The organism is Spirosoma sp. KUDC1026 (genome assembly GCF_013375035.1).
GTDB lineage: Bacteria > Bacteroidota > Bacteroidia > Cytophagales > Spirosomataceae > Spirosoma.
Genome location: NZ_CP056032.1, coordinates 725001 through 782671, shown reverse-complemented (window position 1 = coordinate 782671; position 57671 = coordinate 725001). Strand labels below are relative to the sequence as shown.

The window sequence follows — 57671 nt, the reverse complement described above, 5'->3', positions numbered from 1 at the left end:
CCAACTGTACCGACGCTTTGGGATCGAGGCCCCGGTATACCGTCTTGCTGATCTGGCCCGATGGCGTACGAATACCTAAATCCTTGAATTTCTCCGTTGAACCCGTAGCCGGTAAACCACCCAAGTACCTTTCGACCAGCGGCTTCAACGTTTCTTCACTGACGTTGCCGACAAAAAAGAACGTAAAGTCGCCCGCGTTGGCGAAACGTTCTTTGTAGATAGCCAGCGCGCGATCCAGATCAATTTTATCCAGATCAGCGGGTTTCAGCGGTTGCCGGCGGGGGTTGTTGTTGCCCAGCGTTACGGTTACGGTATCCTGGAATACCCGAGCAGGTGTCGGTGTATTGATCTGGCTTTGCAGCGCGCTTTTCTGATTCGACAAAAACCCTTTCACCACGTCGGCGTCTTTGCGCGGCTGGGTGAAATAACTATACAGCAGTTGCAGCGCTGTTTCCAGATCTTTCGGGGCCGCGCTGCCACTTACGCCTTCGCTCAGTTCACTAATGAACGGATACACACTCACCTGTTTTCCCGCCAGAAATTTGTTCAGCTGAATCTGGTTGAACGCACCCGTACCGCCCAGGGTCGCCAGCGTAGAGGCAAATCGCGCCGACTGGAAGTCGTTCAGATTATAGAGTGACGTACCGCCGAAGCTGGTACCGGCAAACAGAACCTGGTCGTTCTTGAAATCGGTGGGTTTCAGCACAACCTTGACCCCATTTTTGAGCGTCCATTCAGTTACGTCAATGTCCTTAATTTTCTTCGTGTCGACCACAGGCGAGTTGCCCGGTTGCGTGGCCAGCAACGGACTGTCGATGGTTTTGTCGTCATAAGCCGTCAGGTTTTTACCAGCGGCATCAATGAAGTCGATAATCTGTTGCGTCGAAGGCAGTTTGTCTTTGTCTTTTTGAGGAGCCATGACGATGACCGCCCGGTTTTCGTTACGGATGAACTGATCGACCAGCGTATTTACCTCAGGTAGTTTGATGCCGTCCAGCTCTTTTTTTAGGAAGTCATAATAAAACTCAATGCTGGTGTACGGCTCCTTGTTCGTGAAGTTCTGCACGTATTCGTTGACGTAATTCACCGAACGTGTTTTATTCCGCTCACTGTATGCTTGTTCAACACTCGTCATGAATTCCTGCTTGGCGCGGGCCAGTTCGGTAGGGGTGAAGCCAAATTGTTTCACTCGGGCGTTCTCGTCTAGTACCGCCCGAATCGCGCGTTCGACGTTGCCTTCTTTGGCAACGGCTACCGACGTAAAAGCATCCAGATTGCCCAAGAAATCGCCGTAGTTGCTGTACCCACCCAGAAATGGCGGATCGGCCTGCTGCGTTAGCTCCTGAATCCGATTGCCCAGCATGGCGTTGAACAGCCCCCGCTTAATGCCCTCGAGCAGATCGTTCAGCGTCCGTTCCTTGATCTCAGGCCGTTTGTAAATAACCTGCACTACGGTACTGGGCTGTTCCTGGTCGGTGACAATAATGACCTTCGTGTCCTTGTGGGCCGGGATGGAAAACTCAGGGCGGGGCTTCGGGTTTTTCAGCGCTGGAATCCGGCCAAACTTCTCCCGGATAATGCCTTCCACTTCCTTAGGATCAAAATCGCCTACGGCGATAACCGCCATCAGATCGGGGCGGTACCAGTCATGGTAGAACTGACGTAACGTATCGGCGCTGAATGTTTTCAATACGTCTTCGGTGCCAATGGGCAGCCGTCTGGCGTAGATCGAGTTGTTTAGCAGCACCGGGAAATAGGCATCCCGCATCCGCTGACCAGCGCCACGCCCGAGCCGACGCTCTTCCAGTACAACACCACGTTCTTTCTCAATCTCTAACGAGTCGATGGTTGCGTTATGCGCCCAGTCTTCCAGAATCTGAAATGCCTGCCGGAACACATCGGCCGAGTCGGTCGGGACGGGAAGTTGATACACTGTTTCGTCAAAACTTGTGTACGCATTCAGATCGGCCCCGAAACGTACGCCCGATGACTGGAGAAAATCGACCAGCTTGTTCTTGGGGTAATTTTTGGTACCGTTGAACTCCATGTGCTCCATGAAGTGGGCCAGTCCCTGCTGGCCGTCGGTTTCCAGCACCGACCCCGCCCGGACAACCAGTCGGAGTTCAGCCCGGTTTTTCGGTTCGGCGTTCTTCCGAATATAGTAGGTCAGGCCATTGGGCAGCTTACCTACCGTAACGGCCGGATCAGTTGGGATGGGTTTTGCCAGGTTGACACTACTGGTTTTACCAGGTGCTTTGGCAACATTCGTTTTTTTGGTAGGCGTAGCTGGTTTGGGCTGCGCCAGCACTACCGAGGATGTGAGCAGTAAGCTCAAAAAGAAGGGAATACGTCCCATTAGGTCGTTTGCGGATTATAGGTAATACGTGTACTCTGTAACGCAAAAGAATAACGTCAGCGATCCGCGATTCGTTTGCAACATTCCGAATTGAAAGCCGCTTCCTTTGCCGGAATGAGCCATTCCAGATTAAGCCCCTGCACCACAGAAATTAATGCAAACATCACAATAAAAATAAGGTTGTTTTCAGATACGTCGCTTACAGTGAACGCAGTAGCCCCGTTTCTTCTATATTTACTTACGTACCCATTAAGCCTTCCTCTATGTCGATCAATAGCTTTTATCTTGACACGCCTACCGAAACGCCACTCGGACGGGGTATCAAACACATTGGTATTGGTAAATATGGGAGTAAACCGCTGCCGACGGATTTACTGGAAGAATGTCGACAGGCCCTCAACGATCCGGACACGCATCCGCTTCAGCGGGGAGCTTTTCTGGGTGCCTTAATTGCCAAAGGGCCTACCCAGGAGGAAATGACGCTTGAGGATACAATCGGTAAAGGCGCTTTTTCGCATGCTACGTTCTTTATCAATAAAGTCTGCCCGGAACTGCCCGTCGGGATGCTGCCCGTCGCTACGAAGCTGGTGCGCGGTCATAATTTGCAGGCAAGCGAAGCCCAGCAACTAGGAGACTACCTCTTCGGGATTGGTATTAAGCCAGAGGATAACTGCGAAACATTCCGGGGGCTGGCTGCCAGTATCATGCGCGTACGGCACGAGACGAACGAAGAATACCAGGGACTGATGCGGGCGGCCGAACGAACATTTTCGCCGGGGTTCGGCAAAATAAGCTGTGCTACCCGGCCGCTGGTTCAACTGGCCGAACCCTTTGACGGGGTTGAGAATAGCTACCTCATTACGCCCATTCTGGCTCATTTCTTTCAAAAACGGGGCTACGGGGCCGTATCGGCCGTTGGTCGGTCGGGAGGGCCAAAGTTTACGTTGAATGCGCTGGATTTATACATGCACCTCGGCTGTCAGTTTTTGCAAAGCAACCACGAACTCGACACAACCCTGGACCGCTACGGCTGGGTGCTGGATCAGAAGGCGCTGTCACCGGCCCTGAACACCTGGGTAGATCGTCGCCGTATTCTCATTAAACGCCCTTTTCTGGCCACGCTGGAGAAAACCCTGAACCCCTGCCACGCGCAGATTCTCGTTACGTCCGTTTTCCACATTACGTACCAGATGAAAATGGCTGAGCTGGCACTGATGGCGGGTTTCGATGCCGCTATCGTGCTCAAACGCGGGCAGGAAGGCAGTCTTGCGCCCTCTACCAGCCGGGCCAGCGGTATTCTGTGTGCTGTACGAACCCCCCGCGGACATTTATTCTTTCAACACTTCGAAGGTGATGCCGCTACGTTCGCCAACTACCGCACCGAAACCGAAACCCAGCATGAGAATCCACAGGCTACGGATAACGCGAAACTAATCCGGCAGTTTATGGCTGAGGGGAGCAGTACCGACGCTGATTTCGACAATCGGGTCTATTTTGCCCAAGCACTTTACGGCCGGGGGCTCGACTGGATTGAGAGCCAGTTAAAGTAATCACGATTTATCCGAAAATCGTACCTTTATGGTCTGTATTTAGCCAGTAAGGCATGATAGACGTACTGATTATCGGGGGCGGCATTGTTGGCCTGGCAACCGCTCTGCAACTGAAACAGCAACGACCAACGCTCAGCGTCGTGCTCATTGATAAAGAACCAGCCGTTGCCCGCCACCAGACCGGCCACAACAGTGGCGTTATTCACTCGGGGCTGTACTACAAACCAAGTAGCCTGAAAGCAACCAACTGCATTCGGGGTTACCAGATGCTTGTCGACTTCTGTCGGCAGGAGGAGATTCCCTTTGATCTTTGTGGTAAAATTGTCGTAGCCACGAAAACAACAGAAATCCCCCAGCTCAATATGTTGTTCGAGCGGGGACAGCAGAACGGGCTGACGGGCCTTCGTAAACTAACCGCGTCTGAAATGCGCGAGATCGAACCGCACGTTAATGGGGTAGAAGGCATGTTCGTTCCGCAGACCGGCATCATCGATTACAAACAGGTCTGCGACAAATACGCCGAGAAGTTTCAGGCGCTGGGTGGCGAAATCCGGCTGGCCGAGCGCGTGGAGCAGGTTACGTCGGGCAACAGCCTGAATATTGTTGTTACGAACAAGAGCCGCTACGAAACGAAGCTGGTTGTCAACTGCGCGGGTCTGTATTCGGATAAAATTGCTCAGCTAACCCAGTCCGAAGCGCTGGACATTCGAATCATTCCGTTCCGGGGGGAGTATTTCAAGATCCGGCCGGAGAAAGAGTACCTCGTCAAAAACCTGATTTATCCTGTTCCCGACCCGAATTTTCCATTCCTGGGCGTTCACTTTACCCGCATGATCCACGGGGGGGTCGAAGCGGGGCCGAATGCCGTACTGGCTTTTCAGCGGGAAGGATATACTAAGTCGGACATCAATCTGAAAGAGCTGTACGAAACGCTGACCTGGCCGGGTTTCCAGAAAGTAGCCGGTAAATACTGGCAGACAGGTTTAGGTGAAATGTACCGGTCATTCTCCAAGGCAGCGTTTACCAAGGCGCTACAGGAGTTGATTCCGGAAATTCAGGAAAGCGACCTTATCGAAGGTGGCGCGGGCGTTCGGGCGCAGGCCTGTGACCGGACGGGCGGCCTGCTCGACGACTTCGCGATTCTGGAAACCAACAAGGCCATCAACGTAGTGAATGCCCCCTCACCGGCAGCCACCTCGTCGCTGTCAATCGGGCAGACAGTAGCCCAAAAAGCACTGGCTCGTTTTTAATCAATTTTTAAAGCTCAGGCCCGTAAAACGGCCATTTCCAGACAAACATTAGCCAATCAATCTGGTTTTCTATGTAAACGAGGTTTCTAGAAAACAGAGATAGCTATGAATGCGCTTAATCAAATAGAAGCACTGGAAACGCCTTCGGATCTGGAGGAAAAAGGCCGGGAGAAAGTTGCCGAGTCCCTTAACCGACTGGTTGCCGACGCGTTTGCGCTGTATATAAAAACCAAAAATTACCACTGGCACATGTCAGGTCGTCATTTCCGGGATTATCACCTGTTGTTAGACGACCAGGCGACTCAAATTCTGGCGACGATCGACCCACTGGCTGAGCGTGTCCGGAAGATTGGCGGCAATACCATTCGATCGGTTGGCCACGTAGCGCAGTTGCAGCGTGTGAAAGACAACGACGAGGATTTTGTTGGCCCCAAAGAAATGCTGGAGGACTTGGTTAACGAGAATAAAAAGATGGCGAAAAACATGCGTGAAGCTCACAAAATTGCTGATGACGCAGAGGACGTAGCCACCGCCAGCCTGCTGGAAAACTACATTGATGAAACCGAAGAGCGGACCTGGTTCCTGTTCGAAACCACCCGTGATCTGAATTGATTTTAATTGAGTAGTTGCGGTTTGCACCCTACGGCGGTCGTTTTTGTCTAGATTAGTGGACAAAACGACCGCTTCTTTTATATCCTTTATCCAACCTGTATGAAAGTAAGACCCTGCGCTTTAGTCTGGCGGCATTCGGCCGGTCAGACCGAAATTCTTTTGATGCATTACTGCTACGGTGGGCAGGACGTATTTGCACTGCCCGGCGGCAATCCGGATCGGGGCGAAATTCTCCCGCAAACGATTGTTCGTGAATTGCAGGAAGAACTAGGCGTAACGGTCACCGTCGGCGAGATGGTTTTAGCCGGGGAAATGCTGCTGACACAACGTAACGACGACGTCCTGCACGTTGTGTTCGAAGGGCGCGACATGCAGGGCGATCCCGTCCTGAATCCCACCGAGACAACGGCGCTGGGCGTTCTCTGGAAACCCGTTAGCGAGCTTCCGTCGCTGAATCTTTATCCAAACATCGGCGGCCGAATTCAGGAATGGTTCGACAGCACTACGAACCTGGGGTATGTGGGACGGATTGAGCAACAGTATTTCGGGTAAGACTTCCCAGCACCATCGCCAGCATACTGGCTAGTAGCCCGTACATCATTGGATTGTATTCGGTTTCCTGCCAGATGCACAACAGCCAGACAACCAAGCCAGCTAACATAGACCAGAGACAGCCGGTCAGGTTAGCGCGTTTCCAGTAAATCCCCGCCGTTAAGGGAACGAATAATGAAACGAGGCTGAAAGCCGACGATTCACCCACGAGGTCGAAGATATTGGTATCGCGTGTCGTGCTCATCCAGACACAGATTACGGTGATGACCACAACCGCGCAGCGAATGGTCAGCAACAGAGCGCGGTCGCTCAGATCAGGGCGGAAAAACTTTACAATGTTCTCGCCAAAAACGGCAGCGGGGGCCAGGATAGCCCCGCTCGATACACTCAGAATAGCCGACGTAACAGCGCCGAAGAATAAGACCTGCAGCGGCAGGCTACCGTGCCGCATCACCATATTGGGAATAATCATCTGATTATCTTCGGGCAGATCCGGGTGGACCAGTTTCGCCATCAGCGCGATTAATAAGGGGAGCATGGCAATAGTCAGGTACATACCCGACGCTAGGTACGACGCACGCACAGAGGTGTTCTCGGTTTTGGCCGCCATTACCCGTTGAAAAATATCCTGTTGCGGAATCGATCCCAGCCCGATCGTAATCCAGGCCGCTACGTACTCAATCCAGTTTTTAAAAGTAGGGGGGGGCAAAAAACGAAAGAAACCGGGGGGAGTTTTTTCCTGAATCCGACTAAAGTCTCCTACCTCACGCCAGAGCAGAACGGCCAGCACCACCAGTGCTATGACGATGATCAGGTTATGAAAAAAGTCGGTAATGGAGATTGACCACATGCCCCCCAGCAGTGTATAAAGCATTACCACAGCCGCGCTGAACAAGATGCAGTATTCGCGGGGAACATCCGTCACGACACTCAATACAATGCCGATGGCGACCAGTTGTGCTGCAATCCAGCTAAAGTAGGAGGGGATCACCATTACGGCCGACAGCAGCTCTGCCGAACGCCCGAACCGAAGCCGGAAGTAGTCGCTGAAGGTCGTGATTCGTAAGCGATAGAGCGGTCGGGCAAAGAAAGCACCGACTAGAAACAGACACAGAGCCGAACCAAAGGGTTCTTCAATAACGGCCTGTACGCCCCCTTCCACAAACATGGCCGGGGCACCCATGATGGTCTCGGAGCCAAACCAGGTAGCGAACGTAACGGAAGCTGCCAGTACCAGCGGCAATTGCCGTCCGGCCAGCACGAAATCCTGGGCCGTTGTTACCCGGCGAGCTGCCCAGACGCCAACGGCTATGTTAGCCAGTAAATACAGTGCAATGAGCGATAGGAGCATGGTCGTCTTTTCAGGCGATACGATCTAAATCTACAGCAAAGCGGCTTTACTACGCCAACCGTTTACGAATAACCTACCGCACAACGGCCAGTTTACCCGCCAAACCTTCCAGCCCATCAGCCGTAACGACCACCACGAGGTAAATGCCCGTCTGCGCCGACCGGCCCCGATAATCGCGCAGATCCCAGGTGGCGGTTCCCCCCTGCGACCGGGTTTGGTAGACCAGCAGTCCACCCGCATCAAGGATTTTTACCGTCGCGTTATCAGTCAGCCCCCGAATGCCAACGGTCCCCGTAAAATCAGGGCGGACGGGGTTGGGAAAAATAACGGCTGTGCTCAATTGTTCGGCGGGTTCGGTAGCGGCTCCTCGATACGTAGTGATACCCTTGCTGGTTTTAATGAAAACGTTGCCGCTAACCGGTTCGACAGCCAGCGCATCGATGGGGTTGACGGGTAGGGGGCTGTTACCTGCCGTGAACGTATTTACCAGTTGCGACCCGTCGGCAGATACCTGATAGAGCCCATTCAATGTGCCTATCCATTTTCGATTGCCGCCATCAACTGCTAAGGCCGTAACGGTTTCGTTCGCCAGTAGCCGACGCCCGTTCAGCAGCGGTGGCTGAGCATTGATTTGAGCATTGAACACCCCAGCCGGGTTATCAAAAACAGTTGGACCCAGATCAGTCCCCACCCAGATCAATCCGGTACGATCTTTCACCAACGCCCGAACGCTGTTCGTCAGCAAGCCCCCCTGGTTCTGTAGTGTAGTCAGGTAACGGCTTCGGTTCGTTAGTGGATCGAAAACCAGGATTCCCCGACCAGGTTCGAGCTGGAGCCAGACAAATCCGTTATCGTCCGGCACGATATTCAGAATGGTTAGCTGCGTCAGCGCCGTAAACGTCTTGAATTGCCCGTCTACTTCCCGAACGTGTAATACGGGACGGCGGCCTTCAAAAGTAGCGATCCAGAGATTTCCAACCGCGTCGGCCGACAGGCTGGTAATATAGGGACTGATCGTACCAGGCAGCGTTACGGGCGTCAGGGGTTGCCCAGCGGTCTGGCTCCATAAGCCTCCGCCATACGTTCCGATGTATAATCGCTGCTCATTGGGCAAATACGCAGCCGAGTTGGCACTATTAACTAATTGACTGTTTGCAACAGGCTGCCATTGATTGTCGGAAACATAAAACGATTCGAGCGCCGGACGGCTCAACGTAGGCGCAGTCTGATCGGTAGGACTATTCGGTAGAGCGACCAGCGTATTAGGATACGTGTACAGGTTGGCAAACTGATCCTGAATGGGACCAGTCGGAGCGATCCGCGACACACCTGCCTGACGGGCAATCAGCAGGCCCTGCTGCTCATCAGCCAGCCAGATTGTTGTCCCATCAGTCTGAGCTTGTCTGGCAGCACCACTCAGCAAAGGGCTTGTAAGTTGGTTTCCGCTCGAAAGCTGAACCCGATTAAGGGTATTGATAATTAAATTGGGCCCAGATACAAAAATCCGGATGGGGGAGCTGGCCAGGGATTGCGTCAACACCCAGTTTCCGGCTCGCCGTTCGAAGGTGCCCCGTCCATTGGCAGCCGCCAACACGCGGCCCTGATACGTAACGATTGACTCAGTCTGGGGCCCCGGTACCGAGATAGGTCGCCAGTTGGCCGGGTCAGCAAAATTGACCGTGGACGACAGCCGAATAGCTCGAAGCTGGTATGTGGCAGTGCTATCCGCGGTGCCCGTTCGGGCGTAGAGACTATCAGCCGTGGCGGCTGTCTGATAAATTCGATTGGCTAGGCCGTCGGTTCGCTGGCTGATGTACGTATCGCGGATTTCGTCCTGTATAATATCCAGGAGCACGACTCCAAAGTCGGTACTGAGGTAAACCGCGTTACCGACCCGGTTCATGTGGTTAATCGTACGGGACGTCGGTAGATTTGTACTGTTCGGAATCGTATTAATGTTGGTGATCCGCTCAGGCGTGTTCGTGCCCGACAGGCGAATGAAGTCTAGATTACCACTTCGATAACCAATAAGCAGTCGGTTCTGATCGGCCAGATAGAGCAGGCTGCTGATACCAACATCGCTGAATCCATCTTCTTTCCCCAGAATAGTTGTTTCACCCGACGTCATGTCGTAGTAAAAAAAGCCATTGACCGTAGCCGTATAGACTTTGTCACCGACCACGGCAACAGCCTGCCCGGACTGATAACTGACCAGGGGTTGCCAGCTACCAATCTGTGCCTGCGTATCTATCTGCTGGCTTAGCGCAAACACCAGCGCCAGCAGCCAGGCAAACAGCTGGTCAGACCTGTTCCTTTTCTTAGACGTTGCGCTCATTGTCGTCTTCGTAAACCCACTCCTTGGGTACGGCCTCATCGCCCAGGTTAAAGCAACGGCGGCAACGGGCTTCGTAGCTATCGGTCTCGCCGAGCAATACCCGCTCTTTCGACGCCACAAGCCGGTAGGAATACTGAGCAATATCACCACAGACTACGCAGATAGCGTGTACTTTCGTTACGTATTCGGCGGTGGCCAGCAGCTGGGGCATGCAACCAAATGGCTTACCCGAAAAATCCATATCCAGGCCCGCCACCACTACGCGCTTACCCTGGTTAGCCAGTTTCTGGCAGACAGTCACGATTTCCTCATCAAAAAACTGGGCTTCGTCGATACCAACTACCTCACAGTCACCCGCCAGTTCCAGCACCTGACCAGCCGTTTGTACGGGTGTTGATGCGATGGCGCGGGCCGAGTGCGAAACGATATTTTCTTCGTGGTAGCGAGTGTCGAGCGCAGGCTTAAAAATCAGTACGTTGAGCTTGGCAATTTGGGCGCGGGTAAGCCGCCGGATCAGTTCCTCGGTTTTGCCGGAAAACATAGAACCGCAGATTACCTCAATCCAGCCAGTTCGCAGGTGGGGTGGTTCGCGACGTCGGGTAGGTTCGATAAACATGAAAGTATCAGTCGTTGCGGGTCCGTTTGCGATGATCAGATCTCATAAAATTGAGGGGTGAGCCTGGCCTGATTTATGCACTAACCCTGTTTTTTTGATTTATTTACGGGCAAAATCTGGTTTGCAGCCGAAAACCATATCTTTACAAAAAACGGGCTTTTCCTGATGTCGAACAAGTTTAATGCGAATGCTCTTGCGGAGTACAGCAAGTCCTACGCGCGTCGTATCGCGGCAGATTTTTACCAGCATCACGCTACTATTGACGGCAGCCAGATTCTGTCGCTGACGCCAATCAGGCAGATCAATCTGTTTGTTGTCAGCTTCTTATCGACGAAATGGCAGAGCGACGCGGAGAAGTTCCGTAGTCCTTTTTTCGATTTTACGAATGCTGAGGTTCAGGAAGCGCTTCAGCACTTTATGAATGTCGTGTCGCAGCACATTTCCGTCCGGCGCGAACACCTCGAACCAATTCTGGCCGATGCCGTCAGCAAGACCATTACATTGATTTTCGACCCGCGGGGTTATTTCGATGAACTGCTTCGGGCGCAACCCGATTTCATGCTGACCGAAACTGCCCTTCGGCAGATTACTCGTTACACCAAGATCAACGAATTTATTCCGGCTCACCTGTCCCAGCGCATGGCCGGAAAATCCTTTGTGTACGTCAACCAGGCCATTACATATCTGGACGAAGTCCTGGCCCAGCGTGGCCATGAACTGGCGCGTCACGATCAGTTCGTCGAGTTGTTTTCGGAGAAAGTGCCCATGAACGTATCGGCGCTGTTACGTAGCCATGTACCAGACGTAATTCCAGCTGCGCCTACGCGCTCGTTCTTCGACACAGCTACGGAGCCAACTACGCCCCCGGCCCCGCTGGTCCCCGCAGCCGCAACACCCGAGAATGTTACTCCGGCCATTCCACCCCAGCCCGACCCGACACCAGCCCCAACCAGCAGTGACGATAGTGCATCGGGTGGAGCTCTGTTTCTGGATGGTGGTTCGGGACCAGTACCAGTTGCGCCCATTAGTCAGCCATCCCAATTGGAGACGGGCGGTATCTCGCAGCCGTCGACTTCTGTCGTTAATGAAACGTTGAAGAGCGTTGATCCCACCCCGACGCTGAACGATACGTTACGGGAGCCGGGCAGCGAGCCCAACACCGTGGCTGAATCGTTCAACCGAGCACCCATTGAGAGCATTGCCCGCAGCATTTCGCTGAACCAGAAATTTCGGTTTATCAATCAGCTTTTCAACGGTAACCCCAGCGCTTACAACCAGGCCATCGAAGAAATTGATACGCTGGATAATTACGGCCAGGCGCTGGATCTGATTTCGTATCGCTATGCCTCACAATACTTCTGGAACATGAGCAGCGACGAAGTAAGTGAGCTGATCGAGATTCTGAAACGCCGTTTCGCGTAGACTGCGAATAAACAGCTGATTTCCATTTAATTAATTTGTTTGTAAACATCACGTTGTTCTCGTCTTTTCGCGTTTGGGGCCTGCTTGTTTAGTATGCTCTACCTACCGTCAACGAAAGAGAATGTTACGTTTTGTTTCTGTCCTAACGGCCATCGGCTGGTTAGTCAGTACGTCTGTGCGCGCGCAGCCCGGTTCGTTGCAGCAGCGCGAGATTAACCTTAACACCTACCTGCAGGAACTGTTTCCGGTTCAGATCGAAGGTATCGACTACCAGTCGGTCTACGACGGCCTGACGCAGTTATACGCCAATCCGCTCAACCTGAATACAGCCTCCCGCGATGAACTGGCGGCTACGTACCTGCTCTCCGAGCGGCAGTTGAGTAGTCTGATCGAATACCGGACTCTGTATGGCGATCTGCTGGCGGTTCAGGAGCTACAGGCCGTCCCCGCTTTTGACCTCCCCACCATCCGCCGATTACTTCCCTTCGTGACCGTTGCCACGGGAAAGGGTGTGTTTGGTGGCTTACCAACGCCAACGGATAATTTTTTTATTCTTCGCTACGAACAGGTGCTGGAACAGCAGAAAGGGTTTTCGCCGGCTATTCCCGATAAAAAGGGACAATTGCCCACGCGTTACGTGGGCAATTCGCAGCAATGGTACGCCCGCTACCGCTATAGTCGACCAGGCGCTTTCAGCGTGGGACTAACGGCGGAGAAAGACCCCGGCGAGGTAGCGGGCTGGCAACCAATCAAACGCCAATACGGGGCTGATTACGTTTCCTTCCACCTGCAGGTTCAAAACCGGCGTCGCTGGCGAAATATCGTTGTGGGCGATTATCAGCTTCAGATCGGGCAGGGGTTGATCCTATCGTCTGGTTTTGTGCTGGGCAAGAGTTCGGAAACCGTGCAGACAGTCCGCCGTTCAACGCTGGGAGCCCGGCCCTATACCTCCCTCACTGAGTATGGCTATTTTCGGGGTGGTGCTGCTACGTATGCTATCAATGCAAATTTCGACCTGACACTAATGGCCGCCCGGAATCGGCGCGATGCCAACACGACCCCCGGCGCGGCCGATGAAGGCCTTGTTGCTACGTCCCTGCAAACGTCGGGTCTCCACCGCACACCGTCCGAGATCGACGACCAGGCCAGCTTGCTCGAAACCAATTTGGGGGCGCATCTTCTGTATCATAACCGGCAGCAGCTTCAACTGGGTCTGACGGCGTTGCAGACGACGTACGACAAGCTTTTCCGGAAGCGTGATCTGGCGTATAACCAGTACGAGTTTACGGGTCATCGCAATCTGGTTATAGGGTTGCACGGTGGCTATGTCTGGCGCAACTGGAATCTGTTTGGCGAGCTGGCACGTAGCGCGGGTTCGCAGACAAACAGTGGCGGAGTGGGCTTCGTTGGTGGCGCGTTGACCAGCCTGACGAAGCGACTGGATATGGCGCTTATCCTTCGGCATTATGATCGAAATTTTCACAGTTTTTACGCCAATGCTTTCAGCGAAAGCGGCCGAAACAGCAACGAAACCGGGTTATACCTGGGCACAAAGTACGTTATCTACCGCAAGCTGACGGTTGGTGGTTTCATTGATTTCTTCCGTTTTCCCTGGCTGAAATATCTGGTCGATACACCCTCGAGCGGCTTTGATTATCTGATGCAAGCTCGTTACACGCCCGATCGGCAGACATCTTTTTCCGTCGTTTATCACGATGAATACAAAGAGAAAAATCTGCCGTCGGACAGCAGGAATAAGCGTGTGGTCGGCACTACCCGCCGGAGCTTTGTGCTTAGCGCCCAATATGTACCACTGCGGAATCTAATGCTCCAGTCGCGGGCGCAGTGGGGAAGTTTTGGGTACGCCGGTCAGTCGGCCTCCCAGGGATTCGCGCTGGTACAGGACGCTACGTTAAGTTGGCGACGAGTCAATGTAACGGCTCGTGTTGCCCTGTTTGGAACTGATGATTACGACAGTCGGCAGTACGTCTACGAACGGGATGTGCTGTATGCCTTTTCGTTTCCTGCCTACTTCAATCGGGGTATCCGGCACTATGTGCTGTTCCAGTATGCCCTGAGTCAGCATCTGGACCTGTGGATGCGCTGGGCCCGGACGGATATAACCAATCAACCCACCGTTGGCTCGGGCCTCGACCTGATCGACAAACCTCACAAAACCGAAGTAAAAGCCCAGCTCCGATGGCGCTTTTAGCGTTTATAGAGCTAAGGTGTAGGACACAAATTTTAGACAGGATTACAGGATGTTTAAAATTTTATTACTCCTGCAATTCGTCTAAAAATCGTTACTCTTTGTTCAGGTAGGCAATCAGATCGGTCAGTTGCTGATCGGTCAGGCCGATGGTCGATGAACTGGGCATCAGGCTACGGTTGTGCTGTCGCCGTGAGGTAATCTCGCTTACTTCCAGTACGTGATTCTGACCAGTAATTCCCCGAAGCGTTAGATTTTTGCCCGTTTCGGCAACGATAAATCCGTAATACGTCTGACCGGGTTTCGTCACAATCATCCAGGGTTCGTAGCCAGGCGTTAATTCCGCACCAGGATTAGTGATGGCTTTTAGCAATCCTTCCCGATCCAGTTTCTGGTGTATGTTGGTTAGATCAGGCCCCACGTCTTTCCCTTTGGTGCCGTACCGATGACATTTGGCACAACTGGTCGTGAAGACCAGCTGACCCGCCAGCGCACTACGGCTGGTGCCCGTTGTTGGTGCTTTTTTACGATTTTCGATGGTTAACACGTACGGTTCCTTAACCGCTACTTTCGTCGACTCGGCTACGACTTTGGCGGGTTCCGGTTTAGCCGGCTCGGACGTTGCCACATCAGGACGCGGGGCAGCCGTAGTCGGCTCAGTTAGGACCACCGCTGATCGGCTCGAATCCTGAACAGGCCGGTCAGCTACAGGCTTAGGCTCAGCCGAACGAGCGACCTGAGTCGTTTCCGCCTGCGCGATGACTTTTTCGGCTGGCTTGCTAACCGGTTTAGGGGCTACAGGTTCTTCTGTTTTTACGGGAGCGGCAGCAACTGTCTCCGTTGCAGGTGGTGGGGTTTGCCGGGTAGGTGCGGATGTTTTCTTTGTCCAGAAGGTAGCCTGCTCGGCAGTAGTTTTATCAGTGGATGTTGCCAATTCGGTTAGCGCGCTCATCGCTTCTGGATTACCAATAAATCCCAGCGTAACAATGGCCTGCTTCCGATCCTCGGCCGATAACTTCTTCGATTCAGCCCGTTTCTTCAACATTGGAATAGCCGTGACCGGACGAAACTCCCAGACCAGGTTAGCTATACGAGAATTCCATTCGGCCGGATCAGCCGGCAGCGTTGGGCGCAGATCGGCAAAAAGAGCATCCGCTTTTCCATCGGCAGCCTGACCAAGAGCGGCCAGGTAGAATGCATCCTTGCCGTCATATTCCCGCACCAGATTCAGCAACATTCGTCGGCACTCGTCGTAGGGAACATCCCGCAGTGCAATAGCAACCTCCCGCCGGATAGCCGGATCTGGGTCTGTTGAGAGGTTGCCCAGAAGCGGTAACAGCGTTTGCTGCCCGGCCGTCAGCTCTGGATTGGCCGTTGAATTTTCGGGCGTAATGCTACGTAGCGCCCGCAATGCCACCAGCCGAATTCGGGGATCGCCGGATTTCAGCAGTTTTTCTACTTCAAACTGCCCCTCGGCACCCAGCCGAGCCAGCAAATAGATCGCCCGCGACCGATGGTACGGATTCAGCGACGAGAGCAGCGCCAGCACCGGGGCTACAGCTTTTTCTTTCTGCGCAGCCAGAGCGGCAAAGCCTGCCGCCCGCACGCTGACGGCCGGATTCAGCAATGCATTGATCTGGCCAGCGGTTGTCTGCAGATCGATACGTGGATTTTGCAGCTTTTTGCCCCGCGGCACAATCCGATAAATTCGCCCGCGCCCTTCTCGATCATTCATCTGATGGCCACCTTCTACGGCATCATACCAGTCTGTTACGTATAAAGCACCATCGGTTCCAATAGCGACGTCGTTCGGGCGAAACCAGCGCCGGTTGTCGGTTTCAGCTTTGCCAGGTTTGTAATCGGTCGGTAATTCGGGCAGCGTACTCAGGAGCGGGTAGGGGGTAAGCCGGTAACCGGCACCCGACATACTGGGCCGGTAGCCGATCAGGGCATTGCGTCCGGCATCAGTGCTCAGAACCATACCCCGGTAGGGCGCTCCCAGAAAATCGTCTTCGTATACTGTCATTCCTTTGGGTGATCCCGGCCCGGTCTGATCGCCAATGGGCAGCACCCCCGGGTCTTCCTGGTGCCACTGCGCCAGGGCGGCTGATTGGCCGGGGCGCTGGTCCTGCTGCCAGGTATGGGTTCCCTTTGCGCCGTAAGCCCCCAGGCTGGCCCCTTCCAGCAACCAGTTTGTTCGACTGATGCCGTTGGCGACATCGCCATTATTGTCACTTTGCCACTGATTTCCGTACGAATCCATGGCTGTTTCGTAACTGTTTCGGTAGTTATGCCCTACGACTTTCATACCGGAGCCATCCGGGTTGATTCGCAGTGTAAGCCCTCCCGACCAGACGCGTCCATCGTCGCTGGTCTGATTGCCTTCGTTGGTTCTGTTGTACGGCGACCCACCCGTATAAACGCTGCCCGCCCGTAGCATCCAGCCGTCCTTGTCGGTTACGATATGGGGGCCCGCATCCCCTACGTTGACGTAGTAGCGTCCGTCGGGACCAGGGCTGAGCGCGTGCAGCCCGTGATCATGATCCAGCCCGCCAAAGCCATCTAATAGGATTTCTTTCCGATCCGGCTTATCGTCGCCATTTTCGTCAGTGTAGACAACGATATTGGGTGAGCAGGAAACATAAACTTTGTTGCCGATGACTGAAATACCAAAGGGAGAAATCAGCTCCGGGTCCGTTACGAATACTTTACTCCGGTCGGCCCGGCCATCGCCGTCGGTATCTTCCAGAATAACGATACGTTCGCCATTTGGGTGACTGAGTCGCCCCTCCGCTTTATTGGTAAACTGTCGATAGTTAACGCTTTCCGTGATCCATACCCGACCTTTGACGTCAATGTCCAGACTGGTCGGATTGTAGAACATGGGCGTTTCAGCCCACAACGTAGCATCCAGCTCCGGAGCCAGATAAAGCGTTTCGTCGGCGGCAGATGACGGTTTTTCCGGCAATTTTGCAAAAGTCGGATGCGCAGACCTGTCGATAGTCTCCGTCGGCAGGGAATCGGAAATAAACAGTAGTGAGGCTGTTACAAGCGCAACAGGCACCGTATAGAGAAAGGGAACGCTTAATCGTATCATGAAAAACTGGTTGCTACGGGTAGGGCAGCAACTGACTTATTCTTTAACTGAATAAACAAGGTTATGTCGGCGACTTGGAAATACTATTTCCCACCGCCAAACTTACGCGCAGATTACACCACCATCTATCTCACGAACCGGACAGTCAGATAGAATGGTCTGTTTGTATCAAGCAGGAATATATTCGGGGCTGCTCATCGGCGTTGCCAGCCTTGTTCGCTTTACCTGATCAAGTTACCAAAGATAGCAGCTTAAGAAAGCTAATGGCGACAAAATCAGCTTGTTTAGGTTACGAAACCATTCAATCAGTAAGTTATCAAAAAAAGAGCCACATCTTTTGTCCCGATTCCAACCCTCACTCCAAGGTAGGGGTCTATGAAGCACCAACGTTGTTATGCTGGATGAAAATGCTTTAGTCGAAGGATGCCGTCGGCAGGATCGGATTGTGCAGCGACAGCTCTATGAGCGGTTTGCCGGGCGTCTCTTTGTCGTTTGCAAACGCTATATAAAGGAGCCCGACGAAGCTGAAGATGTGCTGCAGGACGCCTTCGTCAAGATCTTTCGACACATTGATTCATTCCGGTTCGAATGTCCGCTGGAAGCCTGGCTTAAACGAATTGTCATTAATACCGCTCTTAAACATATCCGAAAAGAAAAACCCTGGGACAATACTGCCGATGTACAGGAACTGGCCCCCGTACTGCCCCAGGCTGATGAAAGTTTACCCACACTGAATTACCAGTACCTGCTGAATCTTGTCCAGGAACTGCCGGCTGGTTGCCGGACGGTTTTCAATCTGTATGCCATTGAAGGATACAGTCACCCGGAAATTGCCCGGATGATCGACATAGCAGAAGGTACGTCAAAATCGCAGTATGCACGGGCGCGCACCATACTGCAACAGAAGTTATTGAACGAACAACGATACGGCCTACCGCCAGTACAAAATGAATGAATCTGACAAAAATCCGGACGAATTCTGGCGCAGCATTTTCAATGATGCCGCAGAAACGCCCCCGCCCCGGGTTTGGGACGCCATTGAGCGTCGGCTGGACGAACCAGACGAAGCTGTTATAGTACCCCTGTGGAGTACCGGCATCTTCTCGAAGCGCCCGGTTTCGTGGGGAATGGGTGTGGCCGCCACAGTAGCGCTGCTGCTGGCTGGCTGGTGGGTAAGCCAGCCAGCCGAAAATAACCAGCCGGTTGCCGCTCACCAGAAAAAACTGTTTATGCCGGAGTCACACCAGCAGGATGCCGTAGCGCAGAACCAGGCTTACCGCCGGAGTTCATCTCGCTCGTTATCAGTCGGTCCTGGTGAGCAACGGGAAAGTAATGAAACGGGTAATGCTGATGTGACGTCTGCTCTCTCGCCAACAGAAACCAGTACGTTATCAGGTCGCCAGCTTAAAGCCATACATCCAGGGCAGGCAACCAACCGGCTTGCCCAGCAAACGCGGCCTGCTTCGGCGCACGCAAGGGCATTTGATGGGGTATCTCTGCAAAAACTACCTGATCGTCAGTCTAGTAGCCAGATAGCTATGACTCTACCCACTGAACCAGCAGTAGCGCAGTCTTTTGCGGCCAGAACCTCTCCGGAAGCACCGGTAATGGCCCAGAATCAGTCGGCGTTTCAGATACAGAAGATTGATACGCGTCCCATGAAGCTACGCAGTGCCGGGCCGATTCGCCGAATTGTCTGGGTACGTCCGTACGAAGCCCCTCAGGAACCTCTTCTAGCCAAATCCAAACGGGCTTCCCGCGAGCATTGGGTATCGCTCAACGTAATGCCGAGCTCATTCAATCCGGCCGTCTCGGTGCAGGCTTCGCAGCCAGCCCTGGCCAGTGCCTATGGATTCCGTATTGCCAGTGCAAGTCAGCCACCCGTGAAAAACCAGGCGGATTTGTCAGTTGCCTACCAGGCTAGTGCCGGTTTGCAGCTCAATGATCACTGGTCTGTTGAATCAGGAGTTGGTTATCTGGCCGGGCACGCTACGGTCGACAGCCCGTCTCAGCCTTACCCGGCCTCGATGCTGTCGCTGGGGGGAACGACCATGCCAGTCAATACGCTGTACACCGAAGTACTCCGGCAAAGCGTTCAGCGTAACACGGTCGCAGCGGCAGACATGGCCAATAATTGGGCAGCATCCAGCACGTATAACTCGCTGTATGCCTACGATCCACAGACTCGCCAGACGTTAACAAACGATTATCAGTTTGTTCAGGTACCAGTTCAGGTCGGTTATCAGCTGCGGCCCCGCAAACGGCTCGGCCTGGCTTTGTTAGGAGGAGTTCTGACAAATATTTTCCTCCGCAATACGGTCGAAAATCAATTGGTTGTCAAACCTGAGGACGGTATTTACCAGCCCGTAACGCTGGCAGCCGCCATGGGTGCCCGGTTCCAGTATCGTTCCTCGCAGCGCTGGTCAGCTTCGCTGGCCGGTATGTATCAGCCAACCCTTGGTTCGGCTACGAAATCAGGTTCTAACGTACAAAGCCACCCGACAACAACCGGTATGAGCTTTGGTGTGGACTATCATTTCTAAGGGTATGAAACTATTGGCGATGACCCTGTTGATCGGTCTGCTGATTGATCGCTGTACGGAATCGGGATCCGAAGTAGTCTCTCCCGATACGGTACTTATTCGAACGGGTACTTCCTTTGGCATGTGTGTCGGCTATTGTCAGTATGAATACGTCCTTCAGGGAACGACCGTAACCCTGACGCAGCGTACTAACGGAGATCCCCGTCAGCATCCAGCAAAAACCTGTCAGTTTACGCTGAATGCTGGCGTACAGAATCAGCTATTGACGCTGATTAACTTCCGGCGATTCAGTCAGCAGCCAACCACTATAGGCTGCCCAGACTGCGCCGACGGTGGGGCAGAGTACATTGAACTGCAGGTCGGAGAGGAAAAGCATCGGGTCACGTTTGACTACGGTAGGACGATTCCCGGTTTTGAGCCCCTGGTCGATTTACTGCGTCAGCAACGAACGCAGTTTAAAAGCTGCAATTAAGCTGTAACTCAGGTTTTTTCTCCCAAATTTTATGAAACCTACTCCATTTTTATCTTTAACAGGACTTATCGCCGTTTTTTTTCTGATGGCCGGAAGTTGTTCAAAACCAGCAGTCACGCCATCAGACACTGACTCAAGTGCTACGGGCGCCCTGCGGGTATCGGCCTCGTTTGCCGCCCAAACAAGCCAGTTTGCGTTTGATCTGGCCCACCAGGTAGCCAAAGAAGAAGGTCAGGCAAAAAACTTCTTTGTATCCCCTCTCAGCCTTCATATTGCGCTGGGAATGCTGTTGAATGGCGCCGATGGACAAACGGCTCAGGAGATTCAGAAAACGCTGAAACTGGATGCCCAGACACTAGCCGAAGCCAATCAGACGTACCGCAACCTGACCGATAACCTACCTGCCGTCGACCCAGGTGTTACGTTCAAACTGGCAAATTCGGTCTGGAGTCGTACTACCTTTCCCGTCGAGACTTCCTTCTTGAGCATCTTGAAACAAACGTTCGATGCAGAAGCCTCGACGCAGGACTTCAATGATCCTGCAACGGTAGGTAAGATCAACGTCTGGGCCAGTGAGCATACCAATGGACGTATTCCGAAAGTGCTGGATCAGATTCAGCCGGATAACGTTATGTTTCTACTGAACGCACTTTATTTCAAAGGAAACTGGAAAGCCCAGTTCAATCCGGAGCAGACGGTTACGCTGCCATTTACGCTGGCATCCGGCAGCCAGGTGAACGTACCGATGATGCGGCTGGATGGTAACTTCCGCCGGGCTTTCCAGCCAGGTTTCTCGGCTGTCGAACTACCGTACGGTGACGACAAATTCGCAATGACGGTACTTCTGCCCGCCGAGAATACTACCGCTGATGCCGTTCTGGCGAACCTCAACCAAACGAGCTGGACGGATTTGCAGCGTAACATGACCCTGAGTAAAATCGATTTTGGCTTACCAAGGTTTACACTAAACTATGCCATTAACCTGACTAGTGCTCTCAGTACGTTAGGGATGCCTACTGCTTTTACCAACAAGGCTAATTTTAGTAAAATCAACGCGAAGCAGGGACTACTGCTTAGCTTTGTTAAACAAAACACGTTTATCGCCGTCGACGAGAAGGGTACTGAAGCGGCAGCCGTAACAACGGGCGGCATGTCTACTACCTCGATTCAACTACCCACACTCTATAACCGACCCTTTGTGCTGGTTATTCACGAAAAAACCTCGGGGACGATTCTTTTTGTGGGTAAAATTGCCGATCCAACGAAAGTTAATTCATGAAAAACTGCCTGATTTTCTTTTTCTCCCTCTTTTTACTGACTCAATGCCGCAGTGGTGGACCAGAAATTGATCCAGAAATGGCCCGGCTACTGGGTGACTGGAAGCTCGCCGACTCAACGTTATCCGGCCCGGTTACCCTTGTAATCGCCCTGGATGCTGCTAACCCTCCCCACGACATAACACCGTTTCTGGTCAGCGGCAGGGGATTATTAAATGAATACAGTACCCGATTTTATGGCTCTATTGACGGTAAAATTTCCGCTGATACATTTACAAGTACGAGTATTAATGGAGCTTCAGAAACCGTACTAGCCGAAAAAACCTATTTCAGCCAACTGGTACGAATTGTGCGGTTCCAGCTGGTGAATGATACCGAACTAAAATTGTATTACGGCGGCCCTCAATCGGGTGTGTTGACTTTTACGAAAACGAATTAGTTATGAGAAGCAGATTATGGTGGGCTTATAGCTTCCTGTAATAACGATAATTCAGTGCTATCTTTTTGTGTGAGATGAATATTACCCGGCCGTAGTCAAGACAGCCGGGTAATTTTTTTGGCTGCTTCCAACCTTTGTTACATATTCCGAATCCTGTTAACTAAGCGATCATCAGATCAATTGGTATTTATTAATTGAGATAGCCACAAATTATTTTATAATTATTCCAACAACAAACATTACGTATCCTTTCAGTATAGGACACAGAATAAGATTGCGCTAACTTTTCATACATTCATAAGTTAAGCAGCTAAGTTTGTTGGCCACTAGAGTCTGGTAAAAGATTTGCTTATTGAATAATATATCGATTGCCGGAACTTGTTATTTTCTAATACACTGCAGATTATTTTGACCGTTGAATAAGACTAAAAAACAACTCGCTGTTTGTCAGGTAGTAATATACAACAAACAGTAAGTTTCTGCCGATACTGCGTGACTTGAATGAAAAATAACGTCGTAATATTTCAAGAAGCGCGGGTTTGACAGGTTAGCTTCAGCCTTCAAACTTGATGCAAACGGAGTAAAAAGGTACGGAATTTCTTGAGAGAGTTAAACCTGAATCCAACATCCATCAGCCTAACCGTTAGGTAACTACACACACAAAAGACTTTTGAAGAGACGACAACAGCTATGAAAAGGTATATTACGCTTATTACAGGAATTGTATTATTTACAGCCTGCTACTTTCACAACCGGCGGCAGCAGCAGTATATAGCCACACAGCAGACTTCTCTTAAACCTACCTATGCTACTTCACCACTAGTCATCCCAAAAGAGACAAAAAATACGTTAGCATTTCGGTTGATTAATCCTTCCTGAACATAAAAAAACCCCTTCCAAAATTGGAAGGGGTTTTTTTATGTTCAGGAAGGCAATTAAGCCATTGCGAATTTGCTCTGATTGCGCTTGCGCTCATTCTCGTCCAGATAGATTTTACGAATACGCATCGACTTAGGTGTTACTTCGAGGTATTCATCTTTCTGGATATACTCCATCGATTCTTCCAGCGACAACGAGATTTTTGGCGCAATTTTCACGTTCGTGTCCGAACCGGAAGCCCGCATGTTCGTCAGCTGTTTCGCCGTCTGCACGTTCACTACGATATCGTTCTGGCGGTTGTGCTCGCCGATTACCATACCCGTGTATACTTCGTCACCTGGCTCAACAAAGAACGAACCACGATCCTGCAATTTATCGATCGAGTAAGCCGTAGCAGCACCACTCGTCATCGAAATCAGCGAGCCATTGATCCGCTCAGGGATCGGTCCTTTGTAAGGTTGATACTCTTTGAACCGGTGGCTCATAACCGCTTCACCGAAAGTAGCCGTCAGTACATTCGACCGCAGACCAATCAGACCACGTGATGGAATCTCGAACTCAAGGTGTTGTAAATCGCCTTTTGGCTCCATGATCAGCAGTTCACCTTTCCGCTGGGTTGCCAGTTCGATAACCTTACCAGCGGTTTCTTCCGGTACGTCAACAACCAGCGTTTCAACCGGCTCCAGACGGTTACCATCTTCATCCTGCTTGTACAACACTTGAGGCTGACCAACCTGCAGCTCATATCCTTCGCGACGCATCGTTTCGATCAGAACCGACAAGTGAAGAATACCCCGGCCGTAGACAAGAAAGCGGTCTTCGCTGTCGGTCGTTTCTACGCGCAGAGCCAGGTTTTTTTCGATCTCTTTGTAAAGCCGGTCACGCAGGTGACGCGACGTCACGAACTTACCTTCTTTGCCGAAGAAAGGTGAGTTATTGATCGTGAACAGCATGTTCATCGTTGGCTCATCGACAGCGATGCGTTCGAGCGCTTCTGGATTTTCGGCGTCAGTCAGCGTATCACCAATTTCGAAATCTTCCAGACCCGTTACAGCACAGATATCACCGCACTGCACTTCGGACACCTTCTGTTTACCCAGACCTTCAAAGATCTGAAGTTCTTTAATTTTTACTTTCTTGACCGAACCGTCTGATTTTACCAGCGCCATATTAGCACCTTCTTTCAGCGTTCCCCGGTGCACGCGACCAATGGCGATCCGACCAACGAATGCCGAGAAATCGAGCGACGTGATCTGCATTTGGGGCAGACCTTCGTTGACAGGTGCAGCCGGAATGGTAGCGACAATCGTATCAAGCAGATACGTAATATCGTCAGTTGGGTTTTTCCAGTCTGGACCCATCCAGCCCTGTTTCGACGAACCATAGACCGTTGGGAAGTCCAGCTGATCTTCGGTAGCACCCAGGTTGAACATCAGGTCGAAGACTTCTTCGTGAACTTCGTCCGGGCGGCAGTTTTCTTTATCGACTTTGTTGACGATAACGATAGGTTTCAGGCCCAGTTGCAGCGCTTTACTCAACACAAAGCGCGTCTGCGGCATGGCACCTTCGAAGGCATCGACCAGCAGGCAAACGCCGTCGGCCATTTTAAGAACCCGTTCAACCTCACCGCCGAAATCACTGTGGCCCGGTGTATCGATGATATTGATTTTTACATCTTTGTACCGAACGGATACGTTTTTAGATACGATGGTGATACCCCGTTCCCGCTCTAGATCGTTGTTATCCAGAATCAGATCGCCGAATTCCTGGTTGTCCCGGAAGAGCTTCGATGCATGGATAATCTTATCAACCAGGGTAGTTTTGCCGTGGTCAACGTGGGCGATAATTGCTATGTTGCGAATTGATTGCATACAATCTTTAAACTGTGCTTACTCTATGTCTGATAACTTAAATGTCACTTTTCCGCTAATCAGACCAATGAGTTAATCAGCGAAAACGTTCCAGCCTGTTAAGTTGGGTTGGAATTCGCCCGCAAAGGTACGGAATTTTACGCTGAAACACAGAATTTTACAAGTAATAGTCATAAAAAAAGCCCCTGTTCCGGAGCTTTTCATTCGTTATTCTTTATTTAGAACTATTCCTTTAATGATTTGGACAACCGCAAGGATTTTTCTTCCGAAATAACCCTGTGTTGAACAAACCACCCCGTTTAGGTTTATATCCTTTTCGTTTTCGACCAATCGCCGTTTCTTTACTAACGGTAGTACGTTCTGCGGCCATCGTCGTCAGGGGTACGTCAACCAGCATCAGCGATGCAACAAGTAGGAGTAGGGCGTTCGTCTTTTTCATAATTGAGCTGCATTTTCATAAGTAACGCTAAATCAGGACTGTTCGTCCTAATTTCACATTAATTTTTCGTCTGTGGCTACCGATTCTGACTTCTTGTTTGTGTACGGTACGCTGGGTCCATCATTTACGAACCCACATGCGACGTTACTGCATCAAAACAGCCAATACGTCGGACCCGGAACGCTGGCTGGTTTACTGGCCGATCTAGGTAACTATCCTGGCGTCATCCACGATAGTAGCGCAATAACGGTTGTTCATGGTTTCATATACAATATTGGTACCAGAAAAACGGAGTTACTGAAAACGCTGGATGAGTACGAAGGGATCGGGCCCGATTTTCCGGAACCACAGGAATACGTCCGCACAATCGTCCCAATAAGTAACGACGGTACACTAATTCCCTGCTGGACGTATCTATACAATCTGAGTATTCATACCCAATTACTCATTAACTCTGGCGACTATGCCTTGTTTCTGAGCGATCAACAACAAAAAAGCCGACTCAGGTGAGCCGGCTTTCGATAGATCAATTAACTATTCTTATCTGGGACCACGCGAACGGCCTGAGCTACCCCGGTAGCCACCGTTGCCAGAACGGGCATTTGGTATCGAAGGACGAACGTAGCTGCGTTGAGGGACTACGTAGGTCCGACGTTGCACGACAACGGGTGGGCGTCTGTAGTAGCCTCCACCGTAGTAACCGCCATAGGGCCGGTATCCATAGTTGTAGTAAGGACGCGCACCGTAATTACCTGTTCTACCATTCACGTAGGTGGGTCCACAGCTGGCTAGCGATATTACCATTAATATGGCGGCCAGAAAGGGAATTATTCGTGTCGCTTTCATAGTCGTTTAGTATTTGCTTTTTTAATTAGACAAGCGAATAACCAAAAGGTTTAGTCCACCAATAAAAACAAATCCCACGGCTTTTTGGTGCCGTGGGATTTGTGTATGAACGAGTACACTTATGCCTTCAGTCTGTCCTTTAGGTAATTTAACGACAGTTTGTAGGCATCGGCTGCGGCTTCTTTGTCGTAAATTGGGTTGCTCGGATTCGCAAATGCGTGGTCAGCATCGTACATTTTGATCGTAACGGTTTCGCCCGCTTTGTGCATGTTTCCTTCGAACTCCTTCACCATGTCAGTCGAAATGCCTTTGTCGCGACTACCAAAAATACCCAGTACGTCAGTATTCAGCGTTTTCAATTTGTCCACATCCTGCTCGGGCCGTCCGTAATACATGACGCAACCTTTCGCCTTTTTGCCTTCCAGCAGGGCAGACTGGAGCGACAACATTCCACCAAAGCACCAGCCTACACTGGCAATCTCGGCACTAGGACCTGCGTAGCCGATAGCTCCTTTCATGATGCTGGTCAGGCGGTTCTTATCGGCGCCCTGCATCAGCTTTCCGGCTTCGGCCCGTTCGGTAGCCACTTTACCATCATACATGTCAACCGCCAGGACGTTCACATCTTTCAGATCGTTATAATAGGCTTCCGCCTGTTGTTTGACGTAGTCATTCAGCCCCCACCACTCCTGATAAACGAGGAGCCACTTATCTGATTTCTTTTTCGATTTCAGCAGAAACCCCTGCGCAGGTTTACCATCTGGAGCCGAAAAATTAACCATCTCACCCGCGCCTTTGTACGTAAAAGCGACTGGATTAGCGTGTAGTTTCTGAAACGCTTCGTCAGCCGCCATCGCCGACATATCGTTACCTGCCGTATGGCAAACGGGAATGGTGCTGGTTTCTTCCGGTTTTGGGGTCAACCAGGAAAACATTGACATAAAGAAGGAGAGACCAGTAATAAAAACGATTTTCATGAGTAGAGAACGGATTAATCAGTGAACTGTAGCGAGTAACTTGCTGATGAAGCTAAAGGTTAGACTTGTTGCTTATTTCTGTGTAACCAACACATTATCAAGCTTTGGTCAATTCAAAGATGGTAATTTCAGGTAGAATTCCAACGCGACCCGGATAGCCAATGTACCCGTAACCCCGGTTCACGTACAATCGCTGATCCCCTTCCTGATACAGACCTGCCCATTGCTTATAAAAATACTGCGCCGGACTCCAGCGAACATCGCCTATTTCGACGCCGAACTGCGCGCCGTGCGTATGACCGCTGAACGTTACGTCAATATCAGAATACTGCGGACGTACCTGGGCATCCCAGTGGGTAGGGTCGTGGGAGAGTAGCAGTTTTACGGGGTAGTCCTGCGTTCCTTCATAGGCTTTGGCCAGGTTACCAGCCCGAAGCGCAGCGGGGCCGAAACCAAGATTCTGCACGCCAATCAGCGCTATTTTATCGCCGTTCTGCTCCAGAATTTTGTTTTCGTCGAGCATGATATTCCAGCCCATCTGCTTATGAGCCGCAATCACGTTGAGTACGTTCTGGCGCTCGGCCTGCGGACTAGACCACTGCACGTATTTACCATAATCGTGGTTACCCAGCGTAGAGTAAACACCCAGGGGCGCTTTCACCTTGTCGAAAATGGTAATAAACTCGTTCACTTCCTCGGCGTGGCTGTTTACCAGATCGCCCGTAAAAAACACCATATCCGGCTTCTGACCCAGCAGCATTTCAACACCCCCTTTCACGGCTGTTCGGTTGAAAAAGCTACCCGAGTGAATATCCGAAATCTGAGCGATGGTCATGCCGTCGAAACCAGAAGGCAGATTTTTCAGTGGTAGTTTGATCCGGCGAATGCGGTAGTCATGCGCCCCGGAAACAATTCCCCACGTAAAGCCAACCAACGGAATAGCGCTGGTTATGAGCGCCGTCTTCATCAGAAAATCAGAACGCGAGATCGTGTCACTCGGCACCGTGGTGGTGGTTGGAGTTGCCTCCCGGGAATTATTAACAACGGCTTCCCCGACTTCGGGTTTATAAAACAGCGAAACAAGCCACTTAAAAAACCGGCCGATATCATCAATGAAAATGATCAGAACGGCGAAGATTTTGGAAAAGTAAGGGATCGCGATCGTAGCCCATAGGAACGTCCGGGTGTTCTTACCGATTGAATCAGGTGGCAGGTACTGCATCGCTACGTACAGCAGCAGCGCAAATACAGTGAATCCCCAATAGATAAAGGTGATAGACCGTTGGGTTGTTTCACTAGTCGATCGCATCAGGGTCCGAACGGCCTGCCATACGTACCAGTCAATCAGTAGCATAAAGGCAGGCAGAGCAAAGAAAAACGCAGTACGGTTCATTGAAATAAGAGGATAAATAGTAAACCTTTTTGACTAACTGGTCATCATCGTCTTTAGTTTTTTCAGGTTCGCTGACGATCAATCTTTCTTTGGGAAAATAAGGAATAGGAGGGAGTCAAAGACAGCTATCTGTTTGTTTTCACTACCTATAAAATCGCCCGAATCACGGCAGTAATTCGGGCGATTTTATCCTGGTCGTTGCTACACGAGTTCTTCTTCGCGTTTTGATTGATTCCGCATTTCCAGCGCGGGGTCTTTCTTGCCGAACCACTTCATCCGGACGCGTTCGTTGATCCAGTACAGACAGGGCACGATTACCAGCGTCAGCACGGTTGAGAAGGTTAGCCCGAAGATGATTGTCCAGGCCAGAATATTCCAGAACACGGCCGAATCACCACCGATGACGAGGTGCGGGTCGAAGTCGCGGAACAGGCTGACGAAATCGATCGTCAGGCCGAACGCCAGCGGAATCAGGCCCAGCACGGCGGCCGACGCAGTGAGCAATACCGGCGTCAGACGAATGCCGCCCGCGTCGATGATCGCTTCCCGCAGGGGAACACCCCGCCCACGCAGTTCCTCAATAAATTCAATGAGCAGAATCCCGTTCTTCACCACAATACCGGCTAGGGCAATGATACCCACGCCCGACATGATAACCGAGAACGTTTTACCCGCAATAACGAAGCCCAGCAGCACGCCAATCAGCGAGAGGGCGATGGTGACGAAGATAATCAGCGGCTTCACTACCGAGTTGAACTGCGTCGCCAAGATCAGATAAATCAGTAGGATAGCGATCCCAAAGGCCGAAATCAGGAAGTTCATCGACTCCTGCTGGTCTTCCTGTTCACCACCCATCTTGATTGTATAACCATTCGGCACGTCCATGTCGTTGACGACCTGCTGAATCTGACCGACAATCTGATTGGCATTATAGCCCGGCACTACGTCCGAACTGAGCGTAACCAGCCGCTGCTGATTCTTGCGGTTGATCTGGCTGAACGTAGTCGAGTAGCTGATGTTGGCCACCGACGTAACGGGCACCTGCCGCAGTTGTCCACCCGAGGCCATATCGCGGTATACGACGTTCAGGCTCAGCAGCCGCTCGATCTGACTCCGATCGTCGGGGCGCAGCCGGACCATAATTGGGTATTCGTCTTTGGCATCGCGGAATTTGGAGATTTCCGTACCAAAAAGGGCCGTCCGAATGGCCAGTGCCACTTGTCCTGACGAGATACCTTCGCGCTCAGCTTTGTCGCGGTCGATGTCGATGACGATTTCAGGTTTGTTGGTAATCAAGTCCGTTTTCAGTTGGTCAATTCCTGTAATACCCGCCTGCTGAATTCGCTGACGCACCTGTTTCTCAATGTCACTGAGCGTTTTGAAATCGTCGCCCGCGATCTCGATGGCGATGGGCTTACCCGTTGGTGGGCCGTTGGACTCACGCTCGACCGAGATTTCACTACCCGGCAAGCCCTTCATTGCCGTCCTGACCTTTGCCAGAATCGTATCCGTTGGAATGCCTTCGCGCTCCTCGTTACCCTTAAACGCAATTGTCACCTTCGATTTCTGGGGCGTAGCCGACCGGTCGGGGTTCGTAGGGTCACCGGCATTTTTACCGACGTTCGAGATCACCGAGTTAACGATGTGGTCAGCCTTGTTATCTTTCAGCACTTTGAAAATTCGCTTCTCGATCACTTTCGTTACCGAGTCGGTCACGCGGGCGTCGGTACCCACCGGCATTACGTTGTAGACGTAAATGTAGTCGGGCTCACCGCTGGGGAAGAAAACGACGTTTGGCGACGCAATACCCGTTATGATGAACGTAGCAATCAGCAGGGCGAACGCGCCCGCTACGACCCATACCGAACGCCAGCCCGTCAGAACCCACGAGATCAGACGCCGGTAGTTATTCTTCAGGGCTGGTAGCAACCGTTCCTGAAACGGCAGAATCATCTTCGGCGTCAGCACATAGTGGTTGAAGACGTACAGCAGCAGAAACAGCACGAACAGATTACCGATACCCCGGTCGATAACGTAGCCAATGCCCGCCAATACCGTCAGAATAATCAGCGGCCGTTTGATCTCGTCGAAACCCGGATTGGCATCTTCCTTGTGCTCTTCATCGTGCCGCTGCATGAACGTAACAGCAAAGACAGGGTTGATGACGTAAGCCACGAACAGCGACGCGAACAGGGTCAAAATCAGCGTCAGGGGCAGAAACTTCATGAATTCCCCCACGATCCCCGGCCAGAAAAGCAGCGGAAAAAACGGCGCGATCGTCGTCAGCGTACCCGTAAGTACTGGCACGAATACCTCACCCGCTGCCGCTTTTACGGCCTGCCGGATGTTCCAGTCCCGGTTTTCGTTGAAGAGCCGGTGCGAGTTTTCGATAACCACAATGGCATCATCGACCACCAGCCCCAAACCGAGCAGAAAGGCGAACAGTACGATGGTGTTCAGCGTGAAGGCTGTACCGACCGCTGGTCCAATTACGGGCATCAGTACGAACGCGACCAGCGCCGACAGCGGAACTGACAAGCCGATGAAAATGGCGTCGCGCACGCCCATGAAGAACATCAGAATCAGCACGACGAAAATGAAACCGAGCACGACGGTATTGATCAGGTCGTTAACGTTTTCGCGGGTCGGCTCCGACGAATCGGCCGTAATTTTGATGTCCAGCCCCTGTGGGAATCGCGTCTCCTTGTACTCGTCAATCGTCTTCTCGATGTTATCAGCCGCCGACAGCAGGTTGGCCCCCGCCCGCTTGATGACGTTCAGCGTAACGACCGATTTGTTGTTCAGCCGGGCAAAATCCTGCTGCTCCTCGAAGCTGTCCTGTACCTGCGCAATGTCGCCGAGCCGGACCGTTGCGCCCGTAGCCGTGCGAATTTGCAGGTTTTCGATCTGCGCGACATCGGTAAATTCACCTTTCACACGCACCGTCCGCCGAACCCCGTCGACGTTCAGTTCACCTCCCGATACGTTGACGTTCTCGCCCTGTACGGCCTGCTGAATGTCGGTAAATGCCAAGCCAGCCGACTGCATCCGGGGTAGGTCGACGTTGATCTGGATTTCGCGCGTCAGCGCACCCACGATGTCCACACGCCGGATTTCGGGCATGGCTTCGATAGCATCCTGCAAATCTTCGGCGTACTCTTTAAGTTGCTTGAGCGAGAAGTTACCGGCCATGTTGATGTTCATGATCGGAAACTCCGAGAAGTTAACGTCCTGCGCCGTCGGACCCGCGTCGAGTTTTTGCGGCAGGTCGGGTTTGGCTTTATCGATGGCGTCGCGGACCCGTTGCAGGGCTTCAGCCGTCTGCACGTCGGGGTTGAATTCAACCAGGATAACGGATACGTCCTGCAACGCATTCGACTTAATACGTTTAACGCCCGAGATAGACTTTAACTGCTTCTCGATCTGCTTGTTAATCGTATTCTCGATGTCGGCTGGGGCCGTGCCCACGTACACCGTGTTAATGTACACCTGCGGGACCTTAATGTCCGGAAATTGCTCCTTGGGCAGGTTGTTGTACACGAACAGGCCGCCAAGCGTAATCAGGAACGTGAAGATGTAAATCGCCGTCCTGTTCTCGACGCACCAGTTTGTGAAGCCGAGGGTTTTGTACTGTTCAAATTTCATTTTAGGGAAGTTTTGGTTTACGTAGCGACCGGTACGTGCGTTAGAAACTAATCGGCTGCCCATCCACTAAATCCTGGTAACCCGTCGTCACCAGTTGATCGCCGGCTTTCAAACCCGACATGATGGCAATCTGCCCACCGTACGACGGTCCCGTTTTTACGGTCCGGGCTTTCGCGATCTTTTTACCACCTTCGGTTTCGGCAACGTAAACCAGTTGCCCATTTTCGGTGCTCTGAATCAGGTTCTGGTTGATAACAATAGCGTTGGCCTGCGTCTGATCGTTGATTTTTACCTGCGCCAGCATATTCGGTTTCAGGCTATTGTCAGCCGGCAGGGGGGCTTCGATGGTAAACGTCCGGCTCAATGGATCAACCGTCGTGGAGACAAACGAAATAGTCGAGTTCAGATTCCGGTTCAGATCCGGCAGCCGCACAACGATTGGAGCGCCTTTCTGCACGCTGCCCGAGTACGTATCGGCCACCTTGGCGACGACCTTTAACTGCGACAGGTTTACAACCCGAACCAGGCTCATGCCCGGAGCCGCCGACTGCCCAATTTTCACCGTGACCTGATCGACTACTCCCGAAATGGGGGCCGTCACGACCGACTGACCAATCTGCGCATTGAGCGTCGACAGCCGCCGTTCGAGGGCTTCTTTATTGTTTTTGGCCTGGAGGTATTGAATCTCAGTGCCGATCTGCTGTTTCCAGAGAGCCGCCTGCTTCTCAAACACTGTATTAGCCAGTGATAACTGTGTTTTCAACTCGGCCTGCGATTCGCGTAGTAACTGATCATCGACCTTGGCAATAGCCTGACCGGCCCGCACGTTATCACCTTCCTTAACGTATACCGCCGTAACGACTCCGCCCGACTTCGGCGATACCTGCACGTTATTTTTGGCGTCGATGGTGCCCTGCAACTCGACAAAATGCTTGAACGTAGTAGCCGAAATTGGCGACACGGTTACGTCCTTTACCCGGCTTTCGGTAGCTTTCTTGGGGTCGAGCCGGGCCACTTCCGATTCCAGTTCCTTAATCTTTTTCGTCAGTTCCGATTGCTGCGTTTTCAATTCTGCTAACTCAGCTTGCTTGCCCTGAAGATCGCCTTTCGATTCTTTTTTCTCCGACGAGCAACTTATCAACAAGCTCGTAATCAGTATAACAGCGTAATAAGTTTTCATTCGTTTTTTCAAATTTCAGGGTTGTTATAATCCAATGTAAAGTCGGCCAAGTGCTCTATCCTGATCGACCTTCGCGATCAGGAAATCATACAGCGATGCGAAGTAATTCGTCTGCGCTTCCCGAAGCGATGCTTCTGCGTTCAGCACTTCGATGCTTGAGCCAACCCCTTCTTTATACTTAATGCGCGTTACCCGCACGATTTCCTGCGCCAGATCGCGGTTACGCTGCTGGGTTTCCAGGGTTTGCAGGCCGTTGTTGAGCGTAATGCTGGCCTGCCGGATTTGCAGATCAATAGAATTACGCAGCAATTCACCACTGTTCTGGGCTTTCTGAAGCGTTACGCGCTTCTGGGCAATCTGGTACCGTTTCTGAAAACCGTCGAAGATGGGTACCTGTAGACTCAAACCGACCGTAGCGAAGTTGAGCCAGGGGGCTGTAACAAGTTGACCAATCGCGTTGCGACCGCTGTTATATCCGTAGTTGGCGAAGCCCGCCAGCGTTGGGAAGTAACCTTTCTGTGTCAGTTCGATATCCTGCTCAGCCAGTTTGATCTGCGTTTCCAGCGTGGAATAATCAATTCGGCTACTGTACCTAAACGTTGGGTCAGAAGAGATCAGCGGGCGCAGATCGTCTACCGAACGATCCTGTAACTGCTCAGCCAGCGTGATTTCATCGTTGACGCCCATACCCATCTGAAACTTGAGTAGTGTATAGCTCAGTTCGATCAGGTTCTGCACGTTCTGCCGCTCGGCGCGCAGGTTGTTGGCCTGCACATCCAGCCGCTGCACATCCAGCTTTTCCACGAACCCTTGCTGGTTGAGCGCCTGCGTTTCGTTCAGGAGCGTGTCTAGCCGGCCGATGTTGTAATCAAGCAGTTTCGCGCGCTCCAGTGACACCAGCACGCTGTAATACGCCTTGGCTACCTGCTCGGCAACGGTGACCTTACTACCCTGTAGATTCCGCTGAGCCAATTCACGGTAGGTAGCGGCTGCCCGCAAACCAACGTTCAGACTCGGGCTGTAGATAACCTGGTTCAGGTTTATTGTCGCGTTACCGGAGTATTTCACCCCGAATTGCACGGGTACGGCTGGCGCATCAGGCGATGCATTCGGGTCGAAGAAGTTGGCGGGTAAAAAGGCCCGCTGAATAATCAGGTTGTCGGTCAGCGATGCGCTACCCGCTATCTGCGGCAGCGCCGACGCTTTCACCTCTTTAATTCGCCCCTCGGCGCTGACACCGTCGAGCACACTATTTTTTACGTTGATATTCTGCCGGAGAGCAAAATCAATTGCTTGCTGCAACGTAAACGACTGACCATTTCCCGAGCCACCCGAGGGGCGCAAACCCGTTGGTGACGGTCCCAGACCCGAATTGAAAGTCGAGATAACGTTAGGCTGTAGATTGACCGGTCCATTGGCTCCATCAAGCGAAGGGGTTCCAGCCGATGGATTTGCGCCGGGCTGACCCGGTACGGCCACTCCGGTACCGGGTGTTACGCCGGGCTGCGCAATTATAGCGCCTGTAGCGGCTGGCTGTTGGGCGCCCGGCTGCTGTCCGCTGGCAGCCGCCCCGGTTGGTTGCTGCCCAACGGAGGGCTGCGTAGCTACCTGTGCCATCGACGCTGGCAGTAGCCACCCCGTCAACAGCCAGAGCATTGCTACTCGCACTGTACTATTTATGTTCATACGCAATCAGGTTGTATTGGTTTAATCATTCTTGTACTCGTTATAAATGGCAAATCCTTTTTCTGTCAGCATACCCCGAACAAAGTGATGCGTCAGATCTCGCTGAATGTCCAGCCGGCTTCCTTCGTCGAACGATGTAAAATCCGTGCTCAGGGCTAGCTCGATCTGTTCGACACGTATTCGGGCCATCACCCGCGGATTAATATCGTCCCTGTATATACCGTCTCTTTTTCCCCGTAAAATATTGTTGACAACCTGCTTCATAATGTGATTATCTACGTGCTGGCGAATCAACTGATACGCCCGGGAGTAGTATCGCTGAACATCAGTAAACAGACAGGGGTTGACGTGTTCCTGCTTCTTGCAGATCATTTGGAGCATACCCATCATTTCTTCAATGGGGTTCAGCGTAACATCGGCAATGCAGTTCAACTCCGCGACATCGGCGTCCACTTTTGATTGCATAATCTGACAAAGGATATCTTCTTTATCATCGAAATGCTGATAGATCGTCTTTTTCGATATACCAAGCTGGCGGGCGATGTCCTCCATCGTTACTGACCGTACACCGTGCTGCCAGAACAGACGCTCCGCTTCCGCCCATATCTTTTCTTTCATACCGGTTTCCATATTTCAGAGACCGAACCCAGGAAACTTTGCAAAAGTTCGGAGTTTCCTGGCCATTATTTTCGATTAAATGATAAACGGCCAGAATTGGGGCGTGAACAGACGAACGAGCCCGACAAACCTGGAAGTTTGTCGGGCTCATGGAGCAATAGCTAAGAAGAAGCGGTGATTTTGAGAAGAATCAGGTCTGAATTTGGGCTCGAAAAACCATGGCCTTAACTGCCATTTTCGGCTAGAGACAGCGTCTTTCTAGCCTAGACTTTAGTAGTACCGATGTCAAAAAAATTAATGTCGGCAGTAACCTGGTTGAGTAATTCGCGAGTTCGTTCGGGGCGGGCGTCAGTGATAAAGAGTTGGCCAAACGCGCCCTCGTCCATCTGCCGAATAAGTTTACCGATACGTTTGTCGTCCAATTTATCAAAAATATCGTCCAGCAACAGCAGCGGTTTTATGCCTTTCTGCACCTCCAGCAGATCAAACTGAGCCAGTTTCAGAGCAATAACGAATGTCTTTTGCTGCCCCTGCGAACCAAACTTTTTCAGTGGCACCGACTCGCCAATGGAGTTGCTGATCATGAAGCCATAATCATCTTTGTGAACGCCCATCGTCGTTCGCTGCAGCAACGTATCGCGCCGGCGACTGTTTCGAAACTCATTCACAAAGTCGGGATTTCCCACTTCCGACTCATAAATAATTGACACCTGCTCCCGCTCGTCGCTCAGATAAGCGTAGTGTTTCTGAAAACTCGGCATGTAATCAGCCACAAACTGCACCCGGCGATCGTAGATCTGCTGCCCCAGCGCCAGTAGTGGCTCGTCGTACGTGTCCAGCAGATCATGATCGACCTGATTTCGTTCGGCAAAAAGCTTGAGTACACTATTCCGCTGTTTCAGTACCTGCTGGTACTGTAGATAATTGCGTAGATACTCGGGATCAAGTTGGGCGAGCACCCCGTCAAAAAACTGCCGCCGGTCTTCGCTGTGATCACGTACCAGATCCGTATCATTGGGCGCGACCAGCACGACTGGAAAACGGCCTATGTGCTCACTGACGCGCTCATACGGCTTCTTGTCGGCCATGAGCACTTTGCGCTGTCCCCGCTGGAGACTGATCGTAATCTGGACCTGGCGGGCGTGACTGGTGTCGCTATTTTCCTCGAAAATACCATCAATGATGAAGTAATCGGCGTCGTGCAGAATACTGAGCGCGTCCTGACTCTGAAACGCACTTTTACTGAGCGCTAAAAAATAAATGGCGTCCAATAAGTTCGTTTTTCCGCTTCCGTTGGGTCCAACAAGCACATTTATCTGTTTTCCAAAGGTAAACCGGTTGTCTTCGTAGTTCTTAAAATTGGTCAGGCTCAGCTTTTCGAGGTGCATACGTATGGCGTATAACGCGAGATTCCGTAATTTCGCGGCAACGCCCGACTGCGTTACCCAGTGCTGAACGTTGTTGGTGAAACGTTTACCGCTTCGGTACAGGCAACAAAGATACGGCCGGTTTGTTAGGTTAATGGACCTCCAGCAGAACATCGATTACTGATTTCATCGAACCCATCCTCATGGCAAGCGTCAAAGAGAAATCCGACACAAAAAACAATAAGGCTCCGGAAGCAGCAAAAGCGCAACATCCGAATGAGCGGTATATGTACTGGTACGAGTCCATGCAACTGCAACGGAAATTTGAAGAAAAAGCCGGGCAGCTTTACGGACAGCAAAAAATTCGTGGCTTCTGCCACTTGTACATCGGCCAGGAGGCTGGTTCATCGGGTGCCGTTTCGGCCCTGACGAAAGACGATAAATGGATTACGGCTTACCGTGACCATGGTATCCCCCTGGCATTAGGTTCCGATCCAAAAGCCATAATGGCCGAGTTGTTCGCTAAACAAACGGGCTCATCGAAGGGAAAAGGCGGTTCGATGCACATCTTCGATAAGTCGGTTAACTTCGTTGGCGGGCACGGTATCGTAGGCGCACAAATCCCAATGGGGGCCGGTATCGCCTTCGCCGAGAAATACAACAAGACCCAGAACCTGTGTATCTGTTACTTCGGTGACGGCGCGGTTCGACAGGGCGCTTTGCACGAGGCTTTCAACATGGCTATGCTGTGGAAACTGCCCGTCATTTTCGTTGTTGAAAACAACGGCTATGCTATGGGTACGTCGGTAGCCCGTACATCGAACGTAACGGATCTATACACCATCGGCGAAGCCTATGATATGCCCTCTGAGCCGGTTGACGCGATGGACGTTGAAGCCGTTCACGAAGCGGTTAGCCGTGCTGCCGATCGGGCCCGTGCCGGTGAAGGTCCAACGTACTTAGAGTTCCGGACGTATCGTTACCGTGGTCACTCAATGTCTGATCCACAGAAATACCGTTCGAAAGACGAAGTTGAGCAGTACAAAATGCGTGACCCAATCGAGATGGTAAAAGCACGTATTCTGGAAAAAGGTATTGCTACAGAAGATGACTTGGCTGCTATCGACAAAAAAATCAAAGCTACTGTTGATGAGTCGGTTAAGTTCGCCGAAGAATCGCCATACCCACCGGCTGAAGAAGCGTTTAAAGACGTTTATGTGCAGCAGGATTATCCATTCCTCATGGAATAAATTCAATAGATAGATTAGAAAAAAGTCCGGCATGATATGTCGGACTTTTTTTATTGAACCATAAAGATATTTTTAATGTATATACATTAAATGTAATAACATCATATAATTGCAAAAACAATCCGGCCATCTAACCAATTTCAATTCTATGGAAACGCTTATAAACGGTTTGCACCACGTAACAACAATAGCTGGCGATACCCAGCGTAATGTTGATTTTTATACTGACGTGCTGGGCCTGCGGCTCGTCAAAAAAACGGTCAACTTCGACGCCCCCGATGTATATCACCTGTACTACGGCGACGAAACTGGTACGCCGGGTTCAATCCTAACGTTCTTTCCCTACGGCAATTTGCCCCGTGGTCGGAAAGGGGTGGGTCAGCTGACTTTTACAGCTTTCTCGGTGCCGACGGCTTCGGTAAGCTATTGGATGGATCGGTTAAACGAATGTAGCATTCCTTACGCTGGTCCCTACAAACGTTTTTCGGAAACCTATCTGCGCTTCGACGATCCGGACGGCATGGGTATTGAACTCGTCTTTACCGACGACGATCAACGTACCGGATGGGACAATGGTCAGATTCCAGCCGAGTTTTCAATTCGCGGTTTTCATACCGTTACGTTGAATAGCGCCACGCCCGACCGGACCGGTAAATTGTTGACCGAGATTATGCAGCATACGCTAGTGGGCGAAGAGGACGGCCGCCTTCGGTTTCAAGCGGGAAAAGGCGGCTCGGGTAGCTTTGTCGATGTTCTGAAAACGCCGGAGGGCACACGGGGTCTGCAGGGCGCGGGTTCAGTCCATCATGTCGCTTTCTCGACCAATTCCGACGAAACCCAACTGCTTATTCAGCAACAACTGGCCGACGCTGGCTACCACGTAACACCGGTGCAGGACCGGAATTATTTCAACAGTATCTATTTCCGCGAGCCGGGGGGTATTCTGTTCGAAGTGGCCACCAACCCTCCAGGATTTGCGATTGATGAATCCGTTGCCGAACTGGGTACAGCGCTGAAACTGCCTCAACAATACGAGCCGCTACGGGCTAAAATCGAAGCAGGCTTACCGGAGATTACGGTTAAATAAGTCAGTTGAAAAACACATACGATGATTCATAATCCAAATAACCTTCATTACGCCGGGAAACCACTCACCGAAGCCAGCAAGGTAATGGTGATGGTTCACGGGCGTGGGGGCTCAGCAGCCGATATTCTGACGTTATCCAGGTACATCAAATCCGATGACTTTGCCTTTGTCGCGCCCGAAGCACAGGGAAATACTTGGTATCCGTATTCGTTTATGCGCCCGACGGACGAGAACGAACCATCGTTATCATCGGCGCTGGAGGTACTGAGCAGTCTGCGAGCTCGTTTGCAATCAGACTATAATTTCAAGCTACCGCAAATTTACTGGCTTGGTTTTTCGCAGGGAGCTTGTCTGCTGCTGGAGTTCCTGGCACGTAACGCGACGCAGTACGGCGGTATTTTTGGCCTGAGTGGGGCTCTTATCGGCCCTCCCGGCACGACCTGGAAGTATGAGGGCTCGTTCGATCAGACACCCATTTTTATGGGGTGCAGCGACCGGGACAGTCATATTCCCAAAGATCGCTTTCTGGAAAGTGAGCAGGTATTGCGCGGCCTGGGTGCGGACGTAACGGCTAAATTATATCCTAATTTTCCGCACTCGATCAACGAAGATGAGCTAAACATTGTTAATTTGCTGATAGAGGGGGGTGTTTCCCCGACTGTTCACTAACAGCAATGCTTATGAGCCAGTACATGGTTGAATTTGACCTGCCCACTCACATGGATGATGGGTTTATGAATCGAATCCCAGCGCAACGGCTCAAAATTGACGAAATGATGGAGAAGGGGGTCTTGCTCTCCTATTCATTGTCAGCCGATCGTCAGAAGTTGTGGTGCATTGTTAAGGCTGATTCAGAAATGGAAGTGATGGAATCAATTTCGGAGTTTCCGCTTATTAAGTACATGACCCCCATGATTACCGAACTATTGTTTCATAACATGGTAGCGGCCCGGATTCCGCTTTTTTCACTGAACTAATCAGGAAAGCCCTCCCCAGAACGGAGGGCTTTTTTATGCCAATCTACTTTCTTTGCCTGTTGCTTTAACCTGCTGCAGAATACATGTCGTCGCTTCGCTTATTCTTTCAACTCTGTCTGCTGATAATTGGCCTCTTTGGCAGCACTGCCTGCCGAACAGATCAACGGGAATCCAATCGTCAGGACGTAACGCAACAGGACACCTATCGATCCGAACGCAAGCTCCAGAAACGGCAACACCAGCCAGCTAAATTCCGGTCAAATCAGGATCAGATTGCCGTACATGCGTCGGAACGAATTCCGGATAAAGTCATCAGGGTACTGAATTATGTTCGAAAAAACGGCCGGGCTCCTGATAACTACGTTGGTGGGCGGGTATTTGGTAACTTTGAAAATCATCTACCCAGAAATGATCTGTCCGGTGAGAAAATCCGGTACCGGGAATGGGATGTTAATCCCAAGGTCCGGGGCAAAAATCGCGGAGCCGAACGGTTAGTTACCGGTTCCGACAACCGGGCGTATTACACAGCCGATCATTACAATACGTTTACAGAAATAAAATGACACCCAATATTTTCATTTGCCAGTCGGAACGCGAATTAGAAACGCATTTCGCCGACTCGTTCATTGCTCATATCGACGGTAGTAAGACCCTCACACTTCGTCAGTTTTACGAAGCGATGGCAGATTTACTGGAGATCCCGGATTTTGGCTTCAACCTGGATGCCCTCAACGATTCACTTAATGATCTGCAGTGGCTAGAAGACGAACGTATCGTGCTTTACCTGACCAATACAAATGAGCTTGTCAGCAAGGAGCGCGACCCCGCCAAGCTGGCCAGCCTGCTGAGTATTCTGGACGCCACTGCCGAAGATTGGAAGTGGGTGGATGAAGACGAGGACATCGATAAAAAGGAAATTATTATCGTTTTTGAGGATAGCCCCCGCATCCGTCAGCTACTTGATCGTGAGTCAATTGCTTATCGGATGCTGGCGGAACTAGCCTAGCTATCTGCAACAAATTTTATACCCTTGCTGTTATGCCAGAAGCCGCCGAAATATTCTTTCTGCGGCTTTTCGTGTTTGTTCATTACAACCTGAATCTCGCTTGAAACCAGAGGAATTACTCGGTATCTATACCGATGATAGTTATATAAAACTGCTGGCTGAACCCTTTGGTCAAAAGCCGTCTGGAGATCCGCAACGGCTACAGATCAAGGGGCTGGCAGGCAGCGTCGATGCCGTACTGGCCTCATCGCTTGTCAGGATGGTGGGTGGAAATCATCTATTTATCCTGACCGACCGGGACGAAGCATCCTATTTCTTTAATGATCTGCAGAACCTGCTGAGTCGGGAGATTCTGCTGTTCCCGATGTCCTACAAAAAGCCGTACCAGTATGAGGAAGTCGAAAACGCCAACGTACTGATGCGGGCCGAAGTGCTCAACAAGCTCAACCCTGCCCCTAAAGACGGCTTGCTGATGGTTACGTATCCGGAAGCCATGTCTGAGAAGGTGATCAATAAGCGCTCGTTGCAGGCAAATACGCTGACCATCCGGGTAGGCGAGAAGCTGGATACCAACTTCGTTTCCGAGCTGCTCCAGCAGTACGAATTTGAGAAAACGGATTTTGTGTATGAAGCGGGTCAGTTCTCAGTACGGGGCGGTATCATCGACGTGTTTTCTTTCGCCAGCGAGTTTCCCTTCCGGATTGATCTGTTTGATGATGAGGTAGAAAGCATCCGGAAATTCAATCCGGAGTCGCAGTTATCAACCGATCCGGTTGATTTTATCAACGTCATTCCGAATATCCAGACGAAGCTCGTTGAGGAAAACCGTGAGCCTTTTTTCGACTTTCTACCCGATACTACAACGGTCTGGGCAAAAGATGTTGATTTCACGCTTGAAATCATTGAAAAGTGCTATGAGAAAGCCGAGCAGAGTTTCGAAACAATCGTAGCGAACAGTGGTGGTATTCAGATCGTATCGGACCCCACTGATTTATTCGAAACCCGACGCTCGTTTCTGAATCAGCTAAAGGCGTTTCGGACGGTTGAGTTCGGACGTAAACTCTATTTCAAAACCGAAGGCCGCCAGCAGTATCAATCCAAACCACAGCCGTCGTTTAATAAAGATTTTAAACGGCTTGTGGATGTGTTGGGCGATAACCAGGCTAAAGGGTACACCAACATTATTGCGGCCGAATCCTTCAAACAGCTGGACCGTTTACGGACGATTTTTGAGGAACTTGATCCCTTTGTCAAGTTTCAGCCCCTGAATATCGGTTTACGGGAAGGATTTATCGACGAAGCGCTTAAAGTTGCCTGCTTCACCGATCACCAGATTTTCGACCGGTATTACAAGTATCGCGTTCAGGATAAATTTTCGAAGTCGAAAGCGCTGACGTTACGTGAGTTAAAGACCCTGCAACCCGGCGACTACGTAACGCACGTCGACCACGGTATTGGCCGTTTTGCGGGCCTGGAGCGCGTTGACCATGCGGGGAATGAGCAGGAAGCCATTCGGCTTATTTACCGCGACAACGACATTCTGCTGGTCAGTATCCACAGTCTTCATAAGATCGCCAAATACAGCGGTCGGGAGGGCGGGCCGCCAACGATGAGTAAACTTGGCTCGCAGGAGTGGGAACAGAAGAAGTCCCGAATCCGGAAGCAGGTTAAGGACATTGCACGCGAACTGATCGCCCTGTACGCCAAACGACGTAACGCGCCGGGCTACGCCTACAGTCGCGACAGTTTTCTGCAGGCTGAGCTGGAATCGTCGTTTCTGTACGAAGATACACCCGATCAGGCGAAGGCAACCAACGACGTCAAGGACGATATGGAACGGCCGAACCCAATGGACCGGCTCGTTTGTGGCGACGTTGGTTTTGGAAAAACAGAAATTGCGGTTCGGGCTGCGTTTAAAGCCGTTACGGACAATAAGCAGGTGGCTGTGCTCGTCCCCACTACAATCCTGGCCATGCAGCACTTCAAAACCTTCTCGGAGCGCATGACTGATTTTCCGGTGAAGATTGCATACATCAACCGTTTCCGTACAGCCTCCCAGATTAAGGAAATATTGAAAGGCGTTTCATCGGGCGAGATTGGTATCCTGATCGGCACCCATCGAATCGTTAATAAAGACATCAAATTCAAAGACTTAGGCTTACTGATTATTGATGAGGAACAAAAGTTTGGGGTCAAAACCAAAGATCGGTTGAAAGAAATGCGGGTCGAGGTAGACGTGTTGACGCTCACGGCAACACCTATTCCCCGTACGTTGCATTTCTCATTGATGGGCGCGCGCGACTTATCCGTTATTGCGACGCCCCCGCCTAACCGGCAACCTGTTACGACCGAAGTCCACGCCTACAATGAAGCGACGATACGTGACGCAGTCAGTTACGAAATACGTCGCGGTGGTCAGGTATTTTTTGTCCATAACCGGGTCAATGATATTGAGGCCATTGGTAACCTGATCATGCGTCTGGTTCCTGAAGCACGTATCGGCGTTGCGCATGGTCAGATGGAAGGAGATCGACTGGAACGTATCATGACTCGCTTTATCGAAGGCGAATATGACGTATTGGTCTCGACCAACATCATCGAATCTGGACTGGATATTTCCAACGCCAACACGATTCTGATTAACAATGCCCATCATTTCGGCCTGTCAGACCTGCACCAGATGCGTGGAAGGGTAGGACGTTCGAACCGAAAAGCATTCTGTTATCTGTTAACACCGCCCCCTTCCGTACTTACGGCGGACGCACGTAAACGACTGCAAACCCTGGAAGATTTTTCGGATCTGGGCGAGGGCTTCAAAATAGCCATGCGGGATCTGGATATCCGTGGAGCAGGTAACCTGCTTGGTGCTGAACAAAGCGGATTTGTAAACGACCTTGGCTTCGAGATGTACCACAAAGTACTTGATGAAGCCGTTCAGGAGTTACGTGAAAATGAGTTCAAGGATCTATTCGAAACGAAGCCCGGCGACTTTAAACTGTCTTTACCGGATACGGTTATCGAAACCGATCTTCAGGTAGTTATTCCAGAACGCTACGTATCCAATATCTCCGAACGACTGGCGTTATATACCCGTCTGGATAGTTTGCAGAACGCCGAGGAATTACAATCGTTCCGGCAGGAGGTTCTCGATCGTTTTGGACCGCTTCCCGAAGAGGTCGAAAACCTGATTAAAATGGTGAACGTCCGCTGGAAAGCTGAGCGTTTATACCTTGAAAAACTGACGCTTAAGAATAATATCCTGAAAGGATTCTTCGTTTCTAACGGGAATGATGATTTCTTCAAATCTGACCAATTTGGCAAGGTAATTGACTACATCAAGCGTAATCCGGCCAAATGTTCGCTGAAGGAATCAAAAAACCGCCCTATTTTCACGCATACTGATGTGTTTTCGGTTGAGCAGTTAGATGATATATTGGGCGAATTGACAAATTAATCACGACGTTTGCACCTACGTTTTTACACAAAAACAGCAATGATTCTGAAGTATCACCTGAAACAGGCAGCGTATGTGCTGCTGGCAACGGCAGCCCTGGCCGCTTGTAAATCAAAACATCCTACCAGCGTGAAACCTGGTAAGAAGAGTACTGCAACGGGGATTGCCTACAACGAAAAAGATGGCTTCCAGGTGAAGAAGTTTGCCGGTCAGAAAGCGGGTCCAAACCTCGTCTTTATTGAAGGTGGTCGGTTTACGATGGGTGCTCTGGAAGAGGACGTCATGAACTCACGTGACAACCGCGAACGTACCGTTTCGATTCAGTCGTTCTACATGGACGAGACCGAGATGGCTAACGTCCATTACCTCGAATACTTGAATTCTATTACGCGCGACTCATCTGAGGAAGTTGTCCGGGCTGCTTTGCCTGACACGACAGTATGGGCAAACCCTTTGTCGTTTAACGACTCATACGTTACGCAGTACCTTCGTTATCCTGCTTTCCGGTATTATCCGGTAGTGGGTGTATCTTGGGTGCAGGCGAACGATTATGCCATATGGCGGTCTAACGCAGTAAACAATGAGTTGGCAAAAGGCGGTCAGAAAACAAAGAAAGGTGGTTTCTCGCTGAAGCGTAAATCGAAACAGGCAGAAGACCCCGCTCTGGCAGAAGCGACAGCGTCTACAACTCCTTCTAAACCAAGTTTGGAAAGTGGCATGATTCTTCCGGATTACCGTCTACCAACCGAGGCCGAATGGGAATACGCAGCTAAAGCTTTGATTGGTACCCAGTACATGGACGAAAACCAGATCAATCAGCGGATTTATCCCTGGGATGGTTCGTCGGTACGTAACCCGAAGAAAGGACGGAAACAGGGCCAGATGCTGGCTAACTTTAAACGCGGCCGTGGTGACTACGCTGGTATCGCCGGTCGGTCAAATGATGGCGCCATCATCACTGCTGAAATTTACGCATACCCTGCCAACGACTTTGGTCTGTATAACATGGCTGGCAACGTAAACGAGTGGGTGTATGACGTTTATCGTCCCCTGTCGTATCAGGATGTGAATGACCTGAACCCGATTCGTCGGAATGGTTATCTGGATGACGCCAAAAACTATGACACTAAGAACAAACAGTCACTCATCGATGACAAACTGCGTGTTTATAAAGGCGGCTCCTGGAATGACGTAGCATACTGGTTATCGCCAGGTACGCGCCGGTTCCTGGATCAGGACTCGGCTACGGCTATGATCGGTTTCCGTTGCGCTATGATCGGCGTAGGCCGGAACCGGTAGGGGATAGGCCTATAAAATTTTGATACAGCTTAGCGGCTACTCAGCGATGGGTAGCCGCTATTGTTATTACCCCGACCGACTGGCAGCCAGCTTTCAATAATTCAATCGCACAAGCTTCAATGGTAGCACCCGTTGTCAGTACATCATCGACAAGCACCACTCGTTTTCCAAGCAGCTTATCAGCATTACTGACGCTGAAAACCGTGTTTACGTTCTCCCATCGTTCAAGCCGGTTCTTACTCGTCTGCGATTTTTTAAACGATTGCCTAACCAGCGTATCCGCCCAAACAGGAATATCTAACGTACTCGCCAATCCTTCAGCAATCCAGTCAGCCTGATTGTATCCTCGTTGGCGTAAGCGGCTCTTGTGTAACGGTACGCTGACAATTCCGTCTATTTCCTCACGAATCCTGCTTTCACTTTTTAACTGGTGTCCATACCAGCTCGCAATTTCCCGGGCGGCTTCCTTCTGGCCTTTGTATTTGATCTGGTGAATTAGCCGCTGCGCCAGCCCACCTTTCACGAAGTACACGTACGAAAAGACAAAGCTCACCGGCACTCTTCCGGCAAACTTATTGAGGGTAATTGTTCTGTCAGCTAACATATGCTGTTTCGTCTCCGGCATATCGATCCGGCAACCGGTACAGAGCACTTTTTCCTGTGTCAGTAGCACCTGATTGCACCCCAGACACAGCGTCGGAAAAAGTAGGTCGATAAAATCAGTTAAGAATAGACGAACAGATTGAAACACAGCGATTATTCGTTAGTTAATTGAAATCTGCGTAATTTAGATAGAAGAACAAATCAGCCACTTATAGTGAACGAAAATACCTTAAATGAGTCATGGGAGACCTTGCTCGATCAGCTTCAGACGCTGGTTGGGAAGCGCCCCGCAGACTTAAATGCAGTCTTATTTCTAGTTGGTGTTCAGGAGCTGGGGCAAGGGCCTAAGCGCTTCTCGAAAGAAGCTAAGCAGGACCTTATGCATATAGCTGTTTGCCGCATCCTAAGCCAATCGGGTTATTACGTTTTTGACGGCTACGATAAGGACAACTGGCCTCAGTGGATTCAGCAGAAACCGGTTCCGCCCGGCGATTTATCAACGCAGGAGAATTTTTTAAAGGAGCATGTACTGCTCTACTTCCAATCCATTCTTGTCTAATTACTCAACCAGAACGCCATGCAATCCATAAATTCCTACCTGACCTTATTGCAGCGCATTGATGAATACAAGAAACGGTATTTCCAGAACCAGTTAGTTAAGGGGAGTCTTTTCTTCATGGCACTCCTGGGAAGTGGCTATTTGCTGGTCAATACAGCTGAGTTTATCGGCCGTTTCAGTTCGTCGGGACGCGCTGTGCTATTCTTCGGCTTCCTTGCAGTCGTATTAACAGGCCTGTATCAGTTGATTATCAAACCGTTACTAGGGCTTTATGGATTAAATAAACCACTCTCAAACGACGAAGCCGCTCGTCAAATCGGTTCGTTTTTTCCAGAAATAGGTGATAAACTCCTGAATACACTTCAGTTACAGCGCGTCACTGCCGAACAAAGTGACTTGTTGCAAGCTAGTTTGAATCAGCGTTCGCAGCAGCTATTGATCAATCGCTTCTCCAATGCGATTCAAATAAATAAGAACAGACAGTTTCTAAAATACGCTATTCCACCCCTGGCGTTGATTTTGGTGATCCTGATTATTAATCCTGCCTTTTTTGCCAAGTCCTCAACGCGGTTGGTTAATTATAATCAGGAGTTCGTTGACGAAGCCCCATTCCAGTTTGTGGTGCAGAATAAGTCTATGAAAACCTTTCGAAATGAAGATTTTCCGTTGTCGGTTAAGCTGACAGGGGATGCTATACCGGATGCTGTTTACGTTGTAACGAATGGCACCCGGTTTAAATTAGAGCAATCGGGAGATCAATTCACGTACCTATTCGACAATCTGCAGCGGGGTCTCGACTTTCATCTGGAAGCTTCTGGATTCAACTCCCAGACATACAAAATTGAATTAATTGATCGTCCCGCCGTTTTATCTTTCAACGTTCGGCTCGACTATCCAGCCTACCTGAACAAGCCTACTGAACAATTGACCAACGTTGGAAACTTGTTAGTCCCTCAGGGTACGCTGGTTCATTGGGAGTTTGCCGCCGATCATACTGACTCTTTGGCTTTGCGTTTCGCTAACGAAAGCAAGCCTCTGCTAGGCAAATTAATCGACGATAATACGTTTTCGATTGATCGTCGGCTCATGCAAAATGCCAGTTATACTGTCTCGTTGAAGAATGGACAGATCGCTACGCCTTCGCTTATTCAGTATAATGTGCAGGTTATTCCGGACCGTTTTCCGCAAATTTCTGTCGACCGGGTTCAGGATAGCGTGACGTACAATTACATTGCGTTGTCTGGTTTGGTCTCAGACGACTACGGTTTTTCAAGGCTAAAACTTAATTATAAAGTCATCCGCAACGGAAAACCGTCTCCTCAATTTTCGCGTGACATTCCAGTTAACCATTCCACTACGTCCCAGAACTTTGTGTACAATTGGGTGCTCGATAGCCTGAAGCTGGGGCAGGAGGACCGCCTTGAATACTTTGTTCAGGTGTGGGACAATGATGGCGTGAATGGCCCAAAATCAACTCGCTCCACCCAGCTGAATTTTGTCATTCCATCAAATGCCGAGATCCAGAAACAAGTCGATCAGTCAGCCGAGAACACCGAGCAACAGATTGATAACGCTTTATCAAAAACGCAGGAGATTAAGAAGGAGTTGAAAAGTATGGAAGAACGGATGCGAACAAAGAAATCATCCGACTTTCAAGATAAAAAACAACTTCAGGATGTACTGAAGAAGCGGGAAGAGCTAGTAAAGGAGATCCAGAAACTTCAGGAGCAGTTCCAGAAAACGAACGATACGCAGCAACGTTTCGCCGAGAAAAACCAGGCGCTTCAAGAGAAGATGGATCAGCTTCAGAAGCTGTTCAACGAATTGATGGACCCCGAATCCAAGCAACTGTATGAGCAATTGAAGCAGATGCTGGAGCGTAAGCAGGATGACAAAGCATCCGAAATGCTGGATCGACTGAGCCGTAAGGAACGTAACATGGAGCGTGACCTGGACCGGGCACTTAAGCTCTTTAAGCAAATGCAGCTGGAACAGAAGGTGAACAACATCGCCGAAAATTTAGAAAAACAAGCCGATCAGCTGGATAAACAGGCAGAACAAAGCAGTAAAAAAGATGAGGCTTCTGATGAGCAAAAGCAGCAGCAGGAGAAGTCCGAACAAGATTTTGAGAAGACAAAAGAGCAACTGAAAGAGCTAGAGAAGCAGGCTGAAAAAGATCAACTAAATAAACCGGATGCATCAGAAGAAAATCAAAAAGATGTCGATAATCAGATGCAGGAGGCTAAAAAGCAGATGAGTCAGAAGCAAAGTAAGAAGGCTTCTCCAGCACAAAACAAAGCCGCTAAATCCATGCGATCCATGAGTAAAGCCATGAAAGAATCGATGCAGTCGGCTGAGATGCAGGAAACGCAGGAGAACATGGATGACCTCCGCGATATTCTTGAAAACTTGATTACTCTGTCTTTTGGACAGGAGCGTATCATGAAAGATTTCCGGGGAATGAGTCTACAGGATCCTCGGGTTATCAAGCTTTCTCAGGAACAACTCAAGCTTCAGGATGATGCCAAAATCATCGAGGATAGCCTGAACGCGCTGGCTAGCCGGGTGGTTCAGATCGAGTCATTCGTTACGCGGGAGCTCACGAATATGAAGTTTTATATGGATGAGAGTGTTCAACAACTCCGGGATCGTCGTTTGAACATGGCTTCATCTAAACAACAGTTTGCCATGACTTCGATCAATAACCTCTCTCTCATGTTGAGTGATGTTCTGAAGCAAATGCAGCAGCAAATGAATGCCATGTCTATGCCGGGTAAGGGTAAAAGCGGCAAGCAGGGCAATAGTAAAGAAGGATTAGGGGAGATGCAGGAGAAACTGAATGGTCAGATGAAAGATCATCAACAGGGTGGCAAATCGGGCAGACAACTATCCGAAGAACTTTCTCAGATGGCGGCTCAGCAGGCTATGATTCGGAACATGCTTAAAAAGATGCAGGAGAATGCGAAGGGTACAGAAGTTGGTAAGCAACAGGAAAAACAGGTTCAGGAATTAATGCAAAAGATGGATGAGACAGAAACTGACCTGGTAAACAAACGTGTAAATCAAAACACAATTAATCGTCAGAAAGAAATCCTGACTCGTTTGCTTGAATCAGAGAAAGCGTTAAAGCAACAGGAAGAAGACCCGAAACGGCAGGCTGAAACAGCAAAATCAGAGAAACGTAGTACGCCTTCCTTCTTCGATTCAACTGGATTACAAAACAAGGTCAAGCAGGTTGAAGTCCTTCGTTCTGTTACACCGAACTATAATCTCTTTTATAAAAAGGAAGCGAATCAATACCTTCAAAAAGTAGGCAAATAACAATTACCTTACACAATGACCGTTAACCTGGCACAAAGGTTAACGGTTTTTTGTTGCCTAGTCTACCATGAATTCATTTCTAATTAATTTTTACATTTTCGTGAAAAGTTTCCACGTGAAACATTTTCACAAAACAAATCAAATATGCACTCGTCTTACGATTCAATAGTTGTAGGAGCCGGACACGCAGGCTGTGAAGCAGCGAATGCTGCTGCAACAATGGGATCTAAAGTTTTATTGATCACCATGAATATGCATACCATAGCACAAATGTCCTGTAATCCTGCTATGGGTGGCGTGGCAAAAGGACAGATCGTACGCGAGGTGGATGCTTTGGGTGGCTTGTCAGGGATCATAAGCGACAAAAGTATGATCCAGTTTCGGATGCTCAATCGCTCGAAAGGACCTGCCATGTGGAGCCCACGCTGTCAGAGTGATCGGGATATGTTCGCCAGAGAATGGCGAAAAGCATTGGAACAGAATCATAATGTCGACTTCTGGCAGGATACAGTAAACGAAATTCTGGTAAAGGATGGCCGCGTAAGTGGTGTTAGAACCAGCATGGGCGTTACGTTTTTGGCCCAGGCTGTTGTACTCACGAACGGTACGTTCCTGAACGGTAAGATGTTCATTGGGGAGAAAGTGTTTGGTGGAGGCCGAACGGCCGAGCGCTCAGCTACCGGCCTAACCGAACAACTCGTTACGTTGGGATTTGAAGCAGGCCGAATGAAGACGGGAACCCCTCCGCGGGTGGATGGCCGCAGCCTTAATTACGCCCTGATGGAAGAACAACTGGGCGATGAAAAACCAGGTAAGTTCTCCTACACGGATACGCCAACCCTGAAGCAGCAGCGGAGTTGCTGGATCACGTACACCAATGATGCGGTGCATGATGAACTGAAAACAGGATTCGAAAAATCACCTATGTTTACCGGGCGGATCAAAGGATTAGGCCCTCGCTATTGCCCATCCATTGAGGACAAAATCAACCGGTTCGCGGATAAAGACCGGCACCAAATCTTCGTAGAACCAGAAGGATGGGACACTGTAGAAGTGTATGTAAACGGCTTCTCAACGTCCTTACCAGAAGACGTACAGTACGACGCGATTCGGAAAATTCCCGGTTTTGAGAACGTACGCATGTTCCGTCCGGGCTATGCTGTGGAATACGATTACTTTCCCCCAACCCAGCTAAAATCAACCTTAGAGACGCAACTTGTTTCAAATCTTTTCTTCGCTGGTCAGATAAACGGCACCACAGGTTACGAGGAGGCAGCCTGCCAGGGTCTGATGGCAGGTATCAACGCACACCGAAATGTGAAGGAAGCCGAGCCATTTACCATCAAACGTTCGGAGGGATACATAGGCGTCCTAATTGATGATTTGATCACAAAAGGGACCGAAGAGCCGTATCGAATGTTTACATCGCGGGCCGAATACAGAACCCTGTTACGTCAAGATAACGCTGATTTACGACTGACCGAAAAAGGCTACGCGATTGGTTTAGCTTCGCAGGAGCGGTACGATACCATGCTGGCAAAGCGTGATGGACTGGCCTCCCTAACGCAAAAAATCCGGTCAACGAGAGTGAGTCCGGAGGATGTAAACGGGTTACTGGAAGAAAAGGGAAGTGCTCTGCTGCGCGAAAAAAGTAGTCTATACACACTGCTGAAACGACCCGAAATTGACCAGAGCGACGTGCAACTACTTCTTGAGACGCTGCCTGATATGCCGATGGTAGATGAATCGATTCTTGAACAGACAGTCATCGAGATCAAATACGAAGACTACCTGAACCGGGAAAAGAGCAATGCCGAAAAGCTGGAGAAATGGGAAAGTCTGGCGATCAATCCAGAGTTTGACTATGACCGATTAAAGGCGCTTTCGTTCGAAGGAAAAGAAAAACTAAAACGATCGAAGCCTGCTACTATAGGACAAGCCTCACGAATTAGTGGAGTCAGCCCATCCGATATTTCGATTCTACTGGTTTATATGGGACGATAACTTAACTTAGACGGGCTGGTAATGAAACCGAAATTCATTGCCAGCCCGTTTTACATTCAACCTATTTTTACTTCTTTGGAAACCATTGCCGTTTGCCCCGTCTGCGACACGAATCAATTTACGAACGTATTGACCTGCAAAGATTACCTGGTCAGTAGCCAGAACTTTACCATACAACAATGCAACAAGTGCGGTTTTAAGTTTACGAATCCACGCCCTGACGCATCAACAATTGGCTCATATTACAAGTCCGACCAATACGTTTCTCACAATGATACCGGCGGGGGACTTATTAACTCGGTATATCGATTGGTACGTAATTACACTCTACGGGGTAAAGTTAATTTGATTAACAAATTAACCGGTAGGGTAGGGGAGGTGCTGGACATAGGCTGTGGTACAGGTTCGTTTCTGTTGGCTTGCCAGCAGGCTGGCTGGAACATTACGGGAGTAGAACCAGATACAGATGCGCGTAAAGTAGCTGAAGAGAAGCTTAGTATGCCAGTCGAAGAAAGTATAGAGATGGTTGAGGCAAAGCAAAACTTTGATGTGATCAGTATGTGGCACGTATTAGAACATATGCCCGATCTGAACAAAGTAGTCTCACAGCTTTACTCTTTGCTCAGCAACGAAGGAACGGTCATTATTGCAGTTCCTAACTGCGCTTCCTACGATGCTGATTATTATAAGAGTTACTGGGCAGCTTATGACGTGCCCCGGCATTTCTACCATTTCACACCTGATACAATAACAGCCCTTTTTAAGAAACACGGCTTTACCTTGACTGACCAGAAACAGATGCCGTTTGATGCTTTCTATATTAGCATGCTCAGTTCCAAATATCGAACGGGCAAAACAAATTATGTTGAGAGTATGCGGGTGGGACTGACATCGAATAGCAAAGCCAGTAAGACAGGTCAGTCGTCAAGTATCACATACGTATTTAAGAAGGCGTAGTATAAGCTGTTCACTAAGCTAGTAAAATGACTTTGAGACCTTCCTTTTTGCTTCACCGGTAAGCAGGTCAATTCTAAATTAAAAAAGTTAAAATTATCGGTGAATAAGTGTGTGGATAAATAGCACACCTCTGTGGAGAACCTGTTTATAACGAACGAGAAGGATGTGGAGTAAATCGAGACTTCTCCACATTGGATCTGATCAGGCTGGAAACTGTGGAGAAACGGAAACATATCAACGCGTTAATGCACTCTTTATCCTCATGAGTAATTGTGTATAAAATTTGTTCACAAAACTGGAAAACTTAAAGATCAAAATTGTGGATAAAATGTTATTATCTTAATTACTAATCAATTACATGTGGATAAGTAAACTATTAGTTGTGAACAAAAGCGTATATTTATCCACAAAGAGCTGAACAAGAAGTGGACAACATACTTGTTCACTTTTCCACATGCATAATGACTATAACAACGTTTTTTAAAAAAGACTTTTATATAAAATGTTAATAAGGTTAATAGTTGTCTTAACGTTGCTGAGCGGCTTGGGAGTCGTCGGTCAGGCATGGGGTCAAAATGAAACGTCGCTGGCCGATGAGTACTACAAGGCTAATGAGTTCGAGAAGGCCGCGGTTGAATATGGGAAGTTGTTAAAATCCAACATGACCTGGTTGCGGCTGAACCGATACATTACGAGCCTGACAAAAACAGGCAAGCGTGAGGAAGCCGTAAAGTTTTTGAAAAAGCAGACTCGGGCCGATGAAGCGAACAAGCCATACTACGAACTGATGCTTGGTCAGGTGGCCAGTTCGCAAGGAGACACGACCCAAAGCGCTACGCAGTACAACGCGGCTATACAGTCGGCAAAGTCGGCACCGGGAAAACTGGAAAAGGTGGCTGAAGCTTTCAACGAGATCGGCGAAACCAACTGGGCTATACGAACCTATGAAACTGCCCGGGACGTAACTAAAGATCCGACGGCCTACAGCGGTGACCTGATGACACTTTACCGCGCAGCTGGCCAAACCGAAAAAGCTATTGACGAAATTCTAAAGACGGGCAAGCAACCCGAACGTCGGGAAAGTGTACTGGCCGCTCTGCAGGGATTTATCAACACGAAGGACGAGCCCCTGGTCGAAAAATCACTGTACACGAAAGTTCAGCAGGAGCCAAACGAGCCTGCTTACAATGAGCTACTGATCTGGTATTTTGTTCAGAAACAGAAATTCGCTCGAGCACTACTTCAGGAGAAAGCAACAGACAAGCGACTTAAACTGGCCGGAAACCGGGTGTATGACCTAGGCATGCTGGCTATGAACAATAAGGAATATAAAGTGGCCGCTGAGGCATTTGAATACGTAGTGGCCTCTTACCCGCAGGGACAATTATATCCCTTTGCACGTCGGTTGGTAATTAACGCTCGCGAAGAGCAGGTGAAAAATACGTACCCGGTTGATAAAGGCGAAATCCGCAAGTTGATTACCGACTATCAGCGAATGCTGTCCGAAATTGGTACCAATGTTAAAACGCTCGAAGCGTTACGTAGCACGGCAAACCTCTATGGTAACTACCTCGACAGTAAAGATACCGCCCTGACCGTTCTTGATCTGGCCATCGAATTGGGGAAAACTGACCGGAACTTTGTGGATAAGTGTAAGCTGGACAAAGGCGATATTTTTCTCTTGAAAGGGGAGCCCTGGGAATCAACATTGCTGTACTCGCAGGTTGAGAAGTCGCAGAAAGAAGAGTTGCTGGGACATGAAGCCAAGCTCAAGAATGCAAAGCTTCACTACTACAAAGGTGACTTTTCGGTCTCAAAAGACATACTTGATGTGTTGAAGCTGGCTACCTCTCGAGAAATAGCTAATGACGCCGAACAGCTCAGTCTGTTAATTGTGGATAACACAGGAATGGATAGCACCGAAGCTGCCATGCGCGAATATGCGGCTATTGATCTGTTGCTGTTTCAGAATAAAACCGACGAAGCTGTGGACAAACTCAACGAAATGTGGAAAAAGTACGGAGAACATAGCCTGGCTGATGAGATATTATGGCTTCGTGCCCGAACGTACCTGAAACAGGGAAAGCAAGCCGAAGCGCTGGAAGACCTCAAGGCAATCACGACCAAGTTTCCGTACGATATCCTCGGTGATGATGCGCTATTCACGCAGGGCAAGATCTACGAAGAACAGTTAAAGGATAAAAACGCGGCAATGGAAATCTACCAGAAGATTCTGACGCAATATCCGGGAAGTATCTACGGCGCCGAAGCGAGGAAGCGATTCCGAACGTTACGGGGGGATGTAGTTAATTAACAAAAAAGCCGGACGAGGAGTCCGGCTTTTTTGTTACAGGAGTCTACGGAGTGAATCAGGCCACAGTCTGTAGTAAAGATTCTTTAAACGCGTCGTACTGCGCTGGAATACGAATACTTTGCTTTACCCGATCCGCCAGAACAGCAAGCCGTTCTGGCACATCTACAGTCTGAGAAATGACTTCTTCAACCAATGGTTTAAACTTCGACGGATGAGCCGTTGCCAGCGAGATTACTAAGCTGTCCGGGTTTGCGCTACGCTGATAGTCTTCTCCGCCCATAATGCCAATGGCCGTGTGTGGACAAGCTATGTACTGGTACGTGTCAAAGATTCGCTTCATACCTAAGCGAGTTTGTTCGTCATCGTAGAAGTAACCTGAAACATTCCGGGCGATTGTGTCATAATCATCGCCATAGAGATGAGCTAGGCGGGGGAAGTTGCTGGGAGCGCCAACATCCATTGCGTTTGAGATGGTAGCAATCGAAGGCTGTGGAGCATACATACCCGTCTTTAAATACGCAGGGACAACTTGATTCAGGTTCGTTGAAGCTACAAAATGCTCAACTGGCAATCCCATCTGCTGCACCATAACACCAGCGCTCAAATTCCCAAAGTTGCCGCTGGGCGTAGCGAAAACCACAGGCTTGTTGTAGTGCCTGGTTTGCCCATACGCCCGGACATAATAAAAACCCTGTGGAATAAGCCGGAAAATATTGATCGAGTTTGCCGAGGATAGGGAAAGATTAGCATTTAGATCGGCATCAACAAAAGCCTGTTTAACGATCGCCTGGCAGTCATCAAAAGAGCCATCTACTTCGAAGGCCTGAACATTGCCACCGAGGGTAGTTAACTGCTTTTCCTGCAGATCACTGACCCGACCGCTTGGATACAGAATCGACACCCGAACCCCAGGGACATTGTGAAAACCCATGGCAACGGCTCCTCCCGTATCGCCCGACGTAGCAACGAGTATGTTAACTTCTTTCTCACTTTGCTGCGAGTAGTGCGACATCAAAGCGGCCATGTAACGAGCTCCCACGTCTTTAAATGCCAACGAAGGACCATGAAACAACTCGAGTACACTACTCTGGCCAGGAACCAGATCGATTGTTGGCGTATCAAATGGAAAAGCCTGGTGCGTCAATTGCTCTAACTCCTGCTTACTGAGTTCATCGCCAAACAAAGCCGCACTAATAGCGTAACCAATGTCTGCCAGCGACTGCCCGGCGATATCGTCAAAAAAGGCTGCGCCTAACACGGGTAAAGGCGTAGGCATGTATAACCCTTTATCAACAGGCATGCTATGGAATAAGGCGTCCTTTGCCGAAACAGTTACCTGCGGGTTGTTTGTACTGTAAAAACGCATAGAAGTAAAAAAGATAACAACGCAAAGTACGGTAAATCAGATCGTAAATGTGGAAAACTTAAGTAAAGAGGTGGATAAGTGGATCTATCCGTAACTTTGTAAAAACAGACACTTCATTATGTCCTTTGGATTTTTCAACATACCTGCACCGGTAAATGAGCCGGTCAAAGAATACCGACCTGGTTCGCCGGAAAGAGAAGCTGTAAAACAGGCGATAGCTACGTTTCGTAGTCAGGAGGCTGACATTCCTATGTACATCGGCAATGAGGAAATTCGTACAAATCAAAAGGTCAGATTAGCTCCTCCACACGATCATCAGCATACCCTCGGTTATTTTCACGAGGGAACCGCTGAGCATGTCAACAAAGCTATCAACGCTGCTCTGTCGGCTAAAGACGCATGGGCAGCACTGCCCTGGGAGCACCGGGCGAATATATTTCTGAAAGCGGCCGATTTACTGGCTGGTCCTTATCGCGCTAGAATCAACGCAGC

The 57671-nt window shown here is 50.2% G+C and carries 42 protein-coding genes (2 of these 42 cut by a window edge); 26 read left to right on the top strand and 16 right to left on the bottom strand.

All coding sequences use genetic code 11. From position 1 onward, the window contains the following. Window positions 1-2356, bottom strand: partial view of a M16 family metallopeptidase gene (locus HU175_RS03345; protein ID WP_176565234.1) — the 5' portion only. 503 nt of this gene lie to the left of the window's left edge; only the first 2356 of its 2859 coding nucleotides appear in the window; the start codon lies at window positions 2354-2356; its stop codon lies off the left edge, out of view. Window positions 2357-2619: 263 nt separating this feature from the next. On the opposite strand from HU175_RS03345, the gene HU175_RS03340 reads away from it, so the two are divergent. The 4 genes from HU175_RS03340 to HU175_RS03325 all read left to right on the top strand — a co-directional run bounded on the left by HU175_RS03340 (window position 2620) and on the right by HU175_RS03325 (window position 6320). Further along, window positions 2620-3906, top strand: a complete 1287-nt coding sequence (locus HU175_RS03340; RefSeq protein ID WP_176565233.1) for an anthranilate phosphoribosyltransferase — start codon at window positions 2620-2622, stop codon at window positions 3904-3906. Window positions 3907-3959: 53 nt separating this feature from the next. After that, window positions 3960-5156, top strand: coding sequence for an L-2-hydroxyglutarate oxidase (gene lhgO, locus HU175_RS03335; RefSeq protein WP_176565232.1), 1197 nt, complete (start codon window positions 3960-3962; stop codon window positions 5154-5156). 105 nt (window positions 5157-5261) lie between these two features. After that, window positions 5262-5768 (top strand): Dps family protein, encoded by a 507-nt coding sequence (locus HU175_RS03330; protein WP_176565231.1) that lies wholly within the window; start codon window positions 5262-5264, stop codon window positions 5766-5768. A gap of 99 nt (window positions 5769-5867) precedes the next feature. Beyond that, entirely contained in the window at window positions 5868-6320 is a 453-nt protein-coding gene (locus HU175_RS03325; RefSeq protein WP_176565230.1) for an NUDIX domain-containing protein, read from the top strand. Here HU175_RS03325 and HU175_RS03320 read toward each other — a convergent pair. The 3 genes from HU175_RS03320 to HU175_RS03310 form a co-directional block, all read right to left on the bottom strand. Next, window positions 6271-7671, bottom strand: a complete 1401-nt coding sequence (locus HU175_RS03320) for a sodium:solute symporter family protein (protein ID WP_176565229.1) — start codon at window positions 7669-7671, stop codon at window positions 6271-6273. The two genes, HU175_RS03325 and HU175_RS03320, sit on opposite strands and share 50 nt — an antisense overlap. Window positions 7672-7744: 73 nt before the next feature. Next, on the bottom strand, window positions 7745-10006 hold the full coding sequence (locus tag HU175_RS03315) for a two-component regulator propeller domain-containing protein (protein ID WP_176565228.1): 2262 nt from the start codon (window positions 10004-10006) through the stop codon (window positions 7745-7747). After that, window positions 9990-10622 carry a thymidine kinase gene (locus HU175_RS03310; protein WP_176565227.1) on the bottom strand — a complete coding sequence of 211 codons (633 nt, stop codon included), beginning with the start codon at window positions 10620-10622 and terminating at the stop codon, window positions 9990-9992. Before HU175_RS03310 ends, HU175_RS03315 begins: the two co-directional genes overlap by 17 nt. A gap of 165 nt (window positions 10623-10787) precedes the next feature. On the opposite strand from HU175_RS03310, the gene HU175_RS03305 reads away from it, so the two are divergent. Both HU175_RS03305 and HU175_RS03300 read left to right on the top strand, forming a co-directional pair. Then, on the top strand, window positions 10788-12044 hold the full coding sequence (locus HU175_RS03305) for a hypothetical protein (RefSeq protein WP_176565226.1): 1257 nt from the start codon (window positions 10788-10790) through the stop codon (window positions 12042-12044). Window positions 12045-12165: 121 nt separating this feature from the next. Beyond that, window positions 12166-14256 carry a ComEA family DNA-binding protein gene (locus tag HU175_RS03300; RefSeq protein WP_176565225.1) on the top strand — a complete coding sequence of 697 codons (2091 nt, stop codon included), beginning with the start codon at window positions 12166-12168 and terminating at the stop codon, window positions 14254-14256. Window positions 14257-14347: 91 nt separating this feature from the next. On the opposite strand, the gene HU175_RS03295 is transcribed toward HU175_RS03300, so the two are convergent. After that, window positions 14348-17350: a PVC-type heme-binding CxxCH protein gene (locus HU175_RS03295; protein WP_176565224.1), complete on the bottom strand. Its 3003-nt coding sequence runs from the start codon at window positions 17348-17350 to the stop codon at window positions 14348-14350. Between the two features lie 394 nt (window positions 17351-17744). Here HU175_RS03295 and HU175_RS03290 point away from each other — a divergent pair, with 394 nt between their 5' ends. Genes HU175_RS03290 through HU175_RS03270 form a run of 5 tightly spaced genes read left to right on the top strand, consistent with a single transcriptional unit; the run spans window position 17745 to window position 22081 of the window. Next, window positions 17745-18305 (top strand): RNA polymerase sigma factor, encoded by a 561-nt coding sequence (locus tag HU175_RS03290; protein ID WP_176565223.1) that lies wholly within the window; start codon window positions 17745-17747, stop codon window positions 18303-18305. Beyond that, complete coding sequence (locus HU175_RS03285) at window positions 18298-19893, top strand: anti-sigma factor (protein ID WP_176565222.1); 1596 nt, start codon at window positions 18298-18300, stop codon at window positions 19891-19893. The genes HU175_RS03290 and HU175_RS03285 overlap by 8 nt, the downstream gene beginning before the upstream one ends. Before the next feature lie 4 nt (window positions 19894-19897). Further along, a complete protein-coding gene (locus HU175_RS03280) occupies window positions 19898-20365 on the top strand; it encodes a hypothetical protein (RefSeq protein ID WP_176565221.1) in 468 nt (155 codons plus the stop codon). A gap of 31 nt (window positions 20366-20396) precedes the next feature. Continuing rightward, the gene (locus tag HU175_RS03275) at window positions 20397-21644 is read left to right on the top strand and encodes a serpin family protein (RefSeq protein WP_176565220.1); all 1248 of its coding nucleotides are present in this window, start codon (window positions 20397-20399) and stop codon (window positions 21642-21644) included. Then, window positions 21641-22081 (top strand): hypothetical protein, encoded by a 441-nt coding sequence (locus tag HU175_RS03270; protein WP_176565219.1) that lies wholly within the window; start codon window positions 21641-21643, stop codon window positions 22079-22081. Before HU175_RS03275 ends, HU175_RS03270 begins: the two co-directional genes overlap by 4 nt. A 935-nt stretch (window positions 22082-23016) precedes the next feature. On the opposite strand, the gene typA is transcribed toward HU175_RS03270, so the two are convergent. Next, window positions 23017-24831, bottom strand: coding sequence for a translational GTPase TypA (gene typA, locus HU175_RS03265; RefSeq protein WP_176565218.1), 1815 nt, complete (start codon window positions 24829-24831; stop codon window positions 23017-23019). Window positions 24832-25063: 232 nt separating this feature from the next. Then, complete coding sequence (locus HU175_RS03260; RefSeq protein ID WP_176565217.1) at window positions 25064-25270, bottom strand: hypothetical protein; 207 nt, start codon at window positions 25268-25270, stop codon at window positions 25064-25066. 72 nt (window positions 25271-25342) lie between these two features. Between HU175_RS03260 and HU175_RS03255 the strand changes: the two genes are divergently transcribed. Next, the gene (locus tag HU175_RS03255; protein WP_176565216.1) at window positions 25343-25780 is read left to right on the top strand and encodes a gamma-glutamylcyclotransferase; all 438 of its coding nucleotides are present in this window, start codon (window positions 25343-25345) and stop codon (window positions 25778-25780) included. A 455-nt stretch (window positions 25781-26235) separates the two neighbouring features. Here the strand turns inward: HU175_RS03255 and HU175_RS03250 are convergent, their stop codons facing one another. The 7 genes from HU175_RS03250 to recF all read right to left on the bottom strand — a co-directional run bounded on the left by HU175_RS03250 (window position 26236) and on the right by recF (window position 37003). Next, entirely contained in the window at window positions 26236-27093 is an 858-nt protein-coding gene (locus tag HU175_RS03250; RefSeq protein WP_176565215.1) for a dienelactone hydrolase family protein, read from the bottom strand. Window positions 27094-27190: 97 nt separating this feature from the next. After that, window positions 27191-28486, bottom strand: coding sequence for a metallophosphoesterase (locus HU175_RS03245; protein WP_176565214.1), 1296 nt, complete (start codon window positions 28484-28486; stop codon window positions 27191-27193). Between the two features lie 201 nt (window positions 28487-28687). Further along, on the bottom strand, window positions 28688-32131 hold the full coding sequence (locus tag HU175_RS03240) for an efflux RND transporter permease subunit (protein ID WP_176565213.1): 3444 nt from the start codon (window positions 32129-32131) through the stop codon (window positions 28688-28690). Between the two features lie 40 nt (window positions 32132-32171). Continuing rightward, window positions 32172-33311, bottom strand: coding sequence for an efflux RND transporter periplasmic adaptor subunit (locus tag HU175_RS03235; RefSeq protein ID WP_176565212.1), 1140 nt, complete (start codon window positions 33309-33311; stop codon window positions 32172-32174). Between the two features lie 24 nt (window positions 33312-33335). Next, window positions 33336-34997: a TolC family protein gene (locus tag HU175_RS03230; protein WP_176565211.1), complete on the bottom strand. Its 1662-nt coding sequence runs from the start codon at window positions 34995-34997 to the stop codon at window positions 33336-33338. A 21-nt stretch (window positions 34998-35018) separates the two neighbouring features. Then, on the bottom strand, window positions 35019-35615 hold the full coding sequence (locus HU175_RS03225; RefSeq protein ID WP_176565210.1) for a TetR/AcrR family transcriptional regulator: 597 nt from the start codon (window positions 35613-35615) through the stop codon (window positions 35019-35021). Window positions 35616-35878: 263 nt separating this feature from the next. Continuing rightward, window positions 35879-37003 (bottom strand): DNA replication/repair protein RecF, encoded by a 1125-nt coding sequence (gene recF / locus HU175_RS03220; protein WP_176565209.1) that lies wholly within the window; start codon window positions 37001-37003, stop codon window positions 35879-35881. A gap of 182 nt (window positions 37004-37185) precedes the next feature. Between recF and pdhA the strand changes: the two genes are divergently transcribed. The 8 genes from pdhA to gldJ all read left to right on the top strand — a co-directional run bounded on the left by pdhA (window position 37186) and on the right by gldJ (window position 46055). Continuing rightward, a complete protein-coding gene (gene pdhA, locus HU175_RS03215) occupies window positions 37186-38232 on the top strand; it encodes a pyruvate dehydrogenase (acetyl-transferring) E1 component subunit alpha (RefSeq protein WP_176565208.1) in 1047 nt (348 codons plus the stop codon). 148 nt (window positions 38233-38380) lie between these two features. Beyond that, a complete protein-coding gene (locus tag HU175_RS03210; RefSeq protein ID WP_176565207.1) occupies window positions 38381-39319 on the top strand; it encodes a ring-cleaving dioxygenase in 939 nt (312 codons plus the stop codon). A 21-nt stretch (window positions 39320-39340) separates the two neighbouring features. Further along, on the top strand, window positions 39341-39988 hold the full coding sequence (locus HU175_RS03205) for an alpha/beta hydrolase (protein WP_176565206.1): 648 nt from the start codon (window positions 39341-39343) through the stop codon (window positions 39986-39988). An 11-nt stretch (window positions 39989-39999) separates the two neighbouring features. Then, on the top strand, window positions 40000-40296 hold the full coding sequence (locus HU175_RS03200) for a muconolactone Delta-isomerase family protein (protein WP_176565205.1): 297 nt from the start codon (window positions 40000-40002) through the stop codon (window positions 40294-40296). Window positions 40297-40379: 83 nt separating this feature from the next. Next, complete coding sequence (locus HU175_RS03195; RefSeq protein WP_176565204.1) at window positions 40380-40859, top strand: ribonuclease domain-containing protein; 480 nt, start codon at window positions 40380-40382, stop codon at window positions 40857-40859. Further along, window positions 40856-41302 (top strand): barstar family protein, encoded by a 447-nt coding sequence (locus tag HU175_RS03190; protein WP_176565203.1) that lies wholly within the window; start codon window positions 40856-40858, stop codon window positions 41300-41302. The genes HU175_RS03195 and HU175_RS03190 overlap by 4 nt, the downstream gene beginning before the upstream one ends. 100 nt (window positions 41303-41402) lie before the next feature. Further along, window positions 41403-44756, top strand: coding sequence for a transcription-repair coupling factor (mfd, locus tag HU175_RS03185; protein ID WP_176565202.1), 3354 nt, complete (start codon window positions 41403-41405; stop codon window positions 44754-44756). A 39-nt stretch (window positions 44757-44795) separates the two neighbouring features. Further along, on the top strand, window positions 44796-46055 hold the full coding sequence (gldJ, locus tag HU175_RS03180; protein ID WP_176565201.1) for a gliding motility lipoprotein GldJ: 1260 nt from the start codon (window positions 44796-44798) through the stop codon (window positions 46053-46055). Window positions 46056-46095: 40 nt separating this feature from the next. Here gldJ and HU175_RS03175 read toward each other — a convergent pair whose 3' ends face one another. Continuing rightward, window positions 46096-46806 carry a ComF family protein gene (locus HU175_RS03175; protein WP_176565200.1) on the bottom strand — a complete coding sequence of 237 codons (711 nt, stop codon included), beginning with the start codon at window positions 46804-46806 and terminating at the stop codon, window positions 46096-46098. A 66-nt stretch (window positions 46807-46872) separates the two neighbouring features. Between HU175_RS03175 and HU175_RS03170 the strand changes: the two genes are divergently transcribed. From HU175_RS03170 to HU175_RS03150, 5 genes are all read left to right on the top strand, one after another. Next, window positions 46873-47217, top strand: a complete 345-nt coding sequence (locus HU175_RS03170; protein WP_176565199.1) for a hypothetical protein — start codon at window positions 46873-46875, stop codon at window positions 47215-47217. Window positions 47218-47235: 18 nt separating this feature from the next. Continuing rightward, window positions 47236-50538, top strand: coding sequence for a DUF4175 family protein (locus HU175_RS03165; protein ID WP_176565198.1), 3303 nt, complete (start codon window positions 47236-47238; stop codon window positions 50536-50538). Between the two features lie 144 nt (window positions 50539-50682). Further along, window positions 50683-52542, top strand: coding sequence for a tRNA uridine-5-carboxymethylaminomethyl(34) synthesis enzyme MnmG (gene mnmG / locus HU175_RS03160; protein WP_176565197.1), 1860 nt, complete (start codon window positions 50683-50685; stop codon window positions 52540-52542). Between the two features lie 21 nt (window positions 52543-52563). Beyond that, window positions 52564-53499 carry a class I SAM-dependent methyltransferase gene (locus HU175_RS03155; RefSeq protein ID WP_228724307.1) on the top strand — a complete coding sequence of 312 codons (936 nt, stop codon included), beginning with the start codon at window positions 52564-52566 and terminating at the stop codon, window positions 53497-53499. Window positions 53500-54001: 502 nt separating this feature from the next. Continuing rightward, entirely contained in the window at window positions 54002-55813 is a 1812-nt protein-coding gene (locus HU175_RS03150; protein ID WP_176565196.1) for a tetratricopeptide repeat protein, read from the top strand. 55 nt (window positions 55814-55868) lie between these two features. Here the strand turns inward: HU175_RS03150 and thrC are convergent, their stop codons facing one another. Further along, entirely contained in the window at window positions 55869-57179 is a 1311-nt protein-coding gene (thrC, locus tag HU175_RS03145; RefSeq protein WP_176565195.1) for a threonine synthase, read from the bottom strand. A gap of 118 nt (window positions 57180-57297) precedes the next feature. Here thrC and pruA point away from each other — a divergent pair, with 118 nt between their 5' ends. Continuing rightward, window positions 57298-57671: the 5' portion of an L-glutamate gamma-semialdehyde dehydrogenase gene (gene pruA, locus HU175_RS03140; RefSeq protein WP_176565194.1), read on the top strand. Its footprint extends 1258 nt past the window's final position; 374 of the gene's 1632 nt are visible here — the first part of the coding sequence; the start codon lies at window positions 57298-57300; its stop codon lies beyond the right edge, outside the window.

What these genes read in the sequence shown, in the direction of transcription:
- thrC (WP_176565195.1), bottom strand. Translation starts at nt 57,179, where the DNA reads ATGCGTTTTTACAGTACAAACAACCCGCAGGTAACTGTTTCGGCAAAG.
- HU175_RS03310 (WP_176565227.1), bottom strand. Translation starts at nt 10,622, where the DNA reads ATGTTTATCGAACCTACCCGACGTCGCGAACCACCCCACCTGCGAACT.
- HU175_RS03270 (WP_176565219.1), top strand. Translation starts at nt 21,641, where the DNA reads ATGAAAAACTGCCTGATTTTCTTTTTCTCCCTCTTTTTACTGACTCAA.
- gldJ (WP_176565201.1), top strand. Translation starts at nt 44,796, where the DNA reads ATGATTCTGAAGTATCACCTGAAACAGGCAGCGTATGTGCTGCTGGCA.
- HU175_RS03195 (WP_176565204.1), top strand. Translation starts at nt 40,380, where the DNA reads ATGTCGTCGCTTCGCTTATTCTTTCAACTCTGTCTGCTGATAATTGGC.
- HU175_RS03320 (WP_176565229.1), bottom strand. Translation starts at nt 7,671, where the DNA reads ATGCTCCTATCGCTCATTGCACTGTATTTACTGGCTAACATAGCCGTT.
- HU175_RS03315 (WP_176565228.1), bottom strand. Translation starts at nt 10,006, where the DNA reads ATGAGCGCAACGTCTAAGAAAAGGAACAGGTCTGACCAGCTGTTTGCC.
- lhgO (WP_176565232.1), top strand. Translation starts at nt 3,960, where the DNA reads ATGATAGACGTACTGATTATCGGGGGCGGCATTGTTGGCCTGGCAACC.
- HU175_RS03245 (WP_176565214.1), bottom strand. Translation starts at nt 28,486, where the DNA reads ATGAACCGTACTGCGTTTTTCTTTGCTCTGCCTGCCTTTATGCTACTG.
- HU175_RS03235 (WP_176565212.1), bottom strand. Translation starts at nt 33,311, where the DNA reads ATGAAAACTTATTACGCTGTTATACTGATTACGAGCTTGTTGATAAGT.
- HU175_RS03300 (WP_176565225.1), top strand. Translation starts at nt 12,166, where the DNA reads ATGTTACGTTTTGTTTCTGTCCTAACGGCCATCGGCTGGTTAGTCAGT.
- HU175_RS03285 (WP_176565222.1), top strand. Translation starts at nt 18,298, where the DNA reads ATGAATGAATCTGACAAAAATCCGGACGAATTCTGGCGCAGCATTTTC.
- HU175_RS03250 (WP_176565215.1), bottom strand. Translation starts at nt 27,093, where the DNA reads ATGAAAATCGTTTTTATTACTGGTCTCTCCTTCTTTATGTCAATGTTT.
- HU175_RS03275 (WP_176565220.1), top strand. Translation starts at nt 20,397, where the DNA reads ATGAAACCTACTCCATTTTTATCTTTAACAGGACTTATCGCCGTTTTT.
- HU175_RS03290 (WP_176565223.1), top strand. Translation starts at nt 17,745, where the DNA reads ATGCTGGATGAAAATGCTTTAGTCGAAGGATGCCGTCGGCAGGATCGG.
- HU175_RS03190 (WP_176565203.1), top strand. Translation starts at nt 40,856, where the DNA reads ATGACACCCAATATTTTCATTTGCCAGTCGGAACGCGAATTAGAAACG.
- HU175_RS03325 (WP_176565230.1), top strand. Translation starts at nt 5,868, where the DNA reads ATGAAAGTAAGACCCTGCGCTTTAGTCTGGCGGCATTCGGCCGGTCAG.
- HU175_RS03240 (WP_176565213.1), bottom strand. Translation starts at nt 32,131, where the DNA reads ATGAAATTTGAACAGTACAAAACCCTCGGCTTCACAAACTGGTGCGTC.
- HU175_RS03330 (WP_176565231.1), top strand. Translation starts at nt 5,262, where the DNA reads ATGAATGCGCTTAATCAAATAGAAGCACTGGAAACGCCTTCGGATCTG.
- HU175_RS03200 (WP_176565205.1), top strand. Translation starts at nt 40,000, where the DNA reads ATGAGCCAGTACATGGTTGAATTTGACCTGCCCACTCACATGGATGAT.
- HU175_RS03205 (WP_176565206.1), top strand. Translation starts at nt 39,341, where the DNA reads ATGATTCATAATCCAAATAACCTTCATTACGCCGGGAAACCACTCACC.
- HU175_RS03230 (WP_176565211.1), bottom strand. Translation starts at nt 34,997, where the DNA reads ATGAACATAAATAGTACAGTGCGAGTAGCAATGCTCTGGCTGTTGACG.
- HU175_RS03260 (WP_176565217.1), bottom strand. Translation starts at nt 25,270, where the DNA reads ATGAAAAAGACGAACGCCCTACTCCTACTTGTTGCATCGCTGATGCTG.
- HU175_RS03225 (WP_176565210.1), bottom strand. Translation starts at nt 35,615, where the DNA reads ATGAAAGAAAAGATATGGGCGGAAGCGGAGCGTCTGTTCTGGCAGCAC.
- HU175_RS03150 (WP_176565196.1), top strand. Translation starts at nt 54,002, where the DNA reads ATGTTAATAAGGTTAATAGTTGTCTTAACGTTGCTGAGCGGCTTGGGA.
- mnmG (WP_176565197.1), top strand. Translation starts at nt 50,683, where the DNA reads ATGCACTCGTCTTACGATTCAATAGTTGTAGGAGCCGGACACGCAGGC.
- HU175_RS03155 (WP_228724307.1), top strand. Translation starts at nt 52,564, where the DNA reads ATGAAACCGAAATTCATTGCCAGCCCGTTTTACATTCAACCTATTTTT.
- HU175_RS03295 (WP_176565224.1), bottom strand. Translation starts at nt 17,350, where the DNA reads ATGATACGATTAAGCGTTCCCTTTCTCTATACGGTGCCTGTTGCGCTT.
- HU175_RS03165 (WP_176565198.1), top strand. Translation starts at nt 47,236, where the DNA reads ATGCAATCCATAAATTCCTACCTGACCTTATTGCAGCGCATTGATGAA.
- HU175_RS03280 (WP_176565221.1), top strand. Translation starts at nt 19,898, where the DNA reads ATGAAACTATTGGCGATGACCCTGTTGATCGGTCTGCTGATTGATCGC.
- pdhA (WP_176565208.1), top strand. Translation starts at nt 37,186, where the DNA reads ATGGCAAGCGTCAAAGAGAAATCCGACACAAAAAACAATAAGGCTCCG.
- typA (WP_176565218.1), bottom strand. Translation starts at nt 24,831, where the DNA reads ATGCAATCAATTCGCAACATAGCAATTATCGCCCACGTTGACCACGGC.
- HU175_RS03210 (WP_176565207.1), top strand. Translation starts at nt 38,381, where the DNA reads ATGGAAACGCTTATAAACGGTTTGCACCACGTAACAACAATAGCTGGC.
- HU175_RS03305 (WP_176565226.1), top strand. Translation starts at nt 10,788, where the DNA reads ATGTCGAACAAGTTTAATGCGAATGCTCTTGCGGAGTACAGCAAGTCC.
- HU175_RS03340 (WP_176565233.1), top strand. Translation starts at nt 2,620, where the DNA reads ATGTCGATCAATAGCTTTTATCTTGACACGCCTACCGAAACGCCACTC.
- recF (WP_176565209.1), bottom strand. Translation starts at nt 37,003, where the DNA reads ATGCACCTCGAAAAGCTGAGCCTGACCAATTTTAAGAACTACGAAGAC.